At 51.7% G+C, this 57,671-nt stretch carries 50 protein-coding genes and 1 tRNA gene (1 of these 51 only partly in view); 18 read left to right on the top strand and 33 right to left on the bottom strand.

What is annotated here, in order from left to right:
• Positions 1–1,503: the 3' portion of a hypothetical protein gene (locus OLTU_RS02535; protein WP_176736271.1), read on the top strand. 312 nt of this gene lie to the left of the window's left edge; only the last 1,503 of its 1,815 coding nucleotides appear in the window; its start codon lies beyond the left edge, outside the window; its stop codon occupies positions 1,501–1,503.
• A 351-nt stretch (positions 1,504–1,854) separates the two neighbouring features.
• Here the strand turns inward: OLTU_RS02535 and OLTU_RS02530 are convergent, their stop codons facing one another.
• The 4 genes from OLTU_RS02530 to OLTU_RS02515 form a co-directional block, all read right to left on the bottom strand.
• Positions 1,855–4,491 carry a 7TM diverse intracellular signaling domain-containing protein gene (locus tag OLTU_RS02530; RefSeq protein WP_218109799.1) on the bottom strand — a complete coding sequence of 879 codons (2,637 nt, stop codon included), beginning with the start codon at positions 4,489–4,491 and terminating at the stop codon, positions 1,855–1,857.
• Between the two features lie 720 nt (positions 4,492–5,211).
• Entirely contained in the window at positions 5,212–6,054 is an 843-nt protein-coding gene (locus OLTU_RS02525; RefSeq protein ID WP_141731187.1) for a hypothetical protein, read from the bottom strand.
• A 75-nt stretch (positions 6,055–6,129) separates the two neighbouring features.
• Positions 6,130–6,315, bottom strand: coding sequence for a hypothetical protein (locus OLTU_RS02520; protein ID WP_141731186.1), 186 nt, complete (start codon positions 6,313–6,315; stop codon positions 6,130–6,132).
• Positions 6,316–6,752: 437 nt separating this feature from the next.
• Positions 6,753–7,265: an RES domain-containing protein gene (locus OLTU_RS02515; RefSeq protein WP_141731185.1), complete on the bottom strand. Its 513-nt coding sequence runs from the start codon at positions 7,263–7,265 to the stop codon at positions 6,753–6,755.
• 75 nt (positions 7,266–7,340) lie between these two features.
• Between OLTU_RS02515 and OLTU_RS02510 the strand changes: the two genes are divergently transcribed.
• The 3 genes from OLTU_RS02510 to OLTU_RS02505 all read left to right on the top strand — a co-directional run bounded on the left by OLTU_RS02510 (position 7,341) and on the right by OLTU_RS02505 (position 8,972).
• Positions 7,341–7,934: a hypothetical protein gene (locus tag OLTU_RS02510; protein WP_141731184.1), complete on the top strand. Its 594-nt coding sequence runs from the start codon at positions 7,341–7,343 to the stop codon at positions 7,932–7,934.
• Between the two features lie 141 nt (positions 7,935–8,075).
• Complete coding sequence (locus OLTU_RS31745; RefSeq protein ID WP_176736269.1) at positions 8,076–8,243, top strand: hypothetical protein; 168 nt, start codon at positions 8,076–8,078, stop codon at positions 8,241–8,243.
• Positions 8,244–8,351: 108 nt separating this feature from the next.
• Positions 8,352–8,972: a hypothetical protein gene (locus OLTU_RS02505; protein ID WP_141731183.1), complete on the top strand. Its 621-nt coding sequence runs from the start codon at positions 8,352–8,354 to the stop codon at positions 8,970–8,972.
• 312 nt (positions 8,973–9,284) lie between these two features.
• Here OLTU_RS02505 and OLTU_RS02500 read toward each other — a convergent pair whose 3' ends face one another.
• Positions 9,285–9,524 carry a hypothetical protein gene (locus OLTU_RS02500; RefSeq protein ID WP_141731182.1) on the bottom strand — a complete coding sequence of 80 codons (240 nt, stop codon included), beginning with the start codon at positions 9,522–9,524 and terminating at the stop codon, positions 9,285–9,287.
• 554 nt (positions 9,525–10,078) lie between these two features.
• Between OLTU_RS02500 and OLTU_RS02495 the strand changes: the two genes are divergently transcribed.
• A complete protein-coding gene (locus tag OLTU_RS02495) occupies positions 10,079–10,921 on the top strand; it encodes a WD40/YVTN/BNR-like repeat-containing protein (protein WP_141731181.1) in 843 nt (280 codons plus the stop codon).
• Between the two features lie 176 nt (positions 10,922–11,097).
• On the top strand, positions 11,098–11,640 hold the full coding sequence (locus OLTU_RS02490; protein WP_141731180.1) for a hypothetical protein: 543 nt from the start codon (positions 11,098–11,100) through the stop codon (positions 11,638–11,640).
• A 394-nt stretch (positions 11,641–12,034) separates the two neighbouring features.
• Here OLTU_RS02490 and OLTU_RS32220 read toward each other — a convergent pair whose 3' ends face one another.
• Complete coding sequence (locus OLTU_RS32220; protein WP_218109798.1) at positions 12,035–12,268, bottom strand: hypothetical protein; 234 nt, start codon at positions 12,266–12,268, stop codon at positions 12,035–12,037.
• A 176-nt stretch (positions 12,269–12,444) separates the two neighbouring features.
• Between OLTU_RS32220 and OLTU_RS02485 the strand changes: the two genes are divergently transcribed.
• Positions 12,445–12,520, top strand: a tRNA-Pro gene (locus OLTU_RS02485).
• An 867-nt stretch (positions 12,521–13,387) separates the two neighbouring features.
• Positions 13,388–13,825 (top strand): hypothetical protein, encoded by a 438-nt coding sequence (locus OLTU_RS02480; protein WP_141731179.1) that lies wholly within the window; start codon positions 13,388–13,390, stop codon positions 13,823–13,825.
• Positions 13,826–13,880: 55 nt separating this feature from the next.
• Here the strand turns inward: OLTU_RS02480 and OLTU_RS02475 are convergent, their stop codons facing one another.
• The 13 genes from OLTU_RS02475 to OLTU_RS02415 form a co-directional block, all read right to left on the bottom strand.
• Positions 13,881–15,308, bottom strand: coding sequence for a sigma-54-dependent transcriptional regulator (locus OLTU_RS02475; RefSeq protein WP_141731178.1), 1,428 nt, complete (start codon positions 15,306–15,308; stop codon positions 13,881–13,883).
• Entirely contained in the window at positions 15,301–16,986 is a 1,686-nt protein-coding gene (locus OLTU_RS02470) for a sensor histidine kinase (RefSeq protein WP_141731177.1), read from the bottom strand. The genes OLTU_RS02475 and OLTU_RS02470 overlap by 8 nt, the downstream gene beginning before the upstream one ends.
• A 15-nt stretch (positions 16,987–17,001) precedes the next feature.
• Positions 17,002–18,477 (bottom strand): ABC transporter substrate-binding protein, encoded by a 1,476-nt coding sequence (locus OLTU_RS02465; protein ID WP_218109797.1) that lies wholly within the window; start codon positions 18,475–18,477, stop codon positions 17,002–17,004.
• Positions 18,478–18,587: 110 nt separating this feature from the next.
• Positions 18,588–18,827 (bottom strand): hypothetical protein, encoded by a 240-nt coding sequence (locus OLTU_RS02460; protein ID WP_141731175.1) that lies wholly within the window; start codon positions 18,825–18,827, stop codon positions 18,588–18,590.
• 3 nt (positions 18,828–18,830) lie between these two features.
• Positions 18,831–19,250 (bottom strand): nuclear transport factor 2 family protein, encoded by a 420-nt coding sequence (locus tag OLTU_RS02455; protein ID WP_141731174.1) that lies wholly within the window; start codon positions 19,248–19,250, stop codon positions 18,831–18,833.
• Positions 19,251–20,363 carry a glycoside hydrolase family protein gene (locus OLTU_RS02450; RefSeq protein ID WP_141731173.1) on the bottom strand — a complete coding sequence of 371 codons (1,113 nt, stop codon included), beginning with the start codon at positions 20,361–20,363 and terminating at the stop codon, positions 19,251–19,253. It abuts the gene before it with no gap.
• A 159-nt stretch (positions 20,364–20,522) separates the two neighbouring features.
• Positions 20,523–21,725 (bottom strand): metallophosphoesterase, encoded by a 1,203-nt coding sequence (locus OLTU_RS02445; RefSeq protein WP_141731172.1) that lies wholly within the window; start codon positions 21,723–21,725, stop codon positions 20,523–20,525.
• Between the two features lie 779 nt (positions 21,726–22,504).
• Positions 22,505–23,407: a hypothetical protein gene (locus OLTU_RS02440; RefSeq protein ID WP_141731171.1), complete on the bottom strand. Its 903-nt coding sequence runs from the start codon at positions 23,405–23,407 to the stop codon at positions 22,505–22,507.
• A complete protein-coding gene (locus OLTU_RS02435; RefSeq protein ID WP_369696334.1) occupies positions 23,395–24,411 on the bottom strand; it encodes a JmjC domain-containing protein in 1,017 nt (338 codons plus the stop codon). The genes OLTU_RS02440 and OLTU_RS02435 overlap by 13 nt, the downstream gene beginning before the upstream one ends.
• Before the next feature lie 147 nt (positions 24,412–24,558).
• Positions 24,559–25,356 carry a hypothetical protein gene (locus OLTU_RS02430; protein ID WP_218109796.1) on the bottom strand — a complete coding sequence of 266 codons (798 nt, stop codon included), beginning with the start codon at positions 25,354–25,356 and terminating at the stop codon, positions 24,559–24,561.
• A 59-nt stretch (positions 25,357–25,415) separates the two neighbouring features.
• The gene (locus OLTU_RS02425; protein WP_141731168.1) at positions 25,416–26,276 is read right to left on the bottom strand and encodes a hypothetical protein; all 861 of its coding nucleotides are present in this window, start codon (positions 26,274–26,276) and stop codon (positions 25,416–25,418) included.
• On the bottom strand, positions 26,266–27,438 hold the full coding sequence (gene grrM / locus OLTU_RS02420; protein WP_141731167.1) for a cyclophane-forming radical SAM/SPASM peptide maturase GrrM/OscB: 1,173 nt from the start codon (positions 27,436–27,438) through the stop codon (positions 26,266–26,268). Before grrM ends, OLTU_RS02425 begins: the two co-directional genes overlap by 11 nt.
• Positions 27,439–27,591: 153 nt before the next feature.
• Positions 27,592–28,020 (bottom strand): hypothetical protein, encoded by a 429-nt coding sequence (locus OLTU_RS02415; protein WP_141731166.1) that lies wholly within the window; start codon positions 28,018–28,020, stop codon positions 27,592–27,594.
• A 684-nt stretch (positions 28,021–28,704) separates the two neighbouring features.
• Here OLTU_RS02415 and OLTU_RS31740 point away from each other — a divergent pair.
• Both OLTU_RS31740 and OLTU_RS02410 read left to right on the top strand, forming a co-directional pair.
• Positions 28,705–28,848 carry a hypothetical protein gene (locus tag OLTU_RS31740; RefSeq protein WP_176736266.1) on the top strand — a complete coding sequence of 48 codons (144 nt, stop codon included), beginning with the start codon at positions 28,705–28,707 and terminating at the stop codon, positions 28,846–28,848.
• Positions 28,849–28,979: 131 nt separating this feature from the next.
• Entirely contained in the window at positions 28,980–30,293 is a 1,314-nt protein-coding gene (locus OLTU_RS02410) for a sensor histidine kinase (RefSeq protein ID WP_141731165.1), read from the top strand.
• Positions 30,294–30,317: 24 nt separating this feature from the next.
• Here the strand turns inward: OLTU_RS02410 and trxA are convergent, their stop codons facing one another.
• The 7 genes from trxA to OLTU_RS02375 all read right to left on the bottom strand — a co-directional run bounded on the left by trxA (position 30,318) and on the right by OLTU_RS02375 (position 37,552).
• Positions 30,318–30,644, bottom strand: a complete 327-nt coding sequence (trxA, locus tag OLTU_RS02405; RefSeq protein ID WP_141731164.1) for a thioredoxin — start codon at positions 30,642–30,644, stop codon at positions 30,318–30,320.
• A 120-nt stretch (positions 30,645–30,764) separates the two neighbouring features.
• Positions 30,765–31,631 (bottom strand): ABC transporter permease, encoded by an 867-nt coding sequence (locus OLTU_RS02400; RefSeq protein ID WP_141731163.1) that lies wholly within the window; start codon positions 31,629–31,631, stop codon positions 30,765–30,767.
• Positions 31,632–31,649: 18 nt separating this feature from the next.
• Positions 31,650–32,585, bottom strand: coding sequence for an ABC transporter permease (locus tag OLTU_RS02395; RefSeq protein WP_141731162.1), 936 nt, complete (start codon positions 32,583–32,585; stop codon positions 31,650–31,652).
• Positions 32,586–32,600: 15 nt separating this feature from the next.
• Positions 32,601–34,415 carry an ABC transporter substrate-binding protein gene (locus tag OLTU_RS02390; protein WP_141731161.1) on the bottom strand — a complete coding sequence of 605 codons (1,815 nt, stop codon included), beginning with the start codon at positions 34,413–34,415 and terminating at the stop codon, positions 32,601–32,603.
• Complete coding sequence (locus OLTU_RS02385) at positions 34,412–35,410, bottom strand: ABC transporter ATP-binding protein (protein WP_141731160.1); 999 nt, start codon at positions 35,408–35,410, stop codon at positions 34,412–34,414. Before OLTU_RS02385 ends, OLTU_RS02390 begins: the two co-directional genes overlap by 4 nt.
• Before the next feature lie 6 nt (positions 35,411–35,416).
• A complete protein-coding gene (locus OLTU_RS02380) occupies positions 35,417–36,400 on the bottom strand; it encodes an ABC transporter ATP-binding protein (protein ID WP_141731159.1) in 984 nt (327 codons plus the stop codon).
• Between the two features lie 165 nt (positions 36,401–36,565).
• Complete coding sequence (locus OLTU_RS02375; protein ID WP_141731158.1) at positions 36,566–37,552, bottom strand: YheT family hydrolase; 987 nt, start codon at positions 37,550–37,552, stop codon at positions 36,566–36,568.
• A 208-nt stretch (positions 37,553–37,760) separates the two neighbouring features.
• On the opposite strand from OLTU_RS02375, the gene OLTU_RS02370 reads away from it, so the two are divergent.
• The 3 genes from OLTU_RS02370 to OLTU_RS02360 all read left to right on the top strand — a co-directional run bounded on the left by OLTU_RS02370 (position 37,761) and on the right by OLTU_RS02360 (position 41,222).
• Complete coding sequence (locus tag OLTU_RS02370) at positions 37,761–39,020, top strand: M48 family metallopeptidase (RefSeq protein WP_176736265.1); 1,260 nt, start codon at positions 37,761–37,763, stop codon at positions 39,018–39,020.
• A gap of 26 nt (positions 39,021–39,046) precedes the next feature.
• The gene (gene lexA / locus OLTU_RS02365) at positions 39,047–39,718 is read left to right on the top strand and encodes a transcriptional repressor LexA (protein WP_141731156.1); all 672 of its coding nucleotides are present in this window, start codon (positions 39,047–39,049) and stop codon (positions 39,716–39,718) included.
• Positions 39,719–39,890: 172 nt separating this feature from the next.
• A complete protein-coding gene (locus OLTU_RS02360) occupies positions 39,891–41,222 on the top strand; it encodes a sensor histidine kinase (protein WP_141731155.1) in 1,332 nt (443 codons plus the stop codon).
• Here OLTU_RS02360 and OLTU_RS02355 read toward each other — a convergent pair.
• From OLTU_RS02355 to OLTU_RS02340, 4 genes are all read right to left on the bottom strand, one after another.
• A complete protein-coding gene (locus tag OLTU_RS02355; RefSeq protein ID WP_141731154.1) occupies positions 41,199–43,583 on the bottom strand; it encodes a TonB-dependent receptor plug domain-containing protein in 2,385 nt (794 codons plus the stop codon). The two genes, OLTU_RS02360 and OLTU_RS02355, sit on opposite strands and share 24 nt — an antisense overlap.
• Before the next feature lie 182 nt (positions 43,584–43,765).
• Positions 43,766–44,920, bottom strand: a complete 1,155-nt coding sequence (locus OLTU_RS02350; protein WP_141731153.1) for a hypothetical protein — start codon at positions 44,918–44,920, stop codon at positions 43,766–43,768.
• A gap of 172 nt (positions 44,921–45,092) precedes the next feature.
• A complete protein-coding gene (locus tag OLTU_RS02345) occupies positions 45,093–45,317 on the bottom strand; it encodes a hypothetical protein (RefSeq protein ID WP_141731152.1) in 225 nt (74 codons plus the stop codon).
• A gap of 202 nt (positions 45,318–45,519) precedes the next feature.
• On the bottom strand, positions 45,520–47,574 hold the full coding sequence (locus OLTU_RS02340) for a PP2C family protein-serine/threonine phosphatase (protein ID WP_176736264.1): 2,055 nt from the start codon (positions 47,572–47,574) through the stop codon (positions 45,520–45,522).
• A gap of 204 nt (positions 47,575–47,778) precedes the next feature.
• Here OLTU_RS02340 and OLTU_RS02335 point away from each other — a divergent pair, with 204 nt between their 5' ends.
• The 3 genes from OLTU_RS02335 to OLTU_RS02325 are packed head-to-tail and all read left to right on the top strand — an operon-like array spanning position 47,779 to position 53,092.
• Positions 47,779–48,378, top strand: coding sequence for a hypothetical protein (locus OLTU_RS02335; protein ID WP_218109795.1), 600 nt, complete (start codon positions 47,779–47,781; stop codon positions 48,376–48,378).
• A gap of 12 nt (positions 48,379–48,390) precedes the next feature.
• Positions 48,391–49,857 (top strand): hypothetical protein, encoded by a 1,467-nt coding sequence (locus OLTU_RS02330; protein ID WP_141731149.1) that lies wholly within the window; start codon positions 48,391–48,393, stop codon positions 49,855–49,857.
• Positions 49,850–53,092, top strand: a complete 3,243-nt coding sequence (locus OLTU_RS02325; protein WP_176736263.1) for an error-prone DNA polymerase — start codon at positions 49,850–49,852, stop codon at positions 53,090–53,092. The genes OLTU_RS02330 and OLTU_RS02325 overlap by 8 nt, the downstream gene beginning before the upstream one ends.
• Here the strand turns inward: OLTU_RS02325 and OLTU_RS02320 are convergent, their stop codons facing one another.
• Positions 53,093–53,431, bottom strand: a complete 339-nt coding sequence (locus OLTU_RS02320; RefSeq protein WP_141731147.1) for a PilZ domain-containing protein — start codon at positions 53,429–53,431, stop codon at positions 53,093–53,095.
• A gap of 38 nt (positions 53,432–53,469) precedes the next feature.
• On the bottom strand, positions 53,470–54,330 hold the full coding sequence (locus tag OLTU_RS02315; protein WP_141731146.1) for a hypothetical protein: 861 nt from the start codon (positions 54,328–54,330) through the stop codon (positions 53,470–53,472).
• A gap of 250 nt (positions 54,331–54,580) precedes the next feature.
• Between OLTU_RS02315 and OLTU_RS02310 the strand changes: the two genes are divergently transcribed.
• Both OLTU_RS02310 and OLTU_RS02305 read left to right on the top strand, forming a co-directional pair.
• Positions 54,581–54,898, top strand: a complete 318-nt coding sequence (locus tag OLTU_RS02310; RefSeq protein ID WP_141731145.1) for a hypothetical protein — start codon at positions 54,581–54,583, stop codon at positions 54,896–54,898.
• Between the two features lie 75 nt (positions 54,899–54,973).
• Positions 54,974–56,791: a response regulator gene (locus OLTU_RS02305; RefSeq protein WP_141731144.1), complete on the top strand. Its 1,818-nt coding sequence runs from the start codon at positions 54,974–54,976 to the stop codon at positions 56,789–56,791.
• Positions 56,792–56,798: 7 nt separating this feature from the next.
• Here the strand turns inward: OLTU_RS02305 and OLTU_RS02300 are convergent, their stop codons facing one another.
• Positions 56,799–57,620, bottom strand: a complete 822-nt coding sequence (locus tag OLTU_RS02300) for a TrmH family RNA methyltransferase (protein WP_141731143.1) — start codon at positions 57,618–57,620, stop codon at positions 56,799–56,801.
• Between the last annotated feature and the right edge of the window lie 51 nt (positions 57,621–57,671).

Below are 57,671 nucleotides of genomic sequence, written 5' to 3'. Positions count from 1 at the left end.
GGAGCCACGGTAGGAACAGCGACTGTGGACGTGAACGGCAACTTTCAATTGCAAATTGATCCGAACATTCAATCCGTTGAGTTCGCGGTGCAGACCACGGGTTCAGGTCTTCGCTTGAACGCAGGAACGCCCATCGCGCGTTCGCGCGTGACCAGTCTGAGCAAGGATAAGGTTGTGGCCATTAATCCGGTGACGGAAATGGCGGCGGAACGTATGGATAAACTGGTTGCCGAGGGACAGACTTTTGCGGTCGCCAGGGTTCAGGCTACAGCGGAAACCCGAGCCGCAACCGGTATCTCCAATACTGAGGTGGCGCCAGGGAAAATCGCTGAGATTACCGATGCTGCCAGCGATGCTGCACGTTATGGTCTTTATTTGCAGGGTTTGAAGGGCTATGCCACCGCATTGGGTGGTGAGGATTCAGAATTCATAATGGCCTGGAAAAAGGATTTCAGCGATGGAAGCATGGATGGGAAGCTTTCCACGACAGCCTTGAGCGTGGGGTCTGAAAAACTCCTGCATGAGCGCAGCTATGACAATATCCTGCGTGATAACATGAAGGAATACGTCAAGGCCCAAAGCAGCACCACGGTTTCCTTCAATTCCATTCCGGATCTCGACGCGAATCCCGCAGCAACCATCAACATGCTGTCCGATTCGGAGAAATCAACCTACTCCCCTCCGACTCCAACTTATTATGATCATTGGGTCGAAATTCGTCCAGGCAGCGGTATGAGCACAGAATTTGATTCCCTGACCGACTGTCTTGGTCCCTTTACTCTTGTTCGCACCAATGCCTATGGTCAGACCATCACCACGGGACCCTCGCTCCCTGTGCAGCTGAGCGAAAGTTCGAATGGCACCAATGGAACTTATCACAGTGCCGCCGATTGCAGTGATTCTGCGATCACATCGGTGACCATCAATTCCGGTTCATCGGCAACGGCCGACCTCTATTTTAAACCGGGGAACTATACGCCTCAATCCCTGATGATTTATGTCAGTTCCAGTGATGTGGAAAAAGTTGAAGGGGATTTCCTCTACCTTGATGCTCTTCTGAACGGAACGCCCATTGCCAACATACTGAATGTAGCTGTCATTGACAGTACGGCCGCATACCCTGCCTCGCATGAGTACATAGGCGATGCCGATTCCATGCTCACCCGGGATACCTGCTACCCTGTGGTGGCTGAGCTGACCAGGGGTGGGACCCCTGGTGCTGTCTTCCCGGGTACAGTAACCTTGAGCTCGTTCAACAACTCAGCGGTCGGCGCGCCGTCTGATGCCACGGCGGCGGGGTTCTATTCTGATGATTCCTGTTCAGCGAACCTGGTGACCTTGCAGATCACTCAGGGGAATACGCATAATTTCTTCTACGTGAAGATGCCGGCCGGTTATACCCGGTCGCCTTACTTTCCGCCGAATGGGATGATGATTTCGTATGTTCTGATTCCGACGACTGTTACGGCGGGGACTGCTTTTTGGGTTTATGGGGCTGATTAGGCAAGACTACGTTATTCCCTGAAATATGGGCCATCAAGTTTAAAATCGCTCAGAATCTAGAGGAGGTAAACCTGCAATCATCAAGTGATAGCGGCCCTGGCAATAGCGAGATAGCAGTTGAGCGCCTTTGCAAGCGCGGCCGTCGTGTGACTTCCGTTCAGACTTTATACGCTCTCAGGCTGCGGAATCTCCGCAGGCATGCTGGATGCACCCTGCCGTTGCCCAGGGTTTTAGCCACTATGGAAGTCTTCCAGGAAAAGACGTCCAGAAACCAAGTGGCGCCAGTGACACAGGTGGGTACATATTTAGTTCGTACAATAAGAGTACTAACGACTGAAGTGGTTACACTGTTCAAGCGAGTTTCGCTCTCATATCCCGGGGTTCATGCAAACCATGAGATGCCGTGGACTTGGGTAAGCGGATACGTAAGGTGAACGAGCGGAAGGATGTTGCCGATTTATCAGCTGGGAGATCGATTTCAATACTTCCTCCCAAGCCTTCGATCCGGCTCCTGACCGCATCCATACCAATGCCGCGGCCGGAAACCAGGGAAACAGCGTCCCGTGTACTCAGCTCCGGTACGAAAATCAGGTTGGCCGCTGCCGCATCATCGCCCTCTGGAATGTCCATTATACCTTGCTCCCGGGCCTTGCTTCGTAATTTCATGAGATCAAGGCCACGACCGTCATCCCTATAGGAAATTTCGTAGTGGTCCGCTGCCTCTTGAACGCGGATTATGATCGTCCCATATGTCGATTTACCGAGCTGCCGTCTTTCTTCAGGGGACTCCAGGCCATGATCGAGCGAGTTTCGCAGCATATGGGCGAAACTTTCCCGCAAGGCGTCGCCAACTCCCTGAGGCAGTTTCAAGGGAGTGGAATCAACTGAGATCCGAGGAGTGACCTTACCGAGTTCCTGAGCCAAACGCCCGACCTCCGCAATTTCGGCCGCAAGGATCTCTTGCAGCGACAATTCGGGCGATGAACAAGGCTGTAGTCCGCAGTCCTTAACCTTACGAAAGCGATTCTCCAGGATCGCCCAGACCTCCTGATATCGTTCAGCCAGTGACGCGGCCCTGGCCATCCCGCGGGTGCGTTCCTCCTCGTTAGTCTGAATCAAACAACTTTCCGCCTCATGTATGGCTTCGCTCAAGGCATTGAGATTGAGTGTGCGAGCGTCACCTTTCAAGGAATGCAAGCGTCCCAGTACGGCCACATGCTTTTTTTCATCCTGTCCATTTAATTTCAGAAGATCTTGAAGCTCATGGGCAATCTTCGCGATACGGGCACCCTGGAGCGGTCTGTCATCGCCGAGAAGATCTTTTGCGATCGCAACATCCTCGCTTTGCTGCAGGAGCTGGTTACGAAGAACCTTAAATTCGGTCACGTCTCGCACGGCCACGAGAATCTCGCGGATGCATCCGTGGCTGTCAACGATTGGATCCCAATCGATTTCGAGAGTCTTCTGAATGCCAGAGGGGAGAGCCAGATCGATTTCCCTTGGCAGGGAGCCGGTATTGAGTTCGAAGGAAATGCGGTCGCTGTCGATCATCGAGACAATGGTGCTGCGGATGCGACTCTGATCGTCGTGACCAAGCAACGAATGCTGAAAGATGAGCTGAATGGGATCCACCGTCAACGAATCGAAGGCGCCAAAGATCTCATGCAGATGGGGAGAATAATCAGCTCCCATGAGGCAGATCTGCTCTTCAAACCGGATGGCAAAGATACCCTGATGCAGGTTATTGAGGAGGGATCGCAATTCTCGGGTCCGTTCCTCCACTTTCAGGTCGAGTTCCTCGATGTGCCTTTCCCTCTCTGCGAGCAGGCGGCTTTGAATATGTACCTGCTCCTGCTCAGCCAGGAAAAGATTGTTCTTGGTCTGATGCAGCTCCCGCAATGTTTCCTCTTTTTGCCGGTTGATCGTGGCGATCCTTTCGCCGAGTGCAAAGGACAGCAGACAGAGTTCGAGGCAGAAGCCAAGACTTTGGCCCCAGGAGATGAGAGTGATATCGGTTGCGGTTATGCCCATGAGCGAAAGCATCGTTGCCAGGTTCAAGATAAGAAGGAAGGACCAGCCCAGCGTATAGTAACGGGCATAAGTGAGGCGTTTGGAAAGATAAAAGCCGGAGGCAAGCAGCGACACCGAGACGACCATGCTGAAGATGGCTGTTTGCTTGTTGAACCAGAGCTTGGCAGTTATCGTGTTCAAGAGGGTCAGGACGCCTAGAAAGATCAGGAATAGCAGGTACCGCCGCCAACGGGGGGCATGCTGTTTCAAAGCGAGGAATGCAATGGCGAAGGCGAGACCACTGATTTGAAGAAGATCCATATTGATCTTGGCCCCTTCGCCCATCCACCAGCTGCCTGTGGCATCAGGCAGCAGCTTCATCTGAGTGAAGCCCAGGAAGTTGCACAGATAGATGCAGACCGTGAGATTATATAAGACATAGAGAAAGTACACGCGTGATCGGAATCTGACGAAAATGAAAAAATTGTAGCAGAAAATAAACACACATGAGCCCAGGATGGCACCAAGGATGAGAGACTCGTCGCCAGCAAACTCCCGGAACGCGTCCGGACGCCAGATTTTTAAAGCAAATTGCACCGCGCCGAGCGATTTTTGCTCGAGATAGAAGGTGTGCATTCCGGGTGCGAGCATGATCCGAAACGCTGGGATGCGGGCATGGACCGAGCGATTCCGATAGGAAACCTGGTCGCCCTGCTCCTCGAGGAAGGTCAGTTTCCCATCCTCACGCCCTTCATAGAGCCGCAGTAGATCGGTGGCCGGATAATGGCTGGCAAGAAAAATTTCAATCGGTTTGCCCTGAGGATTCTCCACTCGGAATCGGACCCAGTAAGCGGTGGTCCCTGAATCATCAAAACCGAAGGAAGGAATATCGCGCGTAGTGTCTGCCCACTCCGCATACTGGGCTGCGGTGCCCTGCGAAAGATCGCCCGCGCCTTCTCTCTGGAGATGAACTTCCAAGTATGGGCTGAGCATGAGGCTATCGCTGTCCCCTAAATAGCGAAGAGCAGGCGCGGCTCGCAGGCCTTCGGACATGAGCCCATACAAGGACAATAGCAGTAGAAGCAGGAATCGATCCCGCAGGAAAAGCCAGTTCTGCCGAAAATTGGAAATAACAAGCTCCCGCAACTGCGTGTCGTCTTAAGGAAGACGATTCACCCCATAACTTCGTCGGAAGACTCTAAATTAAGATAAGGGAATTTGGGCCTTATGGCTTTTTTTCAAGAAAAGTGCTGTGAAATCATGGATGGAGGTGCCTTACTTCGTGGTAATCGAAGCGTCGCGCAGAGGCCGGAAATACTACATTGCCGTGACCGTTTCAAGTAATGAACATTATGAGAGGAAGCTGGAAGGGGATCTATCCCTGAATTTTCAGGCATTCGTGTTTCTCCACCATGAACCTCCCAAACCTATATGTCGAAAGCATCCCGGCCTGTCCAGTCCGTTCTGGGGATGGGCCGACAGGATTCGTTCTCAAAGGTCCGTTGACCGACCAAAACTTCCCGGTTTCATTACAGGCCAACGCCCATGCATAATCTTGCGACAATACATTAGGGGATTCGGCTTGCGGATAAAAACTTCTTAATTACTCCCGAGCGAAGAAAGACGGGCAGCAAAGCGCTATCCGCCTCCAGAGACAAATCAGAATTTCCAGACTCCTGAATCCCGACCCGCAACCCTTTATGGTCTGTCCATAATAGTATCGAGAGTCGAAAAAAATCGTTCGGCTCTAGCTCTCTTGAAGGTCATCGAACGGCCATCAGTAATGGAGGTGAATTTAATCACGCCATTGGTATCATCCCATGTGAGCCTACCTTCAATGGTTTTAGCTCCCAGAGAATTTCCACTCAGAGTTTTGCTTTCAGAACTTGAGGAACCATCTGCATAGTCCTCGATATAGGTCTGATCGCAGCCTTTGTCAGAAATGTCGTATGTGATTCCCTCTTTCCAGCCCTTGAAACCACAGAATTCCAGTTTATTCAGATACGCTTCGTAGGAACGATCCAGGGCCGTATAGATGGCCCGCTTTAGCTTGCACTCGTTTGATCCCACGGCCCAGCTGCAGATCAAGATGAATTGAGCTGGCTCCATAAGTTCGACGGACTTCAAATCGTCCTGCTGCTGGCATTTCTTATCCTTAAGCAGCGCAATGGTAATAGCGTAGCGATTGCCATCGACCTTCAGATAAACGTTTGCGGCGTAATTTGCATCCCTGGGAATTTCATTTAATTTCATAAGAAGAGGACTGCTTCGCGCAACCAGCGCCAGAGATCCTGCTGACGTGTTCTTGTCCTCGCAGTGAATGACCCAGGTTCCGTTTGCTTCAGGCGGCAGAGGGGCGATGCCTATCACCTCAAGATCCAATTTCTGAACCTCTTTCAGGGTTGTCGGCATCACACTGGTGCGAACACCCGAACTCACGACACGGTTTGGATCAGGAGGAGGAGTATTACTTTTGGAGGTTGTTTTACAAGATACGACAAAAAGAATACCGAAAAGCAAAATGGGATGAATGAAATTCAAAGTCGTCTCCTGTATATGCTTCAGTTTCTATCAACACCTCAGTTTGAGTGGACCGTATTGGATTTTCCAATGCGTTCAATTGCCAAAGGTCAGCCAAAGACCAAGAGTGACCTCATCGTATTTGACTTTGGTTTTCCCTTCGACACGTACATCCCCGTGCTCAAAGCCAATCTCGAGCTCGTTGATCTCACCCGTCACTGTCACGATTTGACCATCAATCTTTTCAACCAGAAGTTCAGCCACCTCGTCCGCAGCATCCACCAGTAGACCTCTTCTCCAATTTCCGGGTCTACCAACTCATTCTTTTTCAAGTTCAGCACAGCTTTGGTTTTCAAACGTTTCACTAGCTCCGCACCATAGCTCGAGAAGGGCACCAGACAGAATAAAGCAGCAACCACATACCGCATGACCGAACCTCATAAAGGGAAAGTTCCTTTCGCTTTTGCAAAAGCTGTGGCGCCCCTCCTCGCATCAATTTTTAAGGAAAATGTCCAAGCATTGGCGAATTTGTAGACAATAGCCCAATTAAACTGTGACTACAGAAAGTAAGAATCGCTGCCGTCGAAGGGAACTCAATGAAAATCATTGCCCATAGAGGTAAAGAAATATTTCCAAATAATTTCAGTAACTTTTAATTTTGGAATCAAAGCAGAGATGGGAGCTGAAGATTAAAGAGAGCCCGTGAATCGAGGACGCACTCAATCGAATATGAGCCGGTATTCATCGCAGATTCGAAGAACTTCCAGCTGCAGGGGACGCTTTGTTAATTTGGTAGTGCTCTTGATCTTAAGCCATTCCCGGGCACGCTCATATCTGGCGTAAACTGTTTCCCCATTCTTTGACGCTGGCCATTGGATGCCGTCGATCACTTTACATTCTGCGTACGGATTGTGATAAAAGCGTCGCGCCCAGGCCTGGGTGGTTGAACGCTTTTGATACTCGTCCAAGATCCCTTGAAAGGTTCCGGCCAGGAGCGGCCCATCACCTGTCAAATCCAAAAGCTCCAGGTCACGCAGAAGTTCAACCTCAACAAGGATACGGTCCGACTTCAAAACGCCATTGACGGCGTAATCGGTAGGGTAGGAAGTCAGGCACGTCTCCGCTATGCAGCTCTTAAGCGTCCCACCGAGGTAACAGATACCATATCCCTCATGTTCCCGAACTTCCCCAGCCGGATGGTGGTCAAATCTTCCCCTGGGGCTGGCCTCCATATCAGCAATATTTCAGACCATGGCCTGTCAAACCATTGCTCCTCATACGTTTGACGGACCCATGGAGGCCGCGATATGCTCATTATTCAAAAATTCCAAGTACTCCTGTTGCTTTTGGTCATTGTCGCCTTCCCCAAGGAAGCGCAAGCCCAAATAAGTTTGCCTGAGGCCTTTCCAGGAACCGTCATGGATGCCGACTTGGAGCCCCTTGTTGAACAATTCCTTGTCCTGGCCGTCAAGGCCAAGATCCGTTTTCCTCTTCCAAACAAGATCACCCGAATTCAGCTACTGCCCCACGCTGAGCTCATGGCTCGCATTAAGAGCCGCGGCAATATTCAGGCTGTGGCCATTCTGGAGCCAGACACGCAGGAAACCGAGATCCTGTTGGCGAGCGAATTGATCATCAATCCTATCGAGCTGCGCGTCCTCCTCTTTCATGAACTGCTGCATGCGGCGGGTTATGGCCATCCCGTAAAAGACTGCCACTGGGCTGAAAGCGGGTGTGGGATTATGGGCCAGTCGCCATTCCCGTATCTCTCTATGAAGAGTGAACACATTGATGATGTGATCCGGAAAAGCTTCACTGCGAGGTATCTTTCCAGACTTCCTCGGATTGGAGAAAATCTTGAAAGTCAAAACTCAGGCAATGATTCGGAGAGCAGCGATTAGCATCGATCATATCTTCTATGGCAGCGGCCAGCAGGTCTGGTCCTTCCTTCAAAAGGAGGCTGAAGAGTCGAGTTTGCTCGTTCCGATATGGAGCCCCAGTCCCTCGTATTGTCAGCTCAGAGACAGGACCAGAAGTCCCTGGTGATTGAAAAAACGGGCTTGTGTTTTGCACAGATATTTGGTCCCGGCGGCTCATATTCCGAGCAAATCATAATCTCGGTTGCTCAAGCCGAAAATCATCGTGGTACATCCCTGCTGATGCAATACCAGTTTAACTTCGCAGGTTTCCAGCTGCTCAATATTTCTTAAATACTTGATAAGTATGATTTTTTGGGGCTGCAAAAAATTAACTTTGTTGCCGCTCGAAGCCACCGATCTATTCAAAAGTAAACATTTTGAAGGTTAAGAGGATCCGTGATGAGATTACCCGCATGGCCAAAGTCAGGATTCCTCATCATTTGCATGACGTTCATGGCATGCGGTGCGGATGAAGACAAGCCGTCACTCCTGGAACGATTCGAAGCGGTCTATGCTTTTACAGATTGCGAGGAAGTCTACATTGGTACAGCCTTGGCACAACCCATATGGATGATCTCTTATCAGACTTACTACGGTGGGTACCTCGACCAAAAAGAAACGACGTTTCTGGATGCAAAGTGCAAAAAATCTTATACCTCTCTCAACCGTTGGGCCACCTATCGGATTCTGGACTCCTCAAACGAGGATACAGGAGAGATCCATCTGGAAATGAAAACCAGGAGAATATTGGCGGGCACAGCCGACTTTACTCCCTCTGATATGCCCGGAATTCCCGATGTGAGCTGCAATATTGAGATGGCTGACGATCTGAAAAAGGAAGAATGCAAAATCTACTTTAGTAAGGAGACCAGTCTAGTCAGCCGTTATGTGAGTGCCTACCTCACCGCCGAGGGCTTAAGGCCTTTCAAAAATATTGATAGCGGAGGCACGACGGAAGAAACGAGAAATCCGGAGCTGGCCCCCTATGTCCTGTCCGTTTTGGATGCGATTGCCCAGTAAGTAAGTCTGACTCCCACATCTAGCGGTGGATTGCTGCTCCCAGATGGTCGGGTGTCTGCACAGTAGCGTCTTGAGGTACATTGGTGATATGGGGCTGGGAAGACCGATCCACGCTGCAACCAATTAGAATAAGGGCTTCGACCGGAAGAAATCTGATAGGGAGACTCGGGACCCTGTCCGCATCGCGACGCCTTGGAATTCAAATTGAACTGTTGATTCAGGCGTAAGAGCTCGTAGTAGCGCTCATCAGCATAAGAGACAGCAATGGATAGGAATCCCCAAAATTTTCGGGCATTCATTGCAGTTTCCGCTTTAGCCTCTCATGTAGGTGAGGATTTGAATACCAAGTAGGATAAGTACACCAGCGATCATCATGATCACAGCGAGATCAACGAGGGGCCTGCCCTTACTTTTACGCTCGACTACTATAAACGCTATGAAGGTTGAATATCCGCCAATAAAGCTCCAATGCCGGAAGCGGTCGTCGATAAAGCCCCAGGCATAAAATGCCAAGCAGATTGCAACCAAGATTTTTTCCTGATGTTTCACCACCACGAACCTCCCAAACCCTATATGTCGCAAGCAGTCCGAACTGTCCAGTCCGTTCTGGGGATGGGTCGGCGGGCTTCGTTCCCAAAGGTTCATACACCGAACGAGGGTGATAAGGTTGCGAAAGGCTACTGACGTTGGCCAACCAAACCTTAAAACGCAAGTCGCAGCGCCGGCAATACCGCTCAATGTTATAAGATGCTGGGTCATTGCATTGATTAATATTGCAAAGGGATATTTGTTCCACCGCAATGATGGTTTATCATATCATAATCTACATGCCATATTAGCTCTGCACTCCCTAAGCCCGCTGCCTGCACTCGGCGTCGAATTCGATTAACTTATCAGCATGTTACATGACACTTTGAACTGCAATATTCCTGCATGGAGAGTGTCGTATCGGTGTCGGCCGACCTGGTGGGGACGGCCCGTTCGCACCGTACCTGGCATTGGAGAGTAAAATGTCCGTTCGACTCCTTACCACTACCCTCGCTATAGCCATTACCATTGGCTGTGGAGATCACGAATGAAAAAGATCGGCGGAAGTGGGGGCAGAAATGGACACTCCGAAAAATGATCAGGTTGAAAACGATGCGCATGGCAACGACGCAAACAGCAAGGCCGCTGCTGATGAAACTGCCGCCGAGAAAGCTGCTGCTGACAAAATCATTTTGGAATTGGAGTTTGCCCAAAACGAAGGGTTGGGAAGAATATTTGTCGAAGACATACATGTGGATGGCAAGAATATTTACATAGCAGGGGCTGGGCTTTCAATATCAACCGATGAAGGAAAAAGCTGGGTCAAGAAAATATCAAAGGATGGTCTTGCATCCAATTTGATAAGCGCAGTCTACGCAAATGGACCCCAAATATACGTAGCTCATGGTGGTTCCATTCCCCAGCCGAACTTCGGTGGGCTTTCAATATCTACTGATGGTGGTGATACCTGGATCAATAAAACACCAATTGATGGACTGGGTAGCCTTGGCGTCAACGATGTCTATGCCATTGGCTCGACCGTTTATGCCGCTACCGATGCCGGTCTTTCCATTTCAATTGATGGCGGTCTCACCTGGATAAACAAAACAACATATGATGGACTTGGTGACAATAAAGTAAAGAGTGTTTTTGCACAAGGCTCCACAATATTCGCGCTAACCAGCAGAGGTCTGTCCATATCACAGAATGGAGGCCGCAGCTGGAGCAGAAAGCAGCCGTACAATGGGCCTGGTCCCATCTATCATTCTGTCTACGGCGTGGGTTCAGCAGTCTATGTCGGAGGCAATTTTGGAGTTGCCATTTCTATTGATGGCGGAAACTCCTGGACATGGTCGACGATAGCCAAAGGTTTTGGAAGGCCTTTCCATTTCAAACGATGGCGGCATGACCTGGATCAATAAACTCGACGCCAATGAGCTTGATCATCTCTATGTCCACTCGGTATTTGCCATAGGCAAGCGCATTTATGCAGGAACTGAGAGGGGGCTCCTGGAGTCAAGCATTGACAGCCTGCTTGGCATGAAAAAAGCGCCAATAATTGGCTCCAGACTTGCCAACTATTTCATTAGGAGTTTCCATGGGTCTCGACTCCTCCTTCTGTCTTGTTTTTCCACGCAGGGCCATCGACATAGTCCTGGATGCATTTTCAAAACACGTGGCAACTGCTGACCGTGAGAAGTTACAATCTCTCCCGAAGCGCTGCTGCTTGAACATGCTTTTTCCACAAGATGGTGAAGTAATGGGTTATCTGGATTTGCAAGAGAGCCCATGTTCGAAGGAGGGCAATTTCCTGTCTGTGGGTTGCGTTTGGACGACGATATATGCCGGGTCTGAACTCGCTTGTTTGTGGTCGGCGGCCGCCACGACCGATATGAGCTTGCTCTTCAACGAATCCGACGCTGTAAAGAACACTTGGCTCAACATTGCTGAAACGTCGGCGGCACTCGCTCTCTTTCTGGATATTGACCATACTTCATGGAATATGCTGCATCCCAGGAAAGTTTGGGTCGAACGCCCTTCCATGGAAGACTATGGTTGGCCACTGGATGATATTCCTGCAGATGTTGATAAGTACTTATTCGAGGCGCTTGAGAAGGCCGGGATCGCTGGAGCGATATAAGAAACTCCGTGGACAGATTTCCCATGGAACGGCTGGCGATAAAAGACTCCTCGGGGCGCATGCCGAGGCACAACATAGAATTGAAATTTCTCGACCATTCCCGCGAAATTCTGAAAAAAGAGAGATGTCTCAGAAAGACTGCCCTCGACTTCGATAACCCAGCCCCTCTTCGATAGCCCAGCGCCAAAATTTGTCCAGAGATTGGTTAACCCGCTTGAGCTGCTTTGGGGACACTCCTGGCTCTTGTTTAAGCCAATCGGCGAGACTGCACAGGGAGGGGTCTGACTAAGAGTTTCGTAATTATTAGCGTTCACAAAATAGGGAAGGGCGTAGTCTTCGAGATAGCGTCTATGGGCTGTGGTGGGGTGCCGGCCTTCATTCTTCTCGAGGTATGTCATAAAGCGATCAGCGTGTTCCAGTATGCCCGGTCTTTGACTGGAACAAGTTTAGGGCTCTGGGCTTTGAATGCTTTCAGGTTTGCCCAGCGCTGGACCCAGTCATCAACCTCACTATCCGTCAGGCAATCAATGTGCTTATACTCTGCCCTTGGGACCATAACCTGCTTGTTCGCTGCCGTGTCATAGACAAATAGCCGCACTTTATCGCCTTGTCTGTTCCAAAATGCCACGCTAACCCTGCTAATCGACTAGATATTATCGATTAGATTCCAAGGCATTTTGAGTATCAGTACTATCCATCATCAGTCTCCAACCCGCCATCTCGTGCAAAATATTTTCCAACCGTCCCAATTCCCAGTTGAACCGCACATGATATTACAGTAGAAACTCTATCTCCACTCAGGAGCGGGGCGTAGCGCAGTTGGTAGCGCGCGTGGTTTGGGACCATGAGGTCGCAGGTTCGAATCCTGTCGCCCCGACCATCTTTTTCTTCCTAGAATCTCTTATTCCTTGTCATCACTACGTTTCGCAGCTTTATCAAAAAGTGTCGTTGAGCTTTTTGCGAAGTTTATCTGCGAAGTCAGTTCTCCAGAAGGTCTCTCAATGCCTTGAGAGACTTTTGCAGCAGCTTCAGATTCCAGATCAAAATATCCTTCTATCGTGACTCGACTTGAATGATCAACAGCACGCTGACCGCTTCGAGACTTGTTGCACTGGTTCCCAAGGTCACAAAAGTGCGCCTACAGACATGCGTTCCGCTGAGACCAGGACTGTCTTTCTCAAAGGCTCTATTAAAAGACATTTTGAATCGTATTCTCGGGTAAAATGCTTTTTTGCCATCATTGAAGATGAAGCCTATCGGTCTCTTCGCGACCAACTGCTTCAGTATTTCACTGACGTTCAAGAGCCTTGGAGAAACACTCCAGAGAAAACGGGTTGAGGCTGGTTTGACACAAAGACAGTTGGGAGCGCATACCAGGCAAGCTACAGTCGGCCATTGCTTGTATTGAATCAGGCGGTAATACGGATGTGCATTTGAGAGTGCTCTATGAGTTGCTTTCTGCGATGAAAGTCGAGATGGATTTTAGTTTTTTAGTGAAGTCATTTCACTAGAGACTGTCAAAGCAAGTGACGATGCTAACCCTTGGGCTAAGATGAAAGCATGAGTCGACTTGCTTGCGGACGGGAAAAGATTTGGTTTGCTAAATTAGTGGAGCATTGTTTGGCTAAGTAATTTGGTACTTCTGGCAGTCCATAGCTTTCACAAAACCGCTCAAGTTTCGTCCTCATTTGCCGATGTTAGGTTGCGTGTGGCGCTTGGTAACCCTCGACGTCGGAGGAAGGGACGAATGGGGATTAAGATTTTGCACCGGCCAGGGCTCAGTCCAGTTCCGCAGGAGCTAATCGATAAGCACTTCACCGGCTATGGCATTGTCGTGACCGACAGATCAGCCGGAGAGCCCGTGGCCTGGGGCTACAATATTCGGCCGGGAGTCATCATCGGTGAGACGATGTGGGCCGAAATCGCCGCTAAGTATGGCACGTGGGTCTGTTTAGATCCCATCACCCGCCAATGGGCCCTCGTGACAAAGTTTCTGACCCTTGAGGAAGCGAGGATCAAATACGGTGACGGAGTCGAAATCGAGCTTGGCCCGCGGGGTGGATTTCGGGGAATGACCGTTGGAAAGACTCGATTCGCGTTCGAGCTGTTTAATGAAGACGGAAAGAACGGGAGGCCGCCGGGCGGCAGGTCAACGCGCCCGCTAAAGACAATTAAGGTGCAGTAGTTTGGGGTGCGTTGCTGTAGGTTTAAGAATACCCCAATATATTTCTATACTGATCCTATATTAAGTTGTACTTTCTTCGCTTCGCGTCGAGCGTTGATCGCGGGATATTGAGAGCCTTTGAGAGGCTGGAGATGGAACCATGGCGACTCATGGCATTGGAAACGATGGTCCGCTCAAAATCCGCCATAAGCTGATCAAAATCCCGGTCCTCGTTGGCAGCTGTATTGAAGTCTATCTCGTCTTTCGGGCCCTGGGCCCTGGCAACCGGCCTTTGAAGGGCTTGAAGATCCTTGAAGAGCGGGAAATTGTCAGCGGAAAGCGTCACGCAGTCGAGTTCACAGTAAAGCAGCCAAGCGTCCAGGCACTTGAAGAGCTGACGGATGTTGCCCTGCCACTGATAGGTCTGGAGCTTTTCGATCAAGTCATCAAGAGTATCAACATTCAGTGCGATGTTCTTTCGGGAGAGGAACAGAGCCACAAATGCCGGAAGATCGGCCATGCGTTCCCTGAGAGGAGGCATGTGAAAGTCGAGGCCCATCATCCGCATATGGATATCGACCAGAAATCGTCCTTCGTCGACTTCCTTGCCAAGGTCCTTGGTGGATGCTGCAATCAGCTGAAACTCGCTGCGGTGGGTCCGGGCCTCACCCAGTCGATGATAAGAGCCATCGTTGAGAACGCGAAGAAGCTTCTGCTGCACTGGGATGGAAAGGGTCTGGATTTCATCAAGAAAGAGGATTCCGCCATCAGCTTCCGTAATGTATCCGGACGCCGCTTCGTCAGCTCCGGTGAAGGCACCCTTTTTGTGGCCAAAGAGAAGCGACTCAGCAAGGTTTCCGGTAATGGTCGCGCAATTCACAGCCACAAACGGAATGGGACCGTCTTCTTCGCAGCGCATCCTGTGAATGAGCTTCGCCGCCTCCTCCTTGCCGGTACCTGTTTCACCAGTGATGATGCAGGACGCCTTTTTCCTCGCCGCAAGGCGGGCGACTTTGTGCTCGCGCTCGCCCAGGATGATGCCGTAGGGATATTTTTTGGCGTAGGCTTCCCAGAGGCCGGATGGAGTCTTGAGACGACTGCCCCTGGCGAGTCGCCGACGCTGGTTCGCGAGCCTGAAGGCAATCTCAATTTCGTCGGCCTTGGACAGGGGCTTTCTGACAAAATGATGAGCGCCTGCAGTCAGGGCTGCATTGACCACTTCAGTTCTTGGATCGCTTGAGGTCGCCACGATTGTAATGTTCGGTTGCTGCTCGACCGCAGCTCGGATTACAGTCAGGCCATCAGGCTTTTCAAAGCCGGCCTTGGTTTCAATATGAAGGTCAGTCAGAAGGTAGTCATACGGCTGAAGCACGAGCTCACGCACAGCCTCGCTCACGGTAGCCGTGTGGGTGAAGCCTACTCCCAGGGACCTCAGAAGAACCGATATATTCCCGATTTCTAGGCTGTCGTCTTCGACAAAAAGAATCTTTCTCTTCTCAAACACTTGTGGCACCTTCAATTTCGAGATTGAATTTTCTTTTGAGCACCTTCATGATCGCCGCTTCATCATCCTTCAAGTGTGCAGCGGACATGTACTCCTGATCATCGCGCTCAAGGACCTCAAACATGACTTCATCGATATTGGAAACGACAATGGAGGCTCCCTGGCGTTCTTCGGAAAAGAAGAACTCGTCCGAATCATAGGAAGTCAATTTTTCCAGAATCGATTGCGTGAGAGACCTGGGCTCAAGACAAATTGCGACCGATCGCACCAGTTTTTGCACGAGCTGAATTTCCAAAGACGCAGCGTTTTCCACAACTTGTTCCTTTTCGGGTTCCACTGCATTGGGCAATCGGCACTCGAATATGGTGAGATTATTTTCCCTTCGATAGGTGACATCACCGCCATGCCCACGCATTACTTGCTTTACATATGCAAGACCTAGACCGGTACCCTCGAGTTTGCCATAGGTGGCACCCCTTTGAAAAAGCTTCGGGATGAAATCATGAGGCACACCTTCTCCATCATCAATAACTCGAATGACAAGCATGTTATCATGGATTTCCGCTTCGACGATTACGAACGATTTGGCAAAATCAAGTGCGTTGGATACAAGATTAATCCAAGCACGATCCACCTTTGGTGCATCAATGCATACGTCTGCCAGTACTTCGGCTGGAATCTCAAGTTTAAGTGCACTCTGCTGTGCTTTTTGCTCAAGGAACTCGCCAACCGAGGAAAAGTCCAATGTTGCATTCTTTCGCTTAACTAAGCTCTCTATTTCAACATGACGAAATGACTCAATCATAGAATACAAACGATTCAGTGACTTCAACGCAGCGTCTCGGTGTAGATCATTATTTGCCTGAGGATCTAGCAATACGCGCTCTATAGCGCCAAGGGGAGCCCGAAGGTCGTGTGCAATGGCCTGCGCTGTATGTGCCATGGCTTTAAATCTAGTAGATTCCACGAGCTTTTTTTCATAAAGGCTGAAATGCTTCAAAAACTCATTCATAGAACCAAAAATGGATTTCACTTCAGCAACTACAGGCCGAAACTTTTCCAGCTTCGGCAGCTCAATTTGTTCAGGAGATGAAACTTCAACTGCTTTGGACAAATACGCAAGAGGTCTCAAGACTCTTTTCACAAGTGGAAACGTCAAGATATTCTGCACAACGAACAAAAGAGCCGCTGCAAAAAGAGTCGAAAAACTCACAATAAGGTTAAGACGCTCCTCAATCCGGTTTGAGAACTCAAGTTTGAGGACAGTCGCTAGTTCTGTATTACCGGCATCAAAGTAAATCGGGACGTCTATCCAACGCGAAGAATACTCAGCATCGTGTGGCTTTGAAATATCGCACACAGTTTCCCCACTCAAATCTTTGACCGCGACGGAAAGGAGCTCATCATATTGCAACAGCGTATGGCACTTACGAAGAATCTCAGGGCCGTCGCCCATCATAATCTGTTGTATTATTGTCTCGCGGGCATAGTTCTCAATTGTTGTGTGATGACTGCTAACTTGCATTCGAATATATTTTGCAAGGATTGGCTTTCCTACCAGAACAAAAACGATAAAAACAACGATGCTGCTCAGAGCCGAAGCTAGTGCGATGGCTGAGGACATACTAATATGGCCTGAGTGGCTGTTAGCGCCCGCTGCATTTTCTACCTTTGACATAGGTCGCACTTTCAATCAAAACACAGTTTTCTGAACATCGAGTCTGAGATCATATTTGAAACTGGCGAAAGGAATATCTATTCCATCTCGCTTATAAAGACGCATTGGAATATACTCTAACGGGACAAAGTATCGCTCCGACTCGAATTTCTTAAGCACCTGCGAATATAGTAGCCTCCTAGCTGCATCACTAGACGTATATCGTATTTTTTCTATTTCATCCGCCAAGTTTCCGGATAGTATTGACTGTATTGAATTGTCTCCAATCAGGGGGGTCAAGTAACTATCTGGATCGGAATAGGTTCCCATGTACGCAAAAGCAATTAGATCAAAGTCGCCCCTTTTCAATGCTCTATACCACTCTTCGAACTGCAGATAGATAATCCGTATATTTCGCAGACCAGCTCCTCGCAAGAATCCTAGAAACTCCTTTTCACGCAAGCGCGATCGCTGCATTTGATTTAATACAATACGAAATGGTCTGTCGCATTTGCGATTGCACCATTTATCTCGAAACTGCAAAGGTGAAATAGTGGGTTTTGATTCGCGACGGTAGTATTCTGGAACCATTACGGTCGGCGGCATGAACAAGAGCCACTTTTTCGTAAATTCACCGGTATCAAAATTTTCATGAAAACCATTTCGCATGATTTCGACAAAATCGTGACGAAATTCTGAATCCAGGAACTCAGCCCTATTCTTATTCAGAAATATATGACCATAGCCAATGGATATCGGCATCATATCGGCAGGCGGCACATGCGGTATCTGCTCATATCCGAGAGCGAAGTCTATGCTTTTGTCCTTTAAGAGTCTTTTGGAGACTAAACCAATATCATTTATTTTTCTGAATTCGACCGAATCTGGGACGCACTTAGCAAAACCTTTGAAGTTCTGACTGCGTTTTATCAAGATGCTATCTTGACTGGCAGCATGAACAGTCATGGGGCCTGTTGTTGCAATCACTTGCTCATATTTCTGGTCCAGCTTAACAACACCATAGAGCGAATAAGCTAATATCTTCAGCAGCGGAGGGTATGGCTTTTTGAGTGTTATTCGGAGATGATTTTTGCCCACGACAGCTGTCCCTGAAGCTATCGATCCTGTCTTTAAGTTTTCTGAGCCTACGACAAAATTCGCGAGAACTCCGCGATTTTTTCTTGGATCATTCACCCAGAAAGGCCTATTGAGCGAAATGGCAACGTCATTTGCTGTTATCTTCGTGGCATCTGAAAATTTGGCTTCCGGGTCCAAGAAGAAGTCATAAATTAAACCATCACGGGATATTCTCCATGATTTGGCTATCGCACTAATAAGATGCCCATCACCTGAAATTGCAACAAGGTTATCCAGGACTTGTCGGAAAATAAAGGCGTCAACCATCGACTTTGCATAGATCGGATCAGGAAAATTATTTGGGAATATCGGCACATCAACCTTGATTTCGCGCTGGCAAGGCCCGGCATGACCTGAGGTAGCATGCAGCATCATACCTATAAAAATTATGACCAACGATAGATCTCGCACTTATGCTTCCCCAAACAAAACGCAAACGCTCGGCAAAATTATGCCGAGCGAATTCCGAGACAAGCCGAGTACATTCACTTGGCAATATTAGATTTAGGCTGATATTTTTGTGATATAATTGAAGAAATTGGATTTATCTCCCTTTCCAGGGCATCCAGATCAATTTCCTCAACTTGTTCATCCAAGGTCGGTGTCTTTTTAGAACTCTCAGCATTAAATTTACCTTTCTGCGCTCCACCGAGTGATGGTAAATTTTCTGCTGAATTTGCACCAACTGACAAAATCATTCCAACCAAAGCAACCAATTTCTTCATAGCTCACTCCTTATGATTTAAAAATATAGTTAAGGAGGCGATTTTCCCCCTCTCAACTCTATAGACTGAAATTCCCGATAGTTTGACTGCTTTGCCATTCTTGGCGACAGCGGATAATTGTTCCCAATCCAAAACATAGTCTTGGTCGATAATTCTTTTTGAAACTTTAGCGTCTAACGTTTCAAACTTTGAGAAAAATTCTGAGAAGTGCGCTCTGATTTGGCTCTCACCTTCCATACATATATCGGCCGGCACTGTGCATATTTTGGCAGAAGACGCAAAAAAGCTCATGAATCTGTCAATGTCTTTCGAATTATAAGCCGCATATTGCTTATCAATTAATTCAGAGTTCGAGTTCTTGCTGCTAGTGGACACGCAGGCACTAAACGCAAGAGTCCCGAACAGTCCAAGCATGGTCTTCATTCATTCGTCCTTTATCTGAAAAAATCTTTCTTTGTATTCAAGCCTAATTTTCCCTTCAACATATGAAACGCCAATAGTTTTGTATTTCGCTTCGCCAATAGCTTGAAGGCGCTCGAATAATACGTAAGCCAGTTGCAGTGCTGAAGCAATAACTTGCTTTTCTGAAAACGAGTTTATTCTGTCTGAAGAACTAAAAAAGAAATTATTCCCACTGAACTTTCCTTGAATGTCAGGGCTGGCAGAACTCCGTGCACCCGGCTTTACAAAATATTCAACCCTATCTGATAGTTTTGTCCGAAAGTAGTACGGTATATCACTGCGAGACATCTGCTCTAATTCACAGACTGTAAAATTGCTATGATTCCGGCCTTCATTCATGGAACTGCTATATTCGAAGGTATTTCGGTGAAGTACGCGAATAAAAGCATTCTTAGGAGTCGTTGCACAGATTGCCTTATCAAGAAATAAGTGCTTGGTTTTGATAAGCTCTATAGTTCTCAAAAAGCCATATATAAATGCTGCAGTCTGCAAGGCATCCAAGCGTTTAAGAAGACAAGAAAGTCCATAGCTATCAGGTGAATAAGCTTCGCCTTGGTGCACTTTGGGCACAAGAAACATATCACTCGGTAATCGTACCTGGTTGCACACAGATTCGATATCGACCGGAGCACAAACCACCCTGTCCTTGAAGATGCCGAGGATGAAGTTTTCAGAATGAAGATCAACGATGCCGAAATACTGGCAGATTCCAACTACGCTGCCAATTTTTTCCATATCTTCAACGCTGAGTTTTTGGGTCTCAAATGGAGCCCAGCGGAGCTTTTCGACATAATACCCATCAAAATTATGTATCTGCTGAGATTTGAATTTCAGTCTTGGAAGGACTTCTGAAATCCCGAGTTCAACCAAAATTAAATCGATTGCGTCTCTTACCTTACTGCATTCGCCAAGTAGAGCATACTCCCATGTGCCAAAGCGAGGCTTCCAAATCCACTCTCCACAGTCGACTGTACACTGCCCAAAGTTGTGGGGATCGCCACATACTGAAACATATTCAGAGGGCGGCTGTATCTTTAAGAATGTAGCGCTACGCGCCCAGGCGAATGGCAGCATGGAAAACCACTTTAGATCATTGCTAGAATTAAAAACAACATCGACTCCATAACGCTTTTTAACAAGACGTAACTCGCATAAATGCCTATAGGAACGATGATGAGGTAAACTGAATTATTCATATTTTTAAGACTTGTTGGAGCCATTATTGGCCTGCTCCTATTCTATTGAACGAACCACAATGCTCGTAATTTCAGGTGTATAAGGAATTCGCATGGGAGGACCCCAGAACCCAGTTCCGCGGTTAACATAGATTTGTAAGCGATTCGAGTGCTGATGAAGGCCTTTAACATACGGCTGAAGAAACCCGACTAGCCAGCCGAATGGCCACATTTGGCCAGCGTGAGTATGGCCAGACAACTGAAGATCAATATCGAATTGTTCTGCTTGAGAGACGCTGCGGGGTTGATGGGCTAGCAGTATCTTTGCTTTATTCGGATCACATCCCTTTAATGCCATTCTTACATCTGACTGCATCCCTAGTCGAACAGCAGTCGGATCATTAATTCCTAGAATATAAAATGATTCGTTTACTGCTGGATGCTTGATCTCAACATGCCCATTTTCCAGGACAGTGATGCCAAGTTCTCGAAATTTATTCGACCATATCTTCCAGCCACTAAAAACATCGTGGTTGCCAGAGACGAAGAAGACACCACCGGTGCATTGCAATCTTGAGAGCGGTAGCACAGCGTCTGCAAGTTGCTCGATCGAACCATCGACAAAGTCACCAGTCAAGGCGATCAAGTCCGGCCGCAACTCCATTACCATATCAACAACACGCTCCACATGGTGTCTTTGGATTATCGGACCAATATGGAGATCGGAAATCTGAACGATTCGATAGCCGTCAAGTTCTTTTGGGAAACGCCTTAGTTTGATTTCGACGTTTTCGACTGCTGGATCAGCTTTAGCGAGACCATAGCCTGTTACACCAACGAGACCAGTGAGTCCTAAACTCGTTCCGCCTAATACTTTTTGAAAAAATTCTCGGCGAGAGCCATCTTTACCGATTTTCGATCTGATTGATTTTTTCACATACAGCACTCGCGAACTTAAAAACAAGAGGCTGAAAATAATTATCCAATAGATAATCAAACCAAGCCAAAAATGAGAGAATTCGGAGGCGACACCCTGTTCTGAAACATCCAATCCTCTTACTAACCAAACGTTGTAGGGGATCAGGAAAGTTGTCGCTATTGCCGTCAATATCAGAATAATTCGAACCCATTTCCATTTTAAGAATAGAGGCCGAATACTGCGTAAAGCAAAGTACTGCGTTACACCCAATAGCACAGTGATTATGCTTATGATGAGGATTGGCTGCCAACTTAATTCAACTTTTCCCATCTGGATGTCCATGAAACTTTTAGTAATGTGCCAGGCTATCTTGCTTGCTTATTCCAATCGGATAAGAAAAAGCCTTTCATGATTCATTTTTGAATAAATCCTTCAAGCTTATCCTCAGCAGCTCTTCTACCGGTAAAACGGTTAGTAAAAGCTTGACTGGGTTGCTCTCTAGCCTTTTCATCCGCTCGCGGATAGAGCACACTTTATGCCACTTCCCAAATTCAATGTCAATCAGACCAGATACGGTAAAGTTTAGCTGAAAACGATATTTTAAAGCCCCAAAATCGTAGCTTAAAGGGCCATTGATACGTGGCCACCCTGTCACTTGCTCAAAATTGGTTTATTCATTTCCGGGAATTGAAGAGGTCACTGATGCTCATAGTGCAATGCACTAACTGTTAACGTTAGACGGCGGCAGGCAGCACAGCAAAACTGCCTGGAGATTGGCTTTTGCTACCCTGGCAATTGGTGCAGAAGGTTGAAGATTGAGGGATGGATGAAGTCTGTAGGAATCAGACACCGGGCAAGAGGCTTGCCAATATTTCCTCAGCGATACACCAGGATTGCGACGTGCATTGAACTTTTGTGTGCCTCAATCCATTCACGAAGGGGCAGACACCTCCGACGACGGTTGCAACATGCTAACGCCTGACACAAAAGGTGTAACAACTGCCATGGTTGGGACATTATGATGGTCGTTTTCTCGTCACCACGTTCGCCCACGATGCCGTAGATCATGGTAATGATAGGGGTCCAATGGCTTGATGCCAAATACATCCAGGATAGGAAGATCAAAGGCAGCAGCTGGATAGGGTATCTTTACTGATGAAGGAAGCAAGGAACGACTCCCGAAGACAAAAGCCTTGCGAGGTTAGGGTCAAATTCACATCCGGTTCCGACTTATAAAGTGTATAACCATCATGAATGATATTGCAAACCGGTACAACACAACCTTCTCCCGGATAAACCTCCAGCTGCACGACCGGGTATTCCGGGAAGTTTTCCATAAAGGCGTGACACAATTGAATAGGATTGTTCGCCGATCGGAATGCTTCTATCTTTTCATGTGATTGCATGATTTCCAGGATTTGAGCCAGCGTTAGATTAATAAAATTCAGATCCCTCGCTTCCGTACCAAGGTTGACAAAAATCCGAACTGCAGACTTATTTCGACGCATCAAATCAATCTTGGGCTCGCACCAGTTGTCGACATGAAGTCCCATATAGGACGCGTACCTCTTATCGTATACGGTGGACTCTTCTCCTAAGCGGGATTTTGCAATAACGGCCTTATAGTCATCCGGAAAAAAAGCAACTGCATTACCCACGAATGTGTTTATCAAAGGCAGAGTTTCAGCATTGAAAATTTCATCCATCCGCATGCTTTCCTCTTTGGAACTCGGAAACTGCACCGAATTGTGGGCATGGAAAGTCTGCAGAATATCCGATGGAATCTCAAAATGGACGATATGTTCAGCAATATTCCGAAATCCGGGTACTCCCAAAATCTTCAAGTCAGAAGATTCCAGGCGGCTCCATCGAGGGTTAGGGCGAAAAATTTCATAGGGCCTGATTGAGGGGGCATCGGAGCTCTTTAACAGCGATTTGGTCAAGCCAACGCTCTTAAGTAAACGCTTATGTAAGTCAACCCCCACGCTTGACAGGACAGTCAAACCAGAAATCAAGGACGACATGAGGCCCTCACAAACAATCCCAGTTGATCCAGATGGTTTATCAGCGCCAAAGGTTCGGTACCCAGATGGAAGGCTTTCAGATCACTCAGGCAAAAGATTTCCTTCTGTGACAGGATTTCAAAGAGCAGGTAGTGACAACTCCTGGCAACAGCAATGCGTCTCTGGGGCATAACCAGCGTAAGGTCATCGCCCGTATACTGAAGGGAGAAAATGGCGCTTTCTCGGACCCGGATGTGTGTACCAGCGTCAATGGCTGCCTGGTCCTCTCGACTTTCGAAGTACAGATCGAATACATCGCTGTAATATGTATTTTTTGCTTCCATGTGCAATAGCTCCCGTCCTATCTGTTCAGGCGAAGCCAACGCTGACAGTATCGGCGCAAGATCCGACACTATCGATACATCCACATGTGCCTCATACATGGGAAGGGCTTTGCGCAGCAACCTGTTAGTGACTGTCAGAGAATCAATCATCCGATGAAGGATGTCGCAGAGCTTGGGATATTCAAGTGCAAAGGTCAGATGTATCGAGGGCGACGAATCGGTATTGGCAAAGTGGGTGAAACCACGGGGAATATAGAGGATCTTATCTGCGATCATCCCAAAATGCCGGTGGGCGCGGTCCAGGTCTAGTTCATGTGGAATGCATCGATGGGTTTGCAGGGGCAGCTCACAGTGCGCCTGATCAAATACACTCCAGGTCTTGTGGCCATGAATCTGATAGACCAGGACATCGTGATTATCCCAGTGAGCCTTGAAACCCTGGGAATTGGATGGGCTATAGTATAGATTAGCCTGGACGGATGCTCCCAGGTCTTTTGAAATCACGCGACAGATGGAATTGATTTGCCGGTTCAGTTTGTTGATCGATGGAATGACAATCGTATACCCGCTTTTGAAGAAATCCAGCAGTCGATGACTGTCGAGACTGCCGCGCGGCGTGGCCATATCCTTGGCCGAAATTTCATTTTCTTTGGATACGACTCTGATATCCGTCGGCTTCAAGCTCTGCCTGCCCAGAATGTCGTTCAAGTCCTTTATTGTAAAGGCCAATGGTTCGAAATTATCAGAGAAAAGAGGCTTCTTTTGCCAGTAATCTCTGAAAAATTCGGATCTTGAGACGGACATCGACCGAAACATGCCACCACTCCTTCACATAAATTTCCTTTTGAACGATGTCGACAGCGCGAAATCCTGACAAGACAACTGCACGTTCGTATCTTCGTGACACTTATACAGGGGCAGTCCATCATGAACCACGTTGCAGACGGGGATGATGCAGCCTTCGCCCGGATACTGCTCGATATGGTAAACCGGACACGTTGGAAACGTTTCCAAAAATGTTTCAATGAAACGTGACAGGTTGCTACGGGACGCCATTTCATCGACTGGGGCATCTGTTGTTCGCAGTGCCGCCTCCATTTCACGAAGAGAGAGCGGAATAAAGCTAATGTCTCGTGCCTCTGTTCCAAAATTCATAATGATCCGCACAGCGCCCACATTCCGATCGCGCAGGCTCGCTTCGGGCTTGCACCAGTTATCGATATGCAGACCCCGGAACATTCTCTGACTGGCATCAAAAGTGGTGGAAGGATGCCCAGGCTGTGTGCTTCCAATAGCGGCAGACTGCAGAACGAACGGTTCGACCAGATAGGACTCCAGATCGCTCTTCAATTCTGGCAGCAGCGTCTTCGAAAAAAGCTTTAAGCGTTCATCCATGACCGATCGGCTTCCTGGAACCCCCAAAAGTCCCAATTGTTGAAAGCGTGCGATAAAACCCGTTTTGAATTCGAATGGAACAACGAGAGTGCCAAGACACTGAACCTGCTGTGCCAGCAGTTCGTCAGCCTCCCTCTCGTTGATCATTCGCCACTGGGCGATCGGCCTATAGGCACCAGACGTATAGGATTTGGTCTCTGGGTGCCAATGTACTTTCTTAATGATCTCCACTCCAGGGCTAACGAAAATCCTCTTTCGCAAGTCCGCAGTCAAGCTTTCCAGGACCTTTATCATAGGGCAACCATGTTCAAGATAGCAACGTTTTCAAATTTTCCAGATTCTTTGGCATTGGCAATATAGAGATTGCCAATTAGGTATTTTCGATCGCCATCCTGCCGAAGGAAGAGCTGCAGCTTTTGCACGCCGTCCTTGCCTTGTGGTTCAATAATGAATCCAGACTGTTCTTCATCTACGACCCGGATCGATCCACCGATGTGCCCTGGGACCTCGAATCGGGTTCTGAGCTCGCCATCATCAAAGACCCTGAACTCGTAGAAGCCTTCCAGGAATTTTGCATCAGTCACGGTTCCCCCGATGCTGAGGTTTGCTTCACCGCTGCGACCGTTATTCTTCCAGATGGCATGTCCCTCGTAGTTGCCGATCACCTTCCGCAGCAGATCCTTACTCGTCTCGAGAGAAGGATATTTCTTGAAATCCTCATCGGTCGCCATATGCAGCACATGATTTTCCAAATGACCGATATCCTGAGCTGAGTATTTGAGGTTCTCGACGACCTCCTTCGGCAGGTTCAATTTCTCGGATGCATAGACCGGTTTGTCGACATTTACCTGAGCAGGCTTGGTTTCGATAACCTCATCAGGAGAGGCTTCGACCAAGTTATCCTCAATGGAGGTTTTGGTCTCCACGTACGGCTCTTCGACCGGAGCGCTGTCAGCAGGTGATTCCGGAAGCGGAGCAGGCGCTCCCATCGAGGGAGCCGTATCTGCTTGCCCTGTAAATTTTTCCAGAGGAATAGCTTCAAGCTGAGGATCCCCTCCGGGAGTGTTGACCGACTGCGTCCGAACGAATTGATTAGCTGCAAAAGCTATGACGACCGCTACGAGAGCGATCAGAGCGACCTTATTTCGCATGGATAACCTCCGATTGAGCATCTCGTTCTGCTTGTATGGCTTGAGCGATCACCATGAGCATATCCTTTTTCAAGAGACGGCAGTGCATAGTTTCGGCGCTGTTGAAGCTGCCATTCTCACTGAACTTGTTCGAGGGATGGCCACCGCCGCAAAATTCAAAGTAATCACAAGTCTTGTGGCACACGCGGATGCCAGCCTGAATATCCGCATACACGTGTTGGAAGTTTTCGTTTTTCCATATGTCATCAAACCTGTCCTTGATAACGTTTCCGAAAACAAAACTCCCGTAATTTCTGCTTTCCATTGTCAGGAGTTCAGGCGAAAAGGTGGAGTAATCCCCATTCATCGCGACATTGATCAACGTCATCGGAATGGATTGCGAAGAGGTTCGCTTGATCGGATGCAAAATTGTCTGCTCCGTAGCTCGGAACTCACGCACTCGGGTGCCGCTCGCTTTGGCTTGCAAATAGTATGCTCGGATGAAGTCACGAAACCTTTCGCTCCCTTTATCGCACTCGAGCGAACTTTTTATATTGAAACCTTCGGTTTCCTCGATATTGAATGCAGTCGTGGAAAAGCTCTTGGTCGTAAAGTAGTCAATGAAAGGATGGGGATTGTCCAGAGTAGCTTTGGTGACGACCGCGATAGAGCTGAAAGGGATGCCGTTGCTGCGCAAAAGGTCCATGGCTTGCTCGGCCCGATTGAAGCTGCCCTCACCTATCTTGTCGATCCGATGCAGATCGTGCAATTGTTTTGGCCCATCGACGCTCAGACCGACGCTTACGGCCCACTTCTTGATGAAATCGCACCATTTCTGGTCGATCAGGCTGCCATTGGTCTGGAAGGAATGCGAAATCTTGCAATAATCCGGACGAAGACGTTCGATCAGCTCAAAAGCTTTTTCGTAGAATGGTATGCCGGCTGCAAGAGGCTCACCTGCATGCCACACGACAGTAAATTGATCATGTGGAATTTTTGAGCCAAAGAGGTTTTTGAATGTCTCTTCGACCACGTCCATACTCATCCGTCCCCGTTGGGCACGAGATTCCTTAGTGAGATAACAATACGTACATGCAAAATTGCAGAAGCCTGTGGACTGCATAATGAGCAGATTGAGAGGCCCCATTTTAGGTGGCGTAGCCAAATAATTATGAAGTTTCATAATGTCGTCCACTGGGTGAGAGTCCCTCGTTAAGAGGGGCTCATGATAGAGATGGCTGACCTAAAGGTTTATTGCAAAACTTTTAATACAATTTGGCTTTTGAAGAGCCTTTACCATAGTCTTTGCAAAACGGTTCGGATCAGCCACTGGTTGTCAGACTTTGGGATTGATGATTGGTTTCTCGAACTCGGTCGGATCAGCGACCGGGTTAATCCAGGGGCGGCCGCCAGTTCCTGGAAGACGAGGGCTCTCGCCTCCGCCATGACCTGGTTCGAGCCAATCACCAACGACATTGCTAAAGTTGTCGAAGTTTTCGAAATTATCGAAGTCCTGCCAGTTATCGAAGTTCTCGAAGTTGTCGAAATCGGGATTCCCGTCCGCGATTGGATTTATCGATCCTGTGCCGCCGCGGATCGAACTGATCACTTCTTTGATCGAAGAGGCACCAGAAGCAGGAGTGGAGATCGTGCTGGGTGGTATCAGCGGCTTCACGGGTTCCGCATTGCCAACAGCTGAAGTACCGGCGATCACGCCAAGCGCCATCAGCTTTTTCATTCGGCTAAAGATTTCTTCAGATTCCATGACTCAACCTCAAAATTAAAATCTCCAATCCATTTTGGAGAATTTACTTGGGACTTCTATTTCTTAAAGGGAAATCTGTCCAGTTATTCTGTGAAGTTGAAAACGATTTTGAACAGATTATCGCCCTACCTCATGATTCACCTTGAAAGAAAAATGAATTGACGGCCAACGCGAGGATTGTGATAGTTTTATCGTAAATTCCAATAGTTATGTCTTTATAATTCTAACACCTTGGCTTTAGGATGAAAAATCTATCGTCGTCATTGTGAAGCCAAGTCATTCGGGTTGAAACTAATTTTCTCTTCCAGCGCTACGTGACGTTTCTCTGACTATCATTCTGTCAGTCGCAAAGGAAAACTCATGCTGGTGTCATAGATGATCTCAATCGAGATCAAAAACTTATCCCATCCAAACTGTGCGAAGCGGAAAATTGAAAAGTTGAAAAGCGATTGGCCTTGAGCGTCTGGCCATGGAAGCACCAGATTTATTCCATAGAATGGGCTTTTCTTGAGCAGCCCCAGGAGACATGCACCTCAAAAATTTCTCTCTTATTGTCGCCCGGGATGTCATCCGCCTTACACTCTCCGAAGAAGTGGCCCTTCCGCTTCATGGAAAAGGAAAGGCATCACGCGCAATCTCCTCCTCCAGTATTTTGGAAGAGAGCGTCTGGGCCTGGAACCGAAAGTGATCAGTGATCAAATGCAGCAGTTTGAAGGGGTGCTTTCTCAATGGATGGAGCGGATCCAAAAGAGCTTCCTGACCGATGACCTCAAGGAAAAATACCTGACGCTCGTTCGTACAAGAGCCAAAGTCTTACAGTTCCTATGAAAGCCGCCGGCTCCACCCGGCAGACCCACCATAAATAATTTCCCGCACACCCCTCACTCCAACCCTAACACCTCTTGAGCTGTCTGGTTTTGTGAACTATACATACCGAGCACGAATCAGGAAGACGTCTCTTGAACACCGCCGCCTTACGCCTGAACCATTTTCTAATGCAGCGCCTTGCCGCAGGCCAGCACGCACTCGAAGACCGCCGTTGCCAGCTGCAGCTCCTGGTGTTCAACGCCTCGCTCTATATGGCCATCGGTTTCACTCTTCTGGCTTCGTTGGTCCTGGCTTGCTTCAGCCAGTGGGATCTGCTCCTGAAGTTGGGCCTTCCCACGTTCCTCCTGTTCGGATTCATCCTGTATCTGGCCCGCAGTCACAGCTTCCTGGTTGCCCGCGTCAGCTATCTCTTCGTCTGCCATCTCACCCTGATCACAGGAATTATTGTTTACGGCAAAGAGACCGGTCTTCCGATCCTCTTTCTGCATCTCGCTCTCTTTCCCTTTCTCCTCTTTCGAGTCTGGGAGTGGCGCTGGATCGCCATCTGTTCCACGGCCGCCTTTGTTTCTTATGAAATCGTGGGACGCGATTTCTTCCCAACCGGCCTCTATCCCCTGACCGAAGGCATGGCCGCCGTCCTGGAGTTTATTTTCAGCCTCTGTGGTTTCATCGGCATCACGCTGCCGTCCGTGCTGCTTCTTTGGCAATCCGACCAGAATTATCGGAAGGCCCTGAAGCGCACCCGTGTGCAGGCTCTGGACGAGAAGATGGCAGCCATCGGCCGACTCGCCGGCGGGGCTGCGCATGAAATCAATAACCCCCTCGCCATCATCCGCCTCACGCTGGAAAATCTGGAGACGCTGGCAGGAAAAGACGATCAACGTGCCGTCCGCATGCGCATTCAAAAGGCCTATAACGCCATTCATCGCATCCAGAGCATTCTGCAAAAACTGCTCGTCTCCACACCGCAAATCATGGCGCCGCTGGAACCCCTCGACGTGAACAGCATCATGCAGCTCATCACGCAAAGGTCACAGCATTATCTCCATAACCAGGGCATTCAGCTGAAGGTGAAGACGGAGGAGCTGGACGGACAGGCCGTCCTTTACTGTCAAAGGCAGCATGTGATCGATGCGGTCGACAGCCTGATTCATAATGCTCTGGAAGCCATGAGAGGACATGCGGCGCCCGCGGTGTCGCTGACCCTGCGCGTTCAAAATCAGTTTTTTCAAGTGGAGGTCGCGGACTGTGGTCCGGGCATCTCAAAAGAGATGAGCCGCTCGATTTTCACGCCGTTTTTTACAACCAAGGAAGTGGGATCCGGGCTGGGACTGAGTCTTTACAGTGCGCGCTGCATGGCGCGGCAGTACGGAGGGGATCTGACCTGTGATAACGGGCCCGGCGGTCGCTTCTGTCTCTCGCTTCCGTTACAGAAGCTCACGTGAAACGCGACCGCCGCTTGTTATGAATTACAAGGCACGTTCAATCAGTTTCTGCAGGTTCTGCGGCGGCTGAGCACCCACCACGGATTCACTTACCTTGCCATCCTTAAACATCACGAGATACGGAATGGAACGCACACCAAAGCGCGCGGAAACTTCCGGATTGTCGTCGACGTTGATTTTGGCCACAGTGACCTTGCCCTGATATTGCTCGGCCAGTTTTTCAAGACTGGGACCGATGGAAATACAAGGACCACACCAGGGAGCCCAGAAATCCACCAGCACAGGCTGGTTTGACTGGAGCACAACAAATTCGAAATCGGCATCGGTAACTTGCTTGGTATAAGTGGCCATAATTATTACCTTTTATAGTCTTTGGAAAGAGCCCTGGTGGCCCTGGATAACTTCTAACAAGATAAGGCTCACCCCGAAACTGTCAAGGGACAAGGCCCGGACTTTCAGCTAAGCCTTGAATCAATCAACGAATTTTGGATCAAGTGCGTCGCGCAGTGCATCCCCAACTATATTGAGGGCATAAAGGATCAGAAACATGGCGACTGTGACACCAAAGAGGGGCCACCAGATGCCATTGACCAGCTCGCCGGCCGCATCGGAAACCATGGTTCCCCAGCTGCTTCCATCCTGAATCCCGACCCCAAGAAAGGTGAGGATCACTTCGAATTTGATGGCCGTCAGCGTGATCAGCGACGCGCTGATGATGGCCAGGTGAAAAACATTCGGGAGTATGTGACGAAAGATCAGCCGAAAATCACTGGCCCCGAGCAAACGCGAAGCCAGTACGTATTCCATATTTTTGTGCTTCATCACCTCGCCACGGATCAGACGGCAAAGGCCCACCCAGGTCACCGCCGCCATCGCCACACAGATCGACAAAAGTCCCTTGCCGAGCACATAGGCGATCCCGACCAGCAGCAGAATGCTCGGAATCGACGCCAGCACCGTATAGACCCACATGACAGCCGCATCGACCTTGCCACCAAAGTAACCGGCGATCGAACCAAAAAAGATGCCCACGGGGACCGAAATCAGTGTCGTCAGAAAACCAATGGTGATGGCGGTCCGTGTGCCCACAAGAATCTTATAAAGCACGGAACGGCCGAATAGATCGGTTCCGAGCATTTTGGCAAAAGAAAGCGAGGGCGCTTCATTCGCTGATCCCACACGTTCCTGGAAATCCGGCAGTACCCCAAAGTAACCTGCGACAGCAATCAGCGCATAGGCCAGGATCACGCCCAGACAGATCAGGTTAAATTTATGGCGCTTGAACCGCTGCCAGGCGCGCTTGCCCGGGCTTTCGCCTTCGTTGATCAATTCGTTCATCAGCGTCTCTTCCCCGTTTTAACCTTCCAGCTGCACGCGTGGATCCACGTAAGCATAAAGTATGTCGGTGATCATATTACAGATGGTAAAGCTGATTGCGATCAGAACCGTGAGGCCCTTGATGATCGGAAAATCGCCGTTATTGATGCCCGAAATCAAAATATCACCCGTCCCTGGAATCGAGAAAAAGCGCTCGATCAGGAAAGCGCCGAGGATCAGGTTCGGGATTTCAATGACGGTATAGGTCAGAATCGGAATCATCGCGTTGCGCATGATATGGACAAACATCACGCGGGGGGGCGAGCAGCCCTTGGCGAAGGCCGTCCGCACATAATCCGCCTTGGTCTCGTCCAGGAACACCGTGCGGAAGAGGCGAATCTGAGGACCGGCGTTGACGATCAAGGTGATGATCCAGGGGAGAATGAGATAAGGAATCGCGCCAAGCCCTGATTCAAACCCATTGATGGGAAACCAGCCCAGTTCATAGGCGAAGAAGTACTGAAAGAACATGATATACACCATGTACGAGATACTCATGCCCGCCACGAAAAGGGCCGTGCTGTAGCGATCGATCCAGGACCCGCGATAGAACGCGATCAGCACCGCAATGGACAGGTTGATCAGAATCCCCCCGAAAAAAGGCGGCACCGTGAGCAACAGCGAGGCATATGCTCCGTTGGCAAACATCTCGCTCAGCTGCTCACCTGAGTTGAAGGATTCACCATAATCAAAGGTCGCAATCTGCTTCAGAAAGATCAGGTACTGCGTGCCCAGGGGTTTATCGAGATCCCACTTCGCCCTGAGTTCCTCGATCGCTTCCGGCGTCGCATGATTGCCGAGCTTCATTCGCACCGGGTCCTCGCCGACTCTGGTGAAGAGAACCAGGACAATAAAGGCCACGCCCAGGATGATGGGAATGGTCTGCAGAACCCGGCGAATGATGTAGTTGATCATGGCAGTATCCCTCGATTAGTCAGCCAGGTTCAGATACTTGTACGGATACTCTTCCATCAAACTGCGCTTGAAGTTGCGGACGTTGGGCAGCAAAAGTCCCATCACATAGTGATTGGTGATGAGGATCATGGGCACTTCCTCTTTCAAGATCGCATCCATTTCCGCAAAGAGCTTGTACCGCTCGGGTCCGTTCATCATATGCCGGGCCTTTTCATAGGCCGCATCAAATTTTGCATTGGCAAAGTTGCTGGTGTTGGGGCCAGGCGCCTTGTTCTTGCTATAGAAGAGGGCGTAGAAGTTTTCCGCGTCGGGATAATCCGCATTCCAGCCGGCATCGGCGATCTGATAGTTCCCCTCATCGGTCTTCTTCAGGAAGTTCGAAAACGACTGGAAGTTGCCCTGCACTTTGATATTGGCCTTGGCGAGTTCATTGCGCATGAACTCATACTGCTGCCGCTGATCCTTGGTCGCTGAGCGGTATTCGATGGTCAGGGTCGGCAGTCCCTTGCCGTCGGGATAGCCAGCTTCCGCCAGCTTTTTCTTCGCCATTTCGATATTCTGAGTGTACCAGGTCGAGCCTGTTTCCCGGGTGCTGCCGGCGATTTCATTGGGAACGATCGACTCGGAGCGATTGCCGCGACCATTCAGCATCAGGTCGATGAAGCCATCGGCGCTCATCGCATAAGCGATCGCCTGGCGCAGCGCCTTGTTGTTGCCCACAACCGGGTCCTTCATGCCAAAGCGCATGAAATTGGTGGCCAGACTCGGCACATAGTAAAGAGCGTACTGTTTTTCAAATTCCGGCTTGAGTTTGAATTTCTTCGTGCCATCGGTGGTCGGCACCCGCTCCACCATTGCCACGTAATCATCCCGGCCGATCGCCACCCAGGCCACTTCACCCTTTTTGAATTTGAGCATCTGCGGCTGGGTTTCCTCGATCAAAGGCAGATGCACTTCGTCCACGAAAGGCAGCTTTTTGCCGGCGGCTTCCAGAAGGCCGGCCTCCTTATCGCCCGGCGCGCCTTCTGTAGGATAGGTGCCGTGATAGTTGGGATTCTTCACCAGCACGGTGGTCCCCCGCCGCGAATAGGTCTTCATCGAAAAAGGCCCGGTGCCGACCGGATTTTTGTCAAAGTCATCCCCGTATTTGGCAATGGCTTCCCGCGGCACCACCGATGTGCCTTCAAAGGCGAGTGGATAGAAGTTCAGCGGGCTGTCGCGTTTGAAGGTGATCGTAAAACGATAGTTATCCAGCTTCTTCAGCCCGGCTATATTATTTTTATCGTAGTCAAAGCCCTGCGGATGCTTTTTGGAAAGCTCACGGAATTCATCCATGCCGACGATGAGGCCCTGGATCAGGGTGTAGCTCAGTCGGTTGGCATTGGCATCGGCAAAGCGTTTGAGTGAGTAGATGACATCATCCGCGTTCATTTCCCGACCCTTGCCGTCCGGAAAGACGGAATGGTCATGAAACTTGACGCCTTGCTTCAGAGTGAAGAGATAGGTGACACCATCCGCCTGTTTTTCCGGCATTTTGGTCAAAAGCAGCGGTGCCAGCTCGTAAGGCCTCTTCAGGTAATTGTATTCCAGGAGCGTATCGAAGAGGCTGCGCACATGCTGCCGGGAGGCCTCGTCGAAGGACTTGACGGGATCCAGACTTTTTTCCTCGGAACGTCGATAGTGATAAAAGATTTTCGGTTTACCCTGACTCGAGCTGCTTGTGCTGCTCACCTTGGATTCTTCCGGCTTTTTCTTTGTGCAGGCAGGCTGGACAGCAAGACCGCCCAGGAGGCACATGAATGCGAGCCAATGGTTGCGAATGTTCATCATGAAAGAGGAGCCTCCTTGTTCAATTCCTGCGCCAGATGGCAGGCGACCAGATGTTTTGTGTTGGATCCCAGCGGCAGCAATGGCGGCAGCTGCTCCTTGCAAATTGCGACGGCATGAGGACAACGGGTGTGGAACGGACAGCCCGTGGGGGGACGACTGGGACTTGGGACATCCCCCTCCAGAACTGCCGGTTTCTGAGTGCGACGCGGATCCGGCTTGGGAGCCGAGGCCATCAGGGCCCGGGTATAGGGATGCGCGGGTCTTGCATAAATCGTGGAGGATTCCGCGAGTTCCATCAAACGACCGAGATACATCACCGCCACCCGGTCCGAGATATAGCGCACGACATTCAGATCATGTGAAATGAAAATATAGGTCAGCTTGAATTGCTTCTGCAGATCGATCAGAAGGTTGATGATCTGCGCCTGGATCGAAACATCGAGCGCCGAAACCGCCTCGTCACAGACGATCAGGCTGGGCCGCAGAGCCAGGGCACGGGCAATGCCGATCCTTTGTCTTTGACCGCCGCTGAATTCATGCGGGAACTTGTTCATATCGGTCGTCCGCAGACCGACGAGCTGCATGAGCTCGCCAACCTTGGCGCGACGTTCCGCAGCGGAACCCAGGCCATGCAAAAGGAAGGGTTCTTCCAGAATTTCAAAAATGGGTTTGCGCGGATTCAGGGAGGCGTAGGGGTCCTGGAACACCATCTGAATTTCCCTGCGGAAATTTTTCAGCGCCTTCTTATCCAGATGCGCAATATTCTGGCCGCGAAACAGAATCTCGCCTGAGGTCGGTTTATAAATCCGCACGATGGTGCGACCGAGCGTGGATTTGCCACAGCCCGACTCACCCACGACACCGAAGGTTTCGCCTTCCTCCAATTGGAATGAAATGTCATTCACAGCGAACACCGAACCCACCTGGCGCTTGAGCAGACCGCCCCGGATGGGAAAATGCATGCTGAGATTTTTCACGTCGAGCAGGCTGGTCATGAAATTTTACTTTCCTTCCAGATGACAGGCGACCCGATGATCCCCGGGCAGAACGGTAAGATCCGGCGCCTCGACAAAGCAGCGATCGAAGGCAAAGGGGCAGCGGGTATTGAAACGGCAACCCTGGGGCAGATTGCGGAGACTCGGAACCGTGCCCTCGATCGTGAAGAGTTTTTGCTTTTTGGTGACAGTCGCTGAAGGAATGGACTGCAAAAGACCTTTGGTATAAGGATGCCGCGGATTCTCAAAGATGGAGAAGACATCCGCGTGCTCCACGGCCTTGCCCGCATACATGACGACCACACGATCCGCCATCTCTGCAACAATGCCGAGGTCATGCGTGATAAAAATGATCGAAGTGTTCTTTTCCTGCTGCAGCTCTTTCATCAGGCGCAGAATCTGCGCTTGAATGGTCACATCAAGGGCTGTGGTCGGTTCATCCGCGATCAGAAGACTGGGTTCGCAGGCCAGAGCCATGGCGATCATTACCCTTTGCCGCATACCGCCGGATAGCTGGAAAGGATATTCATGAAGACGCTGCGCAGCATCAGGAATATGCACGAGCTTCAGCATACGCAAGGCTTCCTGCAGGGCCTCGCGCTTGGACGCGCCACGGTGAATCTGAACCACTTCGGCGATCTGATTGCCGACCGTGTAAACCGGATTCAAGGCGGTCATCGGTTCCTGAAAAATCATCGAAATGCGATCACCACGAATGGCGCGCATTTTTTCCTTCGGAATTTTGGTTAAATCCTGGCCTTCGAAGAGAATTTCGCCGCTTTCGACGAAGCCATTCGCTTCCTGCACAAGGCCCATAATGGTCATGGCGGTGACAGATTTTCCGCAACCGGATTCGCCCACCACTGCCAGAGTTTTGCCTTTTTCAACGGCCAGACTGATCCCATCAAGGGCACGCACAGTCCCATTTTCCGTCTGAAAAGAGGTGCGAAGATCCCGCACTCTGAGCAGGGCATCTTTGGAATCCAACATCAACCTTCCCGATCATAAAACGCAGGTTGGAAATATAAAGTGACCTCCCTTCTAATCCATTTCGTCTTGACTTGCAATTGCGTTGCATAACGAAATCACCCGAAGCAGCGTCTGCTCTTCGGGTTGCTCAGGTCAGGCTGATTTTTGGCTAGGGAATCGTCCAGATCAAGCGCATGCGCGCAGCTGCTCGTGAACCCAGGTTGTTACGAAGTAGTCCAGCCAGCGATTGTCTCCCTGCGGCGTCCGTTCCTTGCTGATAAAGCCAAGATGGCCTCCAGAATTCTGCACGGAAAGCAGGGTTTTGGTGCTATAGGGCGCTCGGAAAACCGAAGACACCGGAATGATCGGATCATCGGCCGCCGCGAGGACCAGAGTGGGCAGAGCTATATTACCCACAACATGCTTGGGTGAGCAGGAATCGTAGTAGTGTTCGCGATTCAGGAATCCGGCCAATGGAGCAGTTATGACTTCATCGAAGTGACGCAAGGAAAGTCGGGACATTTTCCTGGCCACGAACTCCGCGTCGACCACACTGCGTTCGAGCAGCTGTTTCAGGAGACCGCGCACATAGAAAAGATCGAGGTGCCTGTTGCTGAACTGATTAATGGTGCGTGAACTCAAATCGAGGTCGATCGGTGGGCAGACGGCGAGTGCGGATTTGATCTGCGGCAGCTCGCGAATGTCTTTCACATTCCCGCCCAAAAGATTCAAGAGAATGGTGCCTGACAGGGAAAAGCCCACGACCAGCAGCGGGCTATCAGGCCAGCGCTCCGTAACGGTCTGCAGACCGGCCAGCACATCGCCGACGGAACCGGAATGATAGATGCGGCGGGCAAGTTTCCCATGTGCCCCGGCTCCACGGTGATTGTGGCGAATCACACACATGCCCAGCTTGGTCAGCTTGCTGGCGAGGCGTAACTTATACGTGGAATCGGAATCGCCACCGAGGCCATGCATCAGATAAACTATAGGCGTTCGTGGGGAAGGCTCCGCAGGGTGATTGATGTCGAGAACGATGGCATCACCGTCCGACAAAGGGACGATCACCTGCTCATCCGGTTTTATCGGCGTTGAATCAGGCCAGAAATAGGCGACGACGGTCTGCAGTTGACCGCCGGGACAGAGAGGATGTGGTTCGAATGCAGACGACATGCTCAAACTCCAGGAAAGGTGCCCTCTTGTCGGCACAACGGCCCTGCAGGTTGAGGCTAGGCCAGGCAAGTCTTTGACTTGGATAGACTATTTGGCGCTGAAAGAATTGCAAAAACTCGACAGCCACTCGACATTCTTCACTTTTTTACTTTGCATTTTGGCTCACCTATCGTTAGTTTGGGTCCGTAACTATTTATGGGGAAATCCCTTGAACGCTACTCCCATACTGACCGTCTATCTCATTCTCCGCCTCGGGCAATATAGCATCGAAACTCTGCTGGCCTGGTTGAACCACCGCTATGCCCAGGACCTAAAGCGTCAGGCGGAAGCCGCCAAAGTCCTCGGTATCAGTCCTGAGGCGATGGCCAAATCCTCGGCCTATGCCCGGGATAAGTATCAATTCGCTCAGATCTCCAACGCTGTTCAGCTGCTGGTTACCCTGGTTTTTCTCGTGGCCGGGGGCCTCGGCTGGGTGGAACGGACCATCAGCCCGCTGACAGGTGGCGCGGCCAACCCAATTCTTACCGGTTTGGGATTTTTTGGATTGCTGGGAGCATTAAGCTATGTCCTGAGCCTGCCCTTCGACCTTTATTTCACGTTTGTCATCGAACAGAAGCACGGTTTCAATCGCCAGACGCTGAAAGGCTTTATCAGCGATCAGATCAAAACGATTCTGCTCGCTGTTCTGCTCGGCGGGCCCTTGCTGGCCGCCCTGCTCCTCGTCATGGGACGCAGCGGCAGCAACTGGTGGATTCCCGCCTGGCTCCTTCTCTTTGGTTTCAGCCTTCTGACCGCCTGGCTCTATCCCACCCTGCTGGCGCCGCTCTTCAATAAGTTTCATCCTTTGGAGGAGGGCCCCTTGCGGGATGATATCTACCGGCTGGCGCGCAAGATCGATTTCGATACCGCGGGCATTTCCATCATGGACGCCTCGAAACGATCCTCGCATGGCAACGCCTATTTCACGGGCGTTTTTGGCAAAAAGAAAATCGTGCTCTTCGATACCCTGGTGAAAAGCATGAGCCCGGGTGAGGTCGTCGCCGTGCTGGCCCATGAACTGGGGCACTTCAAACTGCATCACGTGCGCTGGTCGCTCATTCGCAGCTTTTTCATCACCGGCCTGATGTTTTACGGGCTCAGCCTGTGCCTGCCCCTCGTGAGCTTCTATCAGGCTTTCGGTTTGCCGGCCGTTTCCGTCTACGGTGCGCTCGTGGTATTTTCTCTATGGTTTGGCCCCGTCAGTTTCATTTTGCAGCCGCTCCTGAGTCAGATCTCACGGCGCAATGAATTCCAGGCCGATGCTTTTGCCCTGCAAAACATCGAAGACAAGCGCAAGCTGGGCGATGCCCTGCTCAAACTCCGGGAAAACAGTCATCTCATGCCTATCAGTCACCCCTGGTATTCAGGGGTTTATCATTCGCATCCGCCCCTGCTCGAACGATTGGATGCTATGGGATATCTTCGATAACGAATTGACTCTGAAAGGTGCAGCTTATGCAGAACTTGACTCCACGCCAGCTCAAAGCTTTCGAGTTTATAAAATCGCACACCGAACGCGTGGGCTATGCGCCGACGCTTCGTGAACTCTGTGACTTTATGGGTTATAAAGCTGTTGGTTCCGCTCAGGATGTGATTGCCTCGCTGCGGAAAAAAGGGTTTATCACCACCCCCATGAAACAGGCCGCACGTTCCCTGACCCTGTCCGACAAGGGCAAGGCGTTTTACGGTGTGAAACTCGCGGCTCCTGGCGACATGGGCGATTCCTTTCTTGTGCCCTGCCTCGGCAAGGTGCCCGCCGGTGTGCCCATCGAAGCGATTGAAGATCACTCTGGTTATATTCGGGTTTCGAGCAGTCTTCTGCCCCGCTCCGTGACGCAGGAAAATCTTTTTGCCCTGCAGGCCAAAGGTCTGAGCATGCTGCACGCCGGCATCCTCGATGGCGACTGGCTGGTGATTCAGCAGCAGCAGGACGCTCCGCATGGCACCATCGTCGTCGCCCAGGTGGGCGAGAATGCAACGGTGAAACGCCTCTGTCTTGACGGCCGCCGCGGCTGGTACCTGAAGCCGGAAAACCCTGATTTCAATGAAATCTATGCGGATGAAGAGCCCTTCGCCGTCCTCGGCCGGGTAGTGGCCCTGCAACGTACCCTCCTCGAATTGAACTGATAATGGCGAAACCCGCCATACTGACAATATTCAGCCCCTGAGTTTATCGCCAGTGACCCGATTTCTGGCGATAACTCGACGTCCTCTCCCTCCTGATCCTGTTTACATATTCTTTCTCAGCGGCTAGGATACGCGCGCAACCCGTAGGTAGGGCAAGGCGGGCACGTTGACCATGCTGCAGCAAGTAAAAAAATCCGAGGCGGGAGCCAACCGACGCCAGATCCGAAGTATCAGACGGACGCTGACGGTCATGGATTCGCTATTCGCCCTGATCCTCCTGCTCGGCCAACGCCATCAGGAACTGCTGGTGCTGCTGGCTTTTGTGATTCCCATGCATCTGATCCTGTGGCACCTCGAACGCAAAACGGAGTCCCGTCTCAAGGCGCTCCTGATTGCTCTGCAAAACCTCACGTTTTTCACCTTCGCCAATCTCCTCGGGGAACAGGCTTTCGTGCAGCTCATTGCCTTGAGCGCCTTTTTATGTCAGATCATTCTCCTGCGTCCGCAGCGCGGAATCGAATGGGCGGCGGTCTTTTTGGGGCCGATCCTTTGGAATATTTTGGAATGGCAGAATTATGATGTATTCCGGCTGAACCGGGTGCAGCCCGAGTGGATGATCACAGCCATGCGCCTGACCATCCTCAACGGCTCCTTTCTTTTCCTTTATCTGATCCTCGACTTTCTGCGGATGCGTTTTCTGGAAATTCAAAATGAAATGGTCGCCGCAGGCATCCACCTGCAGCAGGCCAAGAATACAATCGAACGTCAGCAGTCGGCTCTCGTGCAGAATTCAAGAATGCAGGCGCTCGGTGAGATGGCGGGCGGCATCGCCCATGAAATCAATAATCCTCTTTCCATCATTGTGGCCCAGCTTTATACCCTGAAAGCCCGGGCGCAAAAGGAAAAGCTGAGCGCGACCGAGCTGGCCGAATCGCTGCAGAATCTGGAGCGAGGCTCCGGTCGCATCTCGCAGATTGTGCAGAGTCTTCTGCTGATCTCGGGTGATGGCGCCCGGGACCCTTTCCAGAACTGCAGTGTTCGGGACATTCTCGCTCACACCGATACCCTGTGCCGGCAGAAGTTTCAGCATCACGGCATCGAGCTGACAGTGGACCGCAATGGAACCGACTCCCTCATGATTTCCTGTCATCAGTCGCAGATCGCGCAGGCTCTTTTGAATCTTCTGTCCAATGCCCATGATGCGGTGGTCACAGCTTCGGAACGCTGGGTCCGGGTCTGGACCGCCCATGACAAGGAACGCGTGGTCTTTATCGTGGCCGACAGCGGTCCCGGGCTGACAGCACAGCAGAAGGAACGACTCTTCCAACCCTTCTTTTCCACCAAGCCCATCGGCAAAGGCATGGGCCTGGGGCTCAGCATTGCCAAAGGGATCGTCGAGCAGCATCAGGGTCATCTATGGCTCGACACATCCGCACGGTTCACCACCTTTAAGATGGAACTGCCTTTGGTCCAACCCGCTTCAGAAATTCCAGGCGAGGCGTGAATAATAAAGACCGCCCTTGAAACCAAAGGGCGTGGTTTCCCAGGAATACTTGAAACTGCCGCCTGCATAGGTGCGCACCGGATGATCGGAATTCATGGCTTCAGGATAGATATTAAAAACATTCTGCGCTCCCACATCCAGGCGAATGCCGGCGGGGAAGGCATAACCGGAGTGCACATCGGTGATCCATTTCCCATCATAGGTTTGCTTGTAGCCACCAAAGCCGGCGCCTGAAACTTCTCCATAGTAGTTCAGCTGCGCGCCTGCATTGAAGCGTGCCTGGTTGTATTCCCCCGCCAGCTGAATGCGATCCCGCGGCTGACCTTCCTCGGTCAGGACGATTTGTCCCTGGCCAAAGATAAGATTGGGATCGATGCCCTCCGGGGCTCTGACGTCCAGGACCTCGGTTTGATTGCGATAGTAGCCGAGGCGTGTGTTCACGGTCCGGCCCGGGCTCAAAGGAATCAGATAATCCACGAGCAGATCCACACCCCGGGTATCGGTGTCGATGGCATTGGTGAAGAACTGGGCGGCATCGACATTGAGTGGTTCCAGGACAGCCCGGATCGGACAGTTGCTGTTATCCGGAGTGCAGCCAGCCGCAGGCTCCGCATTCAAGAATTCCGAAAGCACAATGCGATCCTGCACCCGGATGCGATAGACATCAGCCGAGACGGTCATGCGCGGCAGAGGTTTGGCGAACATGCCGATGGACTGGTTGATGGAGGTTTCATTCTTGAGATCACGCAGGCCGATAGCTTCGAAGATGGCACTGTCCTGACGCGCGGTCTGGGTTTCCGTCAGTTCCGAACCGGCAAAGGTCGTGCTGCGCGAACTGTAATTGACCTGCTGCAGGGAGGGAACACGGAAGCCGGTGGAAACTGTTCCGCGAAAGGCCAGCTGCGGCGTCACATCATAACGAAGCGACAGCTGTCCCGTGGTGGAGGAACCAACGTTTTCATAATCCTCATAGCGTCCCGCCACGGCTGTCAGAAAATTCTGGGCCACGCGCGATTCCAAATCCACAAAAGCTGCCCTGGAATAGCGGGTGGCATCGACTTCATTGGCCGGCTGAAAACCGGGAAATCCCTGCATGCCGGCCGGTGCCAGCTGCCCCGTTGGGCCGAGCAGTTCCAGGGAATAGTCATTGGCCGGGCCATAGGTCCAGGAGGCAGGATCTCCGGCGATGATCTGATAACGTTCCTGGCGATAGACCAGCCCTGTGGTTAAATCCAGCTCCCAGTTGTTCTGCTCGACCAGCCTCTGCCGCAGATCGAGGTTGGCGGAGGCATCCGCATATTTCAAGGTGCCATCGTCTGATTCCGTGGGTGAGGCATCGCCCAGGGAAATATTCATCGAGTTTTTGGAACGGAAATTAAAACTGTTCTCTCCATAGCTATAGCTCAGGTCAAGGTCGCCGGTTCCCACCTCACGCCTCAAGCCGGCCGCCACCGAACGATCATCAATGCGCGTGACGAGCAGCGGCAGGGTGCCGTTGGGATGGATGTTGGGATTATTGCGGTCACTGTCCGGTTCACGGAAAAATCCACCGGATTCGCTTTGTCTTTGCGCCACGCCTCCAAAAAGATAAAATTCGGTGCGATCATTGAGGCGCCATTCACTGTTGAGGAAGGCGGCTCCATCCAAAGCCTCGGACTCTCCAATCTTCATGGTACGCCGGCCAAAACGCTGATCGATTTCCGCGCGATTGGTTTCGCCGCGTTTTTGAATTTCCCCGCTCAGCGTGACAAAACTGTCGGTTCCGACCAGGGTCCGGGCTGTGACTCCGGTTTTGGCCGTGTTGCCGTCACCTTCATAATTGCGGGCCCCATAGACGTGAACCTGATTGCCGCTGCTTCCATCCTTGAGAACGATATTGATGACACCGGCGATCGCATCCGATCCGTATTGTGCGGAAGCGCCCTGGCGCAGGACCTCGACCCGCTTGATGGCCGAGACAGGAATGGCGTTGATATCGGTGCCGGCCGATCCGCGACCGACGGTCTGCTGCACATTGAGCAGAGCCTGGCTATGCTGCCGTTTGCCATTCACCAGAATCAGGACCTGGTCAGGTCCCATGCCTTTCAAGGTCGCGGGCCGGACGGAATCCGTTCCATCGGAAACCGTGGTCTGGGAAAAATTGAAGCTCGGCGAAAGAGCCTGCAGCAGTTTTCCCGTTTCGGCAATGCCGGTCTTTTCCAGCTGCTCCTCATCATAAATCTCGATCGCCACAGCTGCTTCGTCGGCGCTGCGACCGATGACGCGTGTTCCAACGACCGACATTTTTTCGAGTGGTTGATTTTGGGCCTGGATATCCCAGGCCAGGCCGAGCAGGCCCAGGGCTGTTAAGTATTTTTGCATGAATGTCCACCAAATGAGAGTTATTAAAGCCCCATCAAAATATATGCCTGGCTGATGAATACCACTGAAAAGTGAAGGCTGTAGAATACTGGGAAGAACATGCGCTGAGGAAGTTGCATGGCAGACTGCTTCATACAAACAGAGTGATCGCGTGGATCACTCTGTGCGGCGAGAACGGAACATTACAAGGATCGTGCGGCCTGGGCGAGAGCGGAGAGGTTCTGATAATCGATACGCGAGGATCCATTGGCAGCCGATTGAACAATCCAGACAAAGTCGGGATGTTCATCCGTGATCCATTCGCCACCGATAATGTTGTAGCTGCCGTCCAGCTCGAGCACATACTGCCAAACCTTCTGCAGGTAGGCGCGTTGTGGGACCAGCTGCGTCGTTGGTTGGTCCCCGCTCACCAGGACAACCGTTGCGTTGACGTTGATCAAATACTGAGTTCCAGGCGCCGCATGAGGATAGGAAGGATGGGGCGTAAACCGGCGCAGATTATTATATTGAATGCGGTAGTTATAAATCGGGTAGTTCCAAACCATCTCATCCCGTGAAATGTCAATGATCAGCTTGCGCTCCTTGTCTCCCACAAAGCGATCCATGGCCAGATGAAGAGTTGCGGGATTGATATCCCGGCACTCCGGTTCAATCACGCGTCCATTGGCATCCTTGGTCACCTGCGGACGGTTGCAACGCCCCCCGGCTGAGACATACTGTTTGCGCGCGTGCGCATAGTACTGGGACATGAGCGCTTTGATATCTTCGGGATAAAAGGGAACGATCTGGCCGCTGGGCGACTGGGCACGGACCATCCGGATCGGTTCATCCTCCATCGAAGTCGCCAGAGCCCAGCCATCGCAAATGCCAAACCAGGTGGGAATGGTATTGTTATAATTCTGAGCCGTGTTGATCACCTTCTGACGCTCGATACGGGTCAGCGTCATGGCCGGATCATTCACCCAAACGTCATACTTTTCCGCCGGTGAAAGCCTTTGCAGCTGCTCAGGCCTGAGCTGCTGATACTCGGGGAAGGAAGGGATCGGATACAGATACGCTGTATAGGATTCCGTCTGGCCCCCATACTGCCACCTGTAACTGATGCCACCCTGATAGGTGGGCCAGTAAAATCCGCTCCAGAATTTTTGCGGACTGTTGATTTGCGCTGTGGCCCGGACATCGGTATAGGGTTTGGTGTCCAATCCCATTCGTTGATAGGCGTTGATCGCATCCGGCGCCTCGTGAACATGACTGTTGTGGGTCAATCCAGAGGGTTGCCCACAGGACCAAAAACTTAGAAAAAGGATAAGGGAGGAAACGTGGGGAAGAGATTTCATGCTCGTTCTCCTTGGATGACATGAAATGTGGTCATCCTCGAACGAACTTGTCTATTTGTAAATCAAAAACTGTCGCGCTTTTGCGAAAGCTGAAAAGACAGGGCGGCATGCGGAATCCTTCGGAGGAAAGGCATGCACGTTTCCATGCAGCAGTGCAGCTGAAGCGTGAAATTCAGCGACGGCGAGCCACAGTTTGTGTCATGCGCACCTGAAAGGTTCGCGTGGCATGCGACTCCTTGCTTGGCGCTTCTTCATCCTCGGGCTCCAGAGCCTCCGGCTTTTTCAATTCATGGCTGGCCTTCAATCGATCCGCGAAGCTCTGCACGGCCTGATCGTTGGAATCATTCGTCTCGTTTTGAGCGACCAGAGTCAGAGTCATCAGCAATGACATCAGCATGGCAAACATCCTTCACAACAGTTGTTGTACCCTCATTTCGTATCTCTTTCCTCTTTCAAGGATAATGCCAGTCATAAGTTCTGATAATGATTGCATGCGGTACTATCATAATTTCTGACACAGACTACAAATTCTGCGACAGAATTTTCGCCCGCGCGAAGCGGTTTATTTTACATGGAATTTCAATCGGTTATAAAGGTCTTCACGAGGCCTTCTGGCAGTTGATGAGGAGCAGGGAGCGATCATCTTCCAAACGGAAGTCCTTGCCGACTTCATCCAGGACTGACTGCAGGCTGTCGATCACCAAGGGGGCTTCCGGCATCTGGTCCACACGCTGGATCAGGCGCTTGAACGCGCGAGAGCCTTCCATATAACCGTCGGTAAAGGTAAAGAGAATGGCTTCCGGAGCCGGCTTGAGCGCTTCGCAGGCGATCACATTATCTTCAGTGACACCCAGGGCGGAGGATCGCAGAGGAATATAACGGGCCTGTCCGCCCTCCCGTAAAAACCAGCCTGGGGATCCGGCATTGTAGAGTTCCACCTGCCCATCGTTATGCAGGGCAATGGCGGTGACCGAGCTGCTGATCTGCTTGTCGAACAGTTCGAGGAGCCGCCGGTTGACCCGCTGCAGAGTATCGTGAATGGACATGCCCAGGCCCTGGCATTCACCAAGGATGCCGATGATCACGGCAACGGGGATGGCCGCCGAGGGGCCCTTGCCCACCACATCACCCAGGAAGAGCCGCCGTTCATTGTCGCCGGCTTCCCAAAGATAGATCCAGTCCCCGCTCATCTCCTGCGCGGGCAGATAGCTCATGGAAACGGTAAAGGAGCCAAAGACCTGTTCCTCCTGGGAAGGCAGGAGGATTTCCTGCACGGCGCGACCGAGGTTCAGGCGTTCCGCAAACTGCACCTTGGCCTTTTCCTCTTCCAGACGGCGGGCGCGTTCCTGCAGAAACTGGTTTTCAACTTCCATCACCCGCCACTCACTGCCGAGCCGGTTATAGATATACTGGATGATCCCGCCACCGAGCATACCGATCAAGGGCAGAACCCAGGGCAGAAGAATGCTGTGATAGCTGAAGAGATAATTCACGAGCGTAAACCAGCTCGCGGCCATCATGAAGAGGAAGGCCCAGTACTGCATGGGACCTGTGTAGCGGGCTATGGCCGTTCCCAAGACCGTTCCCAAAAAGATCAGCCAGGGAAGCGAGCCCATGGGTTTGAGCCAGCGATTTTCCAGAACCGAGTCCACCAGCGTCGAAACCAGAATGCCGTTCGGCAGGTCACCAAAGGGAGCGCCTTCGATGAAGTTGGTGGCGCCGGTAAAGAAGTCGAAGAGGATGAGAACCACATCCCCTTCCTGGACCCACGTCTCCTCCTTACCCTCGCGGGCGCGCTTCAGGGGGTACTGCAGACTGCGCATGTGAGCGACATCGTAGAAGAGCGACAGAGGCCGATGATTGACATAGACGCTGCCGTTGTCCCGCAGCGGAACCTTCTGCCCGTTGATTTCCAGATTGCGTCCCACTTCAATGCGATCCGCCGCATAAAGAGCCAGGTGGGGCAGCAGGTAATGGGTTTTGTAAAGAATGAAAGGCTGCACGCTGCCGCTCGTATTGATCCGCAGATGGCCCACGCCGCTGAAGGCACCCTGGAGGGCCTTCTCATAGGCATAAATGAAACCTGAGGTATCCTTCATGTCCTTGCCATCGCGCAGATGCCGCAAGACATCATCCCACTGAGCGCCGGGTTTGAGCCAACGCGTGGGACCGTACTTTTCCTCTTCCAGTTCCAAAGCCGAGCGCAGTTTAATGGCGTTCTGGTTGATCCACGAGCCGGTATAGATCGGCGCCTCCTTGATCTGGCGCAGACGCTCAAAATCCTCTTCATTGGTTTGTTCCGGCACCAGGGAGAAGACCTTATCGAGGATGATGGCTCGCGGTTTTTTCTGCGCAATGTTACCAAGCAGCAGCGAGAGGTCATGGATACTGAGTTCGGTTTTCTTCAGAAGTTCGACGCTGCCATCATCGAGCGCCATAATTTTTAAACGCGGCGAAAGCTTCGGTGTCTTGCCCAGTTTCTCCCGAACATGGAACAGCACAGGGTCCGCCGCATAGGTTTGAATCGAGTCATGCACGGCGGTCGGGCCAATGAGCTGCAGGAGCAAAACCCAAAACAGCCACGCGAGCACGAAGAGCCTCTGCGAGTTTTGCCCGTGCTGAGAGTTGCTGGTATTTTTGGTCGGTTCCTGCAAACCGCTCCTCCATGGTTCTGCCCTATGCATCGGCAAACCCGCGCCAGTCTTGATAATTAAGTTAGGGAAATCGGTGAAAGCCCCCTCACTCCAGGGGATGACATATTCGGGCGGAGTTGACGAAGCGTCCGGGACCTGGTTACCATGCTTTTGTATGGTAAGGGGTCTGAAGTGCAAAAGAGCGAGAAAAAATCAATTGTTACAATGCGTGCAAGCCAGCTCCCCCAAGGGCGCGGTGGGTTTCTGCAGCCGCCGCTGCCGAGTCGTCTGCCTCTGCTCGACAGCTTTTTAGGTGGCGGTCTGGGCTGGGGAGACCTTAGCGAATGGGGTCTTCCCTGGGGCTGTGGACTCAGGGATCTTATTCTGCCCTTTTTGGTCAGTGCCCAAGGAGAGCAGCCTCCCGCCTGGATTCTCTGGGTTTACGGACAAAAGGATATTTGTGTCAATCCTCTGGCCTGGCATGCCCGTGGGGTGCAGCTTGAAAGGCTGCGCTTTGCCTGCAGCACCAAACCCCTTATCGAATTGAAACCACTCTTTCTTTCCGGTTTTTTTCGCGTGATCGTCCTGGACGGCATACCCCGCCTGATGGACGAGGACTATGCTTTTCTTGCAAGACAGGCGCGCCGTCTGCAGCAGCACATTCTGGTTTTGCATCCTTACACTTTGACAAGAGAGCGCGGCAACGTCTGGGCCAGGCTGCGTATCAACTGCGGACGGAACTTTGCGCAGCAGCATGTCGTCCTCACGCTTCTCAAGGGTCATCAACAGCGGCAGCTCCTGCTGCCTTTTCAGAGTTTCATTTAAAAGGAGACAGCCATGCATAAGCTCCTGTCCTTTCCGGACTTCACACGGAATCTGCAAAGCTCCCAGCAGGATCGTTTTTTGGCCCTGCAATGGACCGCTTCCGCCGAGGAAGCGCGGCAGCTGGCGCACAGTTTAAGTCCCGAAGTGATGCACTGGGCCGATGATGTATGGCTGATTGATCTGGCCAGCTGCCAGGCCTACTGGCAGTCCCAGGCGCAAACCAGGCAGTTAAGCTTTCATCAACTCCTGCTGAACCAGCTCGACGAACTCTGCGGCGTGCAACACTATCGCGCGGTGCTCGGGGATCATCCCTGGCAGGCGCTTTTGCTTTTGCCCTGCCTGGCCCAACAGAATTATTTCGGTCTGATCAACCGGCACAGCTCCATGGGTGACAATCTTTTGCAGGGGCTCAGCTGGGATGATTGGTGGCAGGCCTGTGCCCGGTATGCCGATCATAATCCGGGAGAAAGCGCGCGCCTGGAACTGCAAAAGCGTCGAAGGCCCATGCAGCTTGCTATGCGTCGACTCGGCTGCAGCACGCCGCATCATCTCAAGAAGCTGCCGCCCGAACATATTCGGCGAAGATTTGGAGCGTTTCTTGGCGATCTTTGGAGTTTGACCTGGCAGCCAACGCCGCAACCCCTTCCGAGTCATGCGCCGGTGCCCTTTTTGTTTCCCTGGCGCCGGGAGGAACAGAAAAGTGATCCTTGCGTGCGTCGCGTTTTGGATGCACCCACGCGTGACTGGGATGTTCTTGAAACTTATTTGCGCGAGGACCTCAACCGCTTCCGGTTCTTAAGTTCCTTTAAGGATGGTGAACGTATTCTGGCCATGGAGTGGAAGATTGTCCTCTATAACCTGCAAGAACTTCCTGTATCCATCCTTTTCCGCCATCCCCATAGCCTCCAGCATGATCATCCCCAACAGAGGACAGCCCTGCTCCAAATCTCCTTTGCTCTGCAAAGAGCCTTGCAGCAGCAGAGGTTGAGCCAGCCCGATGATCCCTGCTTTTGGATTGTATCCTGGGAACTGCGCATCACTCAAAAACTGCGGCCGCCACCCCGGCAACTGACCCTCTTCAACGAAGGGGAACACAAGGACTGGGAGGAGCTGCTGAATTTGGAAAATCAGCTGCCCGCTCCACTCGAATCCTATGCCCTGCGTGATGATTGGGTGCCCGAGGATTCCTTTGCACGGGACAGCCTGGATCGGGTTCTGCCGCCCATGCTCGATCATAGCGGCAGTTTAAAAAGTCTTGGCCGCAGCCGGCCGCTCTACATGCAAAAGAAAGCCTATCCGCTCGCACGTCCTGGCCAGAGCCTTTTATGGAAATTCCGGGAACGGACCATGGAGAAGTGGTGGCTCCGCCCGGGTCAGACCGCAGTGCGCGATTACTATGAGGTCCTTTGCGACCAGCAGCTTCTTTGGGTGGCGCGGGAATCAGCCGGACAGTTTCTGGTTCTCGGCATCTATGGCTGACGCCGGGCTGCCCTGGTGGGAATGGACCTGCCATACCAATTTCAGTTTTCTCACCGGCGCCTCCCATCCCGAGGACTGCGTGCAGAGAGCCCATGATCTTGGTTATCGCGGCCTCGGTATCACGGACTATGATGGCGTTTATGGAATCGTGCGGGCCTGGCGTCGCCAGCAGGAATGGCCCGAACCGCAGAAACTGCCCTTGTTCCATGGCTGCGAAATGCATCTTGCCGCCGATCACCAGAGGCCGGTGGTCTATCGGGATAGTGTGATCCTCCTCGCTCTGAATCGATCCGGCTATCGGCAGATGAATGAGCTGATCAGCTTCGCCCATCGGGACAGCAAGGACCGGGCGGTGCTGCCTTTGGATCATCTTTTGGCCAAGGCCAGTCCGGATCTGATCTGCCTGCAGCCCATGCGTGGTCTGATCCGCCGCGAGCCCATGGCCCGGGTGCAGGAGCGCTATCAGTCTCTGCGCGACGCCTTTGGGGACAACTTTTTCCTTCTGATCAGTCGGCATCTGAATCCAGCCGAGGATCACTGGATTCCTTTGACTCTGGAACTGAGCCGACGCCTCGACATCCCCTGGCTTTGCAGCCAGGACGCTTTCTTCCATGAGGAAAAGGCCAAGGAGCTCTGCGATATCCTGCAGGCCATCCGCCTGAATCAAACCGTGGATGAGGTGATCCCCCATCTTTTCGTCAACCGGGAGCGTTGTCTGCACCCGCCCGCTTTGCTTTATCAGCGCTACCAGGCTCTGCCTGGCTTTCAGGAGGCCCTGCGACGCGCGGCGGCCCTGGCCGAACGCTTTCATTTTCATCCGGGTGAACTTTGCTATCAGTATCCCCAGGAAATGCTGCCGCCCGGGCATACGGCCCAGAGCTATCTGGAAGAGATCACCTGGGAGGCGGCACGGCAACGTTATCCGGCCGGTATTCCCGATACGGTCCTCAACACCCTGCAGAAGGAATTGAATCTGAGCGCGCAGCTCAACATTGCCGATTATTTTCTTACCGTCTGGCAAATCGTCAGCTGGGCGCGTTCCCAAAATATACTCTGTCAGGGTCGGGGATCCGCCGCGAATTCCGCCATCTGCTATGTTCTCAATATCACCGCGGTGAACCCTGAACGCTTTGATCTGCTCTTCGAACGGTTTCTTTGTGCCGAGCGGGGCGAGCCTCCGGATATCGATGTGGACTTTGAGCATGAGCGGCGCGAGGAGGTCATTCAGCATATCTATGAGCGGTACGGACGACACCGTGCCGCCATGGTTGCCAACGTAATCGCCTTTCGCAGCCGCAGTGCCCTGCGCATGGTGGGCAAGGCGCTGGGAATTCCCATGGCCATCATTCAGGACGTCAACCTTTTGCAGGAAAGGCGCCTGCAGCGTCTGGACAAGGCTCCGACCCTTGCGGAAGGTGAGTCCTCAGGCTGGGGTGATCCAACTGTGAACGCGAGCCTTCCGGTGGATCTCTGGTTTGATCTCGCCCAGCGTATCAAAGGTTTTCCGCAGCACATGGGCATTCATTCAGGAGGCTTCATTCTGAATCATGAGGACATGACCAGCATCGTGCCCGTTGAACCTGCGACCATGGAAGGCCGGACCGTGGTGCAATGGTCCAAGGAGGATATCGAGGCGCTGAATATTTTTAAAATCGATGTGCTGGCCCTTGGCATGCTGACGGTCATTCGCAAGGCCTTCGATCTGGTGCATAGGACCCAGGGCAAACGCTATACACTCTATGAAATACCGCCCGACGATCCGGCCACTTATCGCATGATTCAAAGGGCGGAAACGGTTGGCACCTTTCAAATCGAATCCCGTGCGCAGATGTCGATGCTGCCGCGTCTGCGCCCGGAAAATTTCTATGAACTCGCGGTGCAGATCGGCATCATTCGTCCCGGACCGATCGTCGGTGGCCTCATCAATTCCTATCTGCGCCGCAAGCAGGGCACCGAGCCGATCACCTATCCGGATCCGCGGCTGATTCCCATCCTCAAGCGCACGCTCGGCATTCCCATTTTTCAGGAACAGGTGATGCGCATCGCCATGCTGGTCGGCAGGTTTTCCGCATCGGAAGCGGATCAGCTGCGCAAGCATATCGGCAGCTGGACACCGTCCCGGGGTTTTGGTCCTCTGGTGGAAAAACTGGAGCAGGGTTTTCGGCAAAGCGGTTTGCAGGAAAAATTCATCGAACAGATGCTCGGCCATCTGCATGGCTTCACCAACTATGGCTTTCCGGAATCCCATTCGATTTCCTTCGCCATGATCGCCTATGCCTCCAGTTATTTGAAATGCCACTATCCCGCCGCTTTCTATGTGTCGCTGTTGAATTCCCAGCCGATGGGCTTTTATTCCATCCATGCCCTGGTGCAAACCGCGCGACGTGAAGGACTTCACTTCCGGCCGATCGATATCAATCGTTCGGAATGGGAGAGCACACTGGAGGAGCAGGCTCCCGGTGTCTGGGCCATTCGTCTTGGTTTTCATCTGGTCAACGGACTGCAGCAGGCCGGAGCCCGGCGCCTCATCGAGCGACGGCAAAGGCAGGGATTCTGGAACAGTCTTGGCCCTTTTTTACAGGAAAACGTGGCCCATCGCACGGATCTTACGGCTCTGGCGGCGGCCGGGGCCCTGCAGGGTTTTGGCATCGATCGCGCGGCTGCCATCTGGCTGACCGAAGCCGTGCCCTTTGCCCCGCTTTTGGATCATGAGCTGCCCTATGATTTCGCCGCCGAGGATGATCAGCTGCGCATGGAAAGGGATTTTGGCAGCTTTTCCACCACCCTCGGCCAGCATCCGGCCCTGCTTCTCCGGGAACGTTTCTGGGCTTATGAACTGCCGGCTGAAAAATTGGAAACGGCGCAGCAGCTGACGCAACGACGTGATGGAGTCACCGTGCATGCCTTTGGTCTCGTTCTGGTGCGGCAGGCGCCGATGACCGCCAAGGGGATGGAATTTTTTACGCTGGAGGATGAAACCGGATTTATCAATCTCGTTTTTACGCCGCAGACGCTGGCCCTTTATAAGCACATCGCGCATACGCATGCATTTTTATGTGTGAGGGGACGTTTGCAAAGGCAGGGGGAAGGTCACTCGATCCTGGTGCAGCATGTCTTCCCAAGGCAGATCAAGGATCCGAAAATTGTTTCCCTTCTGGAGCGCACCACCAGCATGCCCGTTGACGTTGCGGAGGAAATGTTTGCACGGCTTCCTCCTGCACGCAATTTCCACTGATCACAGACGCCCTTTCTGGATGAGGATTCGCTGCTCTTCCATGATCCTGGCCAAAGGAATCCGGCCATCGGCATCGAGATGCACAGCGATCTCCTGATCGAAGACCCGCAGCACATGACCCTTGACGAACACCGTTCCGCGTTTGTTCGGCAAATGAATGGTGCCTTCCAAATAATCCTTTTCCAGGAAAAGCGCGCCCTTTTTAAAGGAAAAACGGAAACCGCCTTCCGAAATGTCCAGCACGGGAAACTTGCCCTGATCGCACTGAAATACCGGCTGGTCCGGGGCCCGGTAAAAGATGCGATAATGCTCACGTTGATTTTGGCCGCCTTCTGTCATGCGTCCAATCCTCCTTGCCTTACGATTCTAACAGAAAATCAGGAGTCCTGCTTCCTCCTGGGCCTGCTCCGATTCTGTTTACGATTCCTGCCGTCAGGTGAAAAGGGAATCTTGATCATCACCTCATCGACCTGATCCATGCGCAGGGCCGGTTGAAACACAAGATAATAATAACCCTTTTCGCCCATCAGTGCGCGGAAAATCCCGGATTCCGAGGTGGCCGGAAAATCAAAATCATCGATCAACATCGGTGCCGCGGCTCCCGGCTGCCAGCGAATGAAAACCCGTTTGCCCCTGGGTTCCATGGAGCGCGAAGAGAAGACCGCACGCGGATACCCTGGTCCAGCCAGCAGTCCCACGCGCGACTTGTTCAGATGAAAACGCCCGATATAAACCCGGCGACCGGACAACAGGGCCCGACAGGTCGGAAGATCCGAATTCGCTATATCCACAACCAGCTTGGCTGCCATTTTCAGGTTCAAATCCATATAAGGTTCAAGCTTCACTGGCACACTCGCCGGCAGCGATTCATTGAGTTTGATCCACTGCCCTGCGAGGATATAACGATCGACCTGCACCGGTCCGGTTTTCAAAGCGAATTTGCAGGTTCCGAGCATAACGGAAATCACGGAAGCGGAAGGATTTTTCGCCTGCTCCGGTGTGGTTTCAAAACGATCGATGCTCTTGCCCACAGCAAAAGGCAAAGGGAACGAACTTTCAAAGCCAAGGGCTGCATCACTGCGCTGCAAATCGCTGAAATAGCCCTTGTCATCAACCTTGTCGCCATCATCCTCCAGATCCAAGGCAAAATCGTCCTCTTCGGTCACCGACCGCTGTGGGGTGCTGCTGCATGATAGCAGCAGGACCATGACCATCCATGTCAGGATCAGACGGATCATCCCTGCTCCGGGCGCATTCCAGATTATTCTGCCCATCAACGCTTCGGCGCCCAGGCTCAAAAACTTACTAAAAAGGGAGGAAGAATCAGCCGGGTCCTTGGTCAAAAGACAAAAAAGGACACAACTGAGCCAGTCGGATCACGACCAGAAGCCGTGCAACTTTATATAATTTCAAGTACTTGTCTATGGTATAACCACTGCAATCCAAATCACGCAGCAAGCATCCCTTCCCTGACAAGCGAGGACTGACATGAAAATATGGCCCCTGATCCTGACCCTCAGCGTTCTGAGCCCATCCGCCCTGGCCCACAGCTCCCAACTTCATTCTGACCTTGATGATCGCATGCGCGCCCTTGAGGTCACCGTGCGTGAGCTCCAAAATGAAGTCGAGCGTCTGCGGAACCTGCGACCCACCTTCAGCTGCCTTCTGAATACCCCGTTTGGAACGTTTCACGGCAAGGGTGAGACCAGCCTGGAGGCCAAGGCCCGGACCCTGAATGCCTGTGAAAAGGGAAGCAAGGCCTTCTGCAGTGACGATAAGGTTGTTTGTGAAAAAGCTGATATTTAGGTAAACAAATCCAAATCCGACGCAACCTCTCCTCTCCCGATCCGATACTTCCAAGGTGAAGAATCGGGAGATGTCGTGATACCCGGCGTGAAGCAAAAAGACAGTGACCTTATCCCGAGCATCATGCGCCAGCTCTGGGTTTTTCTCGCTTATGTTGCGGCTGCCAGGCTGGCCCTGCTTCTGGCACTGCCGCCGGGCTACGCATCCCCCATCTGGCCCGCGGCCGGCATCGCGATCGCGGCCACCATCGTCTGGGGTCCCTCGCTCAGCCTGGCTGTTTTCCTGGGATCCATCGTCACCAATTTACGCCCTGAAGAGCTGCTGCGGGATCCCATGAATCAGATTCTCCTGCAGTCCGGTATCGCGCTCGGCAGCAGCGTTCAGGCTTATCTGGGTTCCCTGATCTATCACGCTTTGGATCGGCGCCTGCCGCAGACATCCCGTCCTCTTCGCCTCTCCTGCGAAGCGTTTTTGCTGGGGCCTGTCACCTGCCTGACCGCCGCCACGATCGGAACAGGCACTCTCGCAGCCTTTCACATTATTGAAACGCGCAGCATCCTGACCAACTGGATCTGGTGGTGGCTGGGTGATTCCTTTGGTGCCGGTGGATTCGTTATGCTGCTCATACGTCTGCATCGCACCTGGAATCCGCGTCAGCTCCGAATGAAAACCTGGCCCTGGCTCCTGGTTCCGGCGGGCCTCAGTCTGTCCATCATTATGGTTCTGGTTGTGCAGCTGACGCGCAACGATCGCCGTCATCAAAGTGATTTGAACCATAGCGTTCTGGATTTTCACACCCGTGTACAGCAGGAGACCGCTCACATTCTGCGGGACTTTGAGATGCTCGTGGAATTCTCCCGCATCGTCGACCCTCGGGAGTTGATCGCACAGGAACCAGCCCGGCATCAGAACCGGGTCCAAACTCACTGGATTCCATACGAAGCGGGCCATCATCACATTCCTGAATCCCTGCCTCCCATGGAATCTCTTTTGCAGAAGGCCTGGCAGAGTGAAATGTCATGGGCCAGTCCGCTGCTGGATCACGATGGAATGAAAGTGATCATCCTTGTGAAGAAGGGGATGAATTCCCGGTTCCCGGGTCTTTTCCTTAGGATCGTGCCCGTGGAATCCCTGATCCAACCGGCTCTTTCCCAGCTGGATCATCCTGCGTTTCATGTGCGTCTTAAGCCGTTGGACCCGACCGCACAGGAATCCTGGCAAGGCTGGTTTGGAACAGACCTGGCGGAGATCCCGCGCATTCCGCTTTACGGAAAGTTCCAGCACACTCTCGAAGTGGGTCCGCAGGCGCTCGGCCTTCAGGTGAATTTTCCTGCTTATACCTTTCATGCGGATCGCATGGGTGATCCCATATTCATGACTTCGCTCTGCATGCTTCTCACGTTCGCGCTGAATATCCTGTTGATCTCGCAACAGAAGGAAACGTCTGCGGCCTTATCGCGGCATCAGGATATCCTGGTGGTCGATGACAATCTTATCAATCAAACAGAAACCGCAAGCCTTCTGACCCAGCTCGGTTTTACGGTGGATACCGCCGCGGATGGAGTCGAGGCTCTCACCAAGGTCAGGCAAAAACACTATGATGTAATTTTCATGGATGGGCGCATGCCCAGAATGAATGGCTATGAGGCCACGCAGCGTATTCGGGCTCTCCATCAACCCAAGCGTGGACCCTTGATTTTTGCTCTGACAGCCAACAGTCCGGAGGAAATCCAGGAGAAGGCCTGGCAGTCAGGCATGGATGGTGTGCTGACCAAACCCCTTGCCGCCGATGCTCTGATCCGCACCATCGGCCCCGCCCGCCATGGGCCTGCTTTTGGGAATGACCTTCACCTGATGGACGAGAAAAAACCGCCTCGAAAGGATGTGGCGTGAGGAACGCTCAGGGCTCTGCCGATGCGCTGTCCTTCCGCACGCCGTGCAAACGACTATATTCCCCAAGCATCAGACCTGTAGCCACCGCCACATTCAAACTTTCCACGGCGCCAGTGCCAGGAATCACGATCGCATCATCAAAAAGCGCTTCAATTTCCGGTGAGGCGCCATGCACCTCATGCCCCATGACCAGACATAATTTTTGCGCCAAAGGCTGCGCATAAAGTGAAGTGCGCGCATGGCTTGATGTCCCGACGATGCGATAACCCAGCTGACGCAAACTCTTGAGAAAGTTCAGGGCATGATCCAGCACAAAGGTGTCCACAAATTCCGCGCCCCCTTCACTCACCCGTGCCGTCGCCGCAGACAGTGGGGGCAGCTGCTGATGTCCGGCCAGCGTTCGCCAGCCGAAGTGAGCCATCACCCGCATGATGGTACCTATGTTGTGGGGATTCTGGACGCCATCGAGAAAGATAAAAGGCTGTGGGAAGATTTCGAGCCTTTTGCGCAGGGCCTGCTCGTTGCCGTGCCCAGGAGCCCGGGCGAGAATCGCCACACCCTCATGATGCACGGAAGCTGTGATGCGTTCCAGATCCGCTGGGCTGACGATATGATAGGCCTTCTTTTGTTGGGCACACCAGCGCAGGAGCTCACCAAAGCTGGCCAGCAGCTCCTCGGTGCAATACACCCGAATAATATCCTGCTTGCGGAGACGCACCAGGGTTTCGCAAATATGCAGGCCGCAGTACAAAAGTTCCGGTCTTTTTTCGACAGGTTTGCCGGCATTTTTACTGATCATGATGGGCGTGGAACGTGGTTTGAAACCCATGAGGCATCCTTTGTGAACAGAGCCCCAATTTCTAGCCCAACTGCGCTCCAA

Source organism: Oligoflexus tunisiensis (genome assembly GCF_001748245.1).
GTDB classification, from domain to species: Bacteria; Bdellovibrionota_B; Oligoflexia; order Oligoflexales; family Oligoflexaceae; genus Oligoflexus; species Oligoflexus tunisiensis.
Note: the sequence above shows the minus strand (reverse complement) of the source record. Positions and strands in the feature narration are given on the sequence as shown.

Excerpts from the sequence above, each read along its gene's own strand:
- lexA (WP_141731156.1), top strand. The coding sequence starts at position 39,047 with ATGCAGAACTTGACTCCACGCCAGCTCAAAGCTTTCGAGTTTATAAAA.
- OLTU_RS02345 (WP_141731152.1), bottom strand. The coding sequence starts at position 45,317 with ATGCTGATGTCATTGCTGATGACTCTGACTCTGGTCGCTCAAAACGAG.
- OLTU_RS02385 (WP_141731160.1), bottom strand. The coding sequence starts at position 35,410 with ATGACCAGCCTGCTCGACGTGAAAAATCTCAGCATGCATTTTCCCATC.
- OLTU_RS02455 (WP_141731174.1), bottom strand. The coding sequence starts at position 19,250 with ATGAAGACCATGCTTGGACTGTTCGGGACTCTTGCGTTTAGTGCCTGC.
- OLTU_RS02310 (WP_141731145.1), top strand. The coding sequence starts at position 54,581 with ATGAAAATATGGCCCCTGATCCTGACCCTCAGCGTTCTGAGCCCATCC.
- OLTU_RS02395 (WP_141731162.1), bottom strand. The coding sequence starts at position 32,585 with ATGATCAACTACATCATTCGCCGGGTTCTGCAGACCATTCCCATCATC.
- OLTU_RS02325 (WP_176736263.1), top strand. The coding sequence starts at position 49,850 with ATGGCTGACGCCGGGCTGCCCTGGTGGGAATGGACCTGCCATACCAAT.
- OLTU_RS02390 (WP_141731161.1), bottom strand. The coding sequence starts at position 34,415 with ATGATGAACATTCGCAACCATTGGCTCGCATTCATGTGCCTCCTGGGC.
- OLTU_RS02320 (WP_141731147.1), bottom strand. The coding sequence starts at position 53,431 with ATGACAGAAGGCGGCCAAAATCAACGTGAGCATTATCGCATCTTTTAC.
- grrM (WP_141731167.1), bottom strand. The coding sequence starts at position 27,438 with ATGAAACTTCATAATTATTTGGCTACGCCACCTAAAATGGGGCCTCTC.
- OLTU_RS02440 (WP_141731171.1), bottom strand. The coding sequence starts at position 23,407 with ATGTCGTCCTTGATTTCTGGTTTGACTGTCCTGTCAAGCGTGGGGGTT.
- OLTU_RS02505 (WP_141731183.1), top strand. The coding sequence starts at position 8,352 with ATGAGATTACCCGCATGGCCAAAGTCAGGATTCCTCATCATTTGCATG.
- OLTU_RS02470 (WP_141731177.1), bottom strand. The coding sequence starts at position 16,986 with ATGTCAAAGGTAGAAAATGCAGCGGGCGCTAACAGCCACTCAGGCCAT.
- OLTU_RS02300 (WP_141731143.1), bottom strand. The coding sequence starts at position 57,620 with ATGGGTTTCAAACCACGTTCCACGCCCATCATGATCAGTAAAAATGCC.
- OLTU_RS02380 (WP_141731159.1), bottom strand. The coding sequence starts at position 36,400 with ATGTTGGATTCCAAAGATGCCCTGCTCAGAGTGCGGGATCTTCGCACC.
- OLTU_RS02400 (WP_141731163.1), bottom strand. The coding sequence starts at position 31,631 with ATGAACGAATTGATCAACGAAGGCGAAAGCCCGGGCAAGCGCGCCTGG.
- OLTU_RS02425 (WP_141731168.1), bottom strand. The coding sequence starts at position 26,276 with ATGCGAAATAAGGTCGCTCTGATCGCTCTCGTAGCGGTCGTCATAGCT.
- OLTU_RS02490 (WP_141731180.1), top strand. The coding sequence starts at position 11,098 with ATGGGTCTCGACTCCTCCTTCTGTCTTGTTTTTCCACGCAGGGCCATC.
- OLTU_RS02465 (WP_218109797.1), bottom strand. The coding sequence starts at position 18,477 with ATGATGCTGCATGCTACCTCAGGTCATGCCGGGCCTTGCCAGCGCGAA.
- OLTU_RS02495 (WP_141731181.1), top strand. The coding sequence starts at position 10,079 with ATGGACACTCCGAAAAATGATCAGGTTGAAAACGATGCGCATGGCAAC.
- OLTU_RS02375 (WP_141731158.1), bottom strand. The coding sequence starts at position 37,552 with ATGTCGTCTGCATTCGAACCACATCCTCTCTGTCCCGGCGGTCAACTG.
- OLTU_RS02330 (WP_141731149.1), top strand. The coding sequence starts at position 48,391 with ATGCATAAGCTCCTGTCCTTTCCGGACTTCACACGGAATCTGCAAAGC.
- OLTU_RS02350 (WP_141731153.1), bottom strand. The coding sequence starts at position 44,920 with ATGAAATCTCTTCCCCACGTTTCCTCCCTTATCCTTTTTCTAAGTTTT.
- OLTU_RS02460 (WP_141731175.1), bottom strand. The coding sequence starts at position 18,827 with ATGAAGAAATTGGTTGCTTTGGTTGGAATGATTTTGTCAGTTGGTGCA.
- OLTU_RS02355 (WP_141731154.1), bottom strand. The coding sequence starts at position 43,583 with ATGCAAAAATACTTAACAGCCCTGGGCCTGCTCGGCCTGGCCTGGGAT.
- OLTU_RS02450 (WP_141731173.1), bottom strand. The coding sequence starts at position 20,363 with ATGCTGCCATTCGCCTGGGCGCGTAGCGCTACATTCTTAAAGATACAG.
- OLTU_RS02510 (WP_141731184.1), top strand. The coding sequence starts at position 7,341 with ATGCTCATTATTCAAAAATTCCAAGTACTCCTGTTGCTTTTGGTCATT.
- OLTU_RS02480 (WP_141731179.1), top strand. The coding sequence starts at position 13,388 with ATGGGGATTAAGATTTTGCACCGGCCAGGGCTCAGTCCAGTTCCGCAG.
- OLTU_RS02415 (WP_141731166.1), bottom strand. The coding sequence starts at position 28,020 with ATGGAATCTGAAGAAATCTTTAGCCGAATGAAAAAGCTGATGGCGCTT.
- OLTU_RS02335 (WP_218109795.1), top strand. The coding sequence starts at position 47,779 with ATGCGTGCAAGCCAGCTCCCCCAAGGGCGCGGTGGGTTTCTGCAGCCG.
- trxA (WP_141731164.1), bottom strand. The coding sequence starts at position 30,644 with ATGGCCACTTATACCAAGCAAGTTACCGATGCCGATTTCGAATTTGTT.
- OLTU_RS02360 (WP_141731155.1), top strand. The coding sequence starts at position 39,891 with ATGCTGCAGCAAGTAAAAAAATCCGAGGCGGGAGCCAACCGACGCCAG.
- OLTU_RS02515 (WP_141731185.1), bottom strand. The coding sequence starts at position 7,265 with ATGGAGGCCAGCCCCAGGGGAAGATTTGACCACCATCCGGCTGGGGAA.
- OLTU_RS02315 (WP_141731146.1), bottom strand. The coding sequence starts at position 54,330 with ATGATCCGTCTGATCCTGACATGGATGGTCATGGTCCTGCTGCTATCA.
- OLTU_RS02445 (WP_141731172.1), bottom strand. The coding sequence starts at position 21,725 with ATGGACATCCAGATGGGAAAAGTTGAATTAAGTTGGCAGCCAATCCTC.